Here is a 50,595-nt window from a genome sequence, read left to right on the forward strand (position 1 = left end):
GGTCACGGCCCCACAGCTATGCCCTGCCGGGCACGCGACTCAGGGGGTGAGCGGCGGGCGGGGCGTCTGGTCGTCGCCGTCCTCCGGCTTGTCCTCGCGGACCACCTCGCCGGGGACGACCTTGCCGTCCGGGCGGTGCATCCGCGCCTGCTGAAAGGCGTTGCCGAGGGTGCCAGGGCCGACGGTCCGCATCCGGTGCTCCATCCGCCGTTCCACGGTGCGGGACGCCAGGCGGCGTACCGGTGGCAGCAGCAGGAGGAGGCCGGCCGCGTCGGAGAGCGGGCCCGGGATCATGATCAGCAGGCCGGCCAGCATCAGCAGGCCGTTGCCCTCGCCGCGGCCCTCCTCGGCGGGCGGACGGCCGGTCTCCTGCACCTGTCTGAGGGTGCGGCTCAGCTTGTCGAAGGCCCGGCGGCCCGCCTGCTTCATCACCGCGGCACCCACCACGACGCCCGCCACCAGCAGCAGGAAGACGGCGAGGCCGCCGACCGCGCCGGCGATCACGGTCAGCAGCCAGATCTCCAGCACCAGCCAGGCCGCGAAGGCCAGCGGCAGATACCTGCGCGGTCCCGAGGGCCGCGGGCGGGCGGTGTGCGGAGGCGGTGCGCCGGTCGTCATACCCCCAGTGTGCCTGCTGGCGGCGCGCGACGGGACGCCGGGCGGAGGTTCGGTCAGGGGGTGCGGCGGTGTGAGGTGAGCCGGCCGACGCGCTCGCGCACTCCCCAGGCGGTGACCCGCCACAGGGCCTCCACGAAGATGTCCCGGCTCATCTTGGAATCGCCGAACTCCCGGTCCACGAAGGTGATCGGGACCTCCACCACGTGGTATCCGGCGCGGATCGAGCGGCGCGCCAGGTCGACCTGGAAGCAGTACCCCTGGGAGGCGACGTCGGCCAGGCCGAGGCCCTCCAGGGTCTCCCGGCGGAAGGCCCGGAAGCCGCCGGTGACGTCCCGGATCGGCACATCGAGGAGCAGCCGCGAGTAGGTGGAGCCGCCGCGGGAGATCAGCTTGCGGTGGGCGGGCCAGTTGACGACCCGTCCGCCGGGCACCCAGCGGGAGCCCAGGACCAGATCGGCGCCGCCGAGGGCGGTGAGCAGCCGCGGCAGTTCCTCGGGCCGGTGGGAGCCGTCGGCGTCCATCTCGACCAGGACGCCGTAGCCGCGCTCCAGGCCCCAGCGGAAGCCCGCCAGATAGGCGGCGCCCAGGCCCTCCTTGCCCTTCCGGTGCAGTACGTGCACCTGCTCGTCGTCGGCGGCGAGCTGGTCGGCGAGCTTGCCGGTGCCGTCGGGGCTGTTGTCGTCGGCGACCAGCACATGGGCCTCGGGCACAGAGGTGCGTACCCGCTCCACGACGGACTCGACGTTCTCCGCCTCGTTGTAGGTCGGGATGATCACCAGGACCGTGCCGAGCGGACCGAAGCGCTTGGCCTCCCGGGCCGCGGAGGTCTCGTCGCCGTCGTTCACTAACTGCCCCTTCGTCGTACGCAGGCGTCCACCTTAGACGTCCCGGCGGGCGGGTCGGTGCCGGCCGGGCCCGGTGGCGGAGCAGATGGCGCAGAGGGGTGTGCGGGGCTGCGGATCGGGGCCCGGCGCCCTTCGGGCCGACCTGGGACCCGCTGGCTGCGGGTCGACCGAGAGCCGTTGTCTACTGAGCGTCCGGGCCCCACCCGGGTCGCACCCACCCCCGGACTCGACGGAGCCGGGAGGGACTTCCCCGACCGGTCGGAACGTTCCCTCGCCCCCGTGGCGCAGGCGGTGGGCCTGGCTCCCAGCGGCGGTGTGCCGGTGCGGCACGCCGTCCCCTGACCCAGCCGCGTCGGACGACTGCGCGGTGTTCCCCGATCGGGTGTCCAGTGGTGGACCCGGCCGAACCTACCCGCCGCACTCGGTTCGCTGTCAACACCCGTTCCTCTTGCGGCGATTTGCACCCCGCTCCGGACCTGATCGAAAACCCGCAGGTCGTACGCGAAGGCACGGGTCGGGGCGGGCCGCCCTCACATCACTCGTTAGGCCGCACGAAGACGGTACGGCCGGCGACCACCGTCCGCAGGCAGAGCGGGAGTTCGGCCCCCGGTGACAGGTCGGGCAGGCCCGGGGTGCCGGAGCGGGGGTCGGTGGACCAGCGCGCCACCCGGTCGTCCGGCGCCTGCACCACCAGTTCCTCGGTGCGCCACACCGCGTAGTCCGCGGGTGCGCCCGGCACCAGCACCCCGGCGTCGTCGCGGCCCAACGCCCGCCAGCCGCCCCGGGTGTGGGCGGTGAACGCGGCCCGCACCGACACCCGGTGCTCGGGGGTGTGGTGGAAGGCGGCGGCGCGCACGGTGCCCCACGGGTCGAGCGGGGTGACGGGGCTGTCGGAGCCGAGGGCGAGCGGCACCCCGGCGCGGAGCAGCGCCGCGAACGGGTTGAGCCCGCGGGCCCGTTGGGCGCCGAGGCGCTGTGCGTACATGCCGTCCTCGCCGCCCCAGAGGGCGTCGAAGGCGGGCTGGACGGAGGCGGTGAGGCCGAGTTCGGCGAAGGCGGCGATGGTCTCGGGGGTGAGCATCTCGGCGTGCTCCACCCGGTGCCGGGCGGCGCGCAGCCGGGCCTCGCCGACCCGCTCCCCGGCCGCCCGCGTCCCGGTCACCACGGCGGTGACGGCGGCGTCCCCGATGGCGTGGAAACCGGCCTGGAGGCCCGCCTCGGTGCAGGCCGCCACATGCGCGGCGACGGCCTCGGCGTCCAGGTGCTCGGTGCCGTGGTGCCCGGCGTCGCTGTACGGCTCGTGCAGGAGCGCGGTGTGCGAGCCGAGGGCGCCGTCCACGAAGAGGTCTCCGGCGGCGCCCACCGCGCCCAACTCCCGGATGCGGGCGGCGTCTTGCTCGCCGGTGATCTGCTCGGCCCAGTAGCCGGTGACGCGGGGGTGGGGCTCCTCGGCGGCGAGGGCGAGCAGCCCGGTGAGGTCGTCCTCGCCGGAGATCCCGGGGCCCGCGCACTCGTGGAGCGAGCCGATGCCGAGGGAGGCGGCGTGGGTGAGGGCGGCGCGCTGGGCCCCGGTGCGCTGGGCGGCGGTGATCGCGGCGTCCGCGGCGGCCCGTACGGCGTGGTGGGCGTCGCCGGCCAGGGTGCCGTCCGCCCGGAAGCCGGTGAGGTCGGCGATGCCGGGCACCAGGTCGAGCAGGGCGGTGGTGGCGACGGCGGAGTGCACATCGATCCGGGACAGGTAGAGCGGGCGGCCGCCGGTGGCGCGGTCGAGTTCGGCGCGGGTCGGGGGGCGGCCGCCGGGCCAGCGGGCGGCGTCCCAGCCGTGGCCGAGGAGGATGCGGTCAACGGGGTGGGCGGCGGCGTACGCGCGGACCAGGTCGAGTGCCTCGGTGAGGTCGGCGGCGCCGGTCAGGTCGAGCCCGGTGAGCGCCAGTCCGGTGGCGGTGGTGTGCACGTGGGCGTCCGTGAACGCCGGTGTGACCAGGGCCCCTTGGAGGTCGACCACCTCGTCCACCCCGTCCGCGAAGGAGTCCGCGGCGCCCTCCGAGCCGACCCAGGCCACCCGGCCGTTCTGGACGACCATGGCGGTGGCGAATGGGTCGGCGGGAGTGTGGACGTCTCCGCCGCGCAGGAGGGTGGTGTGGTCCGGCGTGGGGGCCGTGGGCTCGGTCATGGGTACAGTCTCGCGCCCGCCGCCGCCCGGGAGAAGACGGGGTGCGGCCGGTCAGATCTTGGGGGCGCGGGACTCGTAGGGGGTGCTGAGGACGACGGTGGTGCGGGTGGAGACGCCGGCCAGGGAGCGGACCCGGGCGAGCAGATGCTCCAGCTCGTGCGGGGTGGCGACGCGCACCTTGAGGATGTAGTTCTCGTCCCCGGCCACGCTGTGGCAGGCCTCGATCTCGGGGACGCTCTCCAGGCGTTCGGCAATGTCGTCGGGCGCGCTCGGGTCGAAGGGCTTGACCGAGATGAACGCGGTCATGGGCAGCCCGACGGCTTCCGGGTCGACCACCGCCGCGTAGCCGCGGATCACCCCGCGCTGCTCCAGCCGCCGCACCCGCTGGTGCACGGCGGACGTGGACAGGCCGGTGGCCTTGCCCAGGTCGGTGTAGCTCATCCGCCCGTCCTCGACGAGCAGTTGCACGATCTGTCGGTCGAGCTCCTCCATGCGCAGAACCTACCGTGTGCCCGAACCCGCCGGACAACCGAGCGCCGGCAGCGCAGCCCACCCCGCCCGGACGGAAGCGGCGCAGGCCACGGGCGCCCGGCGTCGGATACGGCAACGGCCCTACGCACAGCGGTACTTGGGGCGTGCGGGGCGTCCGAGGGGCACCGGTCGCGGCGCCGGGCGCACAGGGGGGCACGGCGGGCGCTCGGGGCGCTCGGACGCGGGCCGGGGGCGGGTGAGGTGCGCCGGGGCGGCTCCGTTCGGGCGCGCGAACGAGGTGCCGGTCCCCGTGGTGACGGTTGTGTGACCAACGCCACAGTGTTCACCGAGGGTCGCCTGGCATGGCGCGATTACCCCGTGGCCGGGACGGGAAATGCTTGCTGTGGTCGAGGTGGCCGGGTCTGAAATCGCCCGCTGCGCCTTGTCGGCCCATCCGAGGGGGAGAATCCCACATGCAGAGCTTCAAGCGTCCGGCTCGTCCTGCCCGCAACCGGCAGCAGTCCGCCGTCGAGCCCGTACCGGAGGGCGTCGAACCGGCGGACGGCGAACTCGACGACGACACCTTCGAGATGTACCGGGTGATCTGCCCGGACTGCGCCCAGTCCATCGCGCTCCTCGCCGAGGAGGAGGTGCTGCCGGAGCACGCGCTGTGCCCGACCCGGTGGAATCCGTTCGGGCTCCAGGTGTGCGGCGGCACCGGCCGCCCGGCCGAGGAGGCGCACGCCCCGGACGACGCCTCCGGCCACCAGGAAGGGGAGACCGCGCTGCTGCTGACGCTCCCCCAGGGCCTTGACTGGCGCACCCAGCCGTTCTCCCACGTCGGCGGCCCCGGCTCCCGCCCGGTACGGATGCCGCGGTTCAACAGCCCCTCCGCACAAGCCGCTTGAGCCGGAACGACCGCAACACGTCCTGACGGCCGGTCATCTGGCACCGGCCCCGGTCGAGCCGCACCGACGACCGGTCACCGCACCCCCCGTACCGCCTACGCGGCATGGCGTGCGCCGGGAGCGGGACAAGGGGAACTGACGGCCGAACGGCGGTGAGGGTGACCCCGGCCGCCCGCTCGGCGTTGACCTGTCATGACCGCTCCCACGCACACGGCGCCCGGCCGCCGGCGGCGCCTGCTGGTCCCCACGGAGAAGACGGCCGCCGCTGTCGCAGAATCGGTTCCCCAACCCCCGCCGCCCCGCCCCGCACCACCCCAGGATCCGCCCATCTACCGTGCCCTGATGCGGACTTGGGCGGAACGCGGCCGGACACTGCCCGGCCGCCACGACCCCGAGTGGGTCAAGCTGGCGGCGCCGCCCTCGCTCGGTATGCGCGGTGCCGCGGAAGCGGAGCACGGGGCGCGCTGAACGGGTGCGGGCGCCTGGCGCGGACGCGACCGCCCCGCGCCGGGCGCCGGCGCCCCGTACCGACGATCAGCGGCCCTCCGGCCCCATGAGGTGGCGGGCGATGACCATCCGCTGGATCTGGTTGGTGCCCTCGACGATCTGGAGCACCTTCGCCTCCCGCATATACCGCTCCACCGGGAAGTCCGCGGTGTAGCCGTAGCCGCCGAGTACCTGTACGGCGTCGACGGTGACCTGCATGGCGGCGTCGGTGCAGAACAGCTTGGCCATCGCGGCCTGGCGGGAGAAGGGCAGGCCGGCGTCGCGCAGCCGGGCCGCGGCCAGATAGAGGGCGCGGCCGGCCTCCACCTTGGTCGCCATGTCCGCGATCAGGAAGCGCAGGCCCTGAAAGTCGGCCAGCGGGTGGCCGAACTGCCGCCGCTCGGAGGCGTATTGGGAGGCGAAGTCCAGGGCGGCCTGGGCGACTCCGATGGCGCAGGCGGCGATGCCGAGGCGGCCGGAGTCCAGGGCGGAGAGCGCGATGGAGAAGCCCTGCCCCTCCTCGCCGAGGAGCCGGGTGTCCGGGACGCGCACATCGTCGAAGTGGACCTGGGCGGTGGGCGAGCCCTTCATGCCCATCTTCTTCTCGGGTACGGCGGCGCTGAGCCCTTCGGCGTCGCCCGGCACCAGGAAGGCGGAGATGCCGCGCGGGCCCTCGCCGCCGGTGCGGGCCAGCACGGTGTAGAAGTCGGCCAGACCGCCGTGGGTGATCCAGGCCTTGGTGCCGTTGATCACCCAGGAGTCGCCGTCCCGGACGGCCTTGGTGCGCAGCGAGGCGGCGTCGGATCCGGAGGCCGGTTCGGAGAGGCAGTAGGCGCCGAGGAGGCCGCCGCCGAGCATCGCGGGCAGATGCTCGGCCTGCTGCTCCTTGGTGCCGAATCCGGCCAGGGCGTGGCAGGCCAGCGAGTGGACGCTGACGCCGAGGCCGACGGTGAGGCGGGCCGCGGCCAGCTCCTCCAGGACCTGGAGGTAGACCTCGTAGGGCTGGTCACCGCCGCCGTACTCCGCGTCGTAGGGCAGTCCGAGGAGCCCCGAGTCCGAGAGGAGGGCGAAGAGCTCGCGCGGGAAGCGGCCCGCTTCCTCCTCCTCGGACGCCTTCGGGGCGATCTCCCGCTGTACGAGTTCCCGTACGAGCGCGAGCAGGTCCCGGGCTTCGTCGGTGGGCAGTTGACGGTCCACCGGCTGCGGGGCGCGGTCGGGCATGGCGACGCTCTCCTCCCTGTCGGGCAAGTGCGGCGGACGCACGCCCGGGTGTGGCGGCGCCGCCATGGATTCCGGGTCCCCCCGGGTGATGCGGCTCGCACATCCGATGGTGTCCGAATCCGGATCGCGGACCGGGGCTGACCAGCGGTTGCGGGGGTCGAGTATGCCCGATCGGCGGCGGGCCGTCACGGGTTCCGGGAAGCCCGCGGACGATCAAAGAAACCGAAGCGACTTGGTACGAACCATTGACCTCACTGGTCTAGTCCTCCTAGGGTTCCCCCGGGCTTGTTTCCGCGTTCATGCCAACGGTGAGCGGGGCCGGCCCGAGCGCGGCCCCCTCTCCCCTCCCCCCACGAGGAGACACGATGCACAGACCGCACCGACCCCGCACCCTGCGCGCACTGCTCTCCGCCGCCTGCTGCGCCGTCCTCGGCGCCGGACTGCTCGCCGGTGCCGGCGCCGCCGGCGCGGCGGACTCCACCACCGCGGCCGAGGCGCCCGCCAGGACCGCCGCCGGCGACAAGGTCGTCGGCTACTTCACCGAATGGGGCGTCTACCAGCGCGACTACCACGTCAAGAACATCGAGACCTCCGGCAGCGCGGACAAGCTGACGCACATCAACTACGCCTTCGGCAACGTCCAGGGCGGCAAGTGCACCATGGGCGACTCCTACGCCGACATCGAGAAGGCGTACACCGCGGACCAGTCCGTGGACGGCACGGCGGACAACTGGGACCAGCCACTGCGGGGCAGCTTCAACCAGCTCCTCAAGCTGAAGAAGCTGCACCCCGGCCTCAAGGTCATCTGGTCGTTCGGCGGCTGGACCTGGTCCGGTGGCTTCGCCCAGGCCGCGCAGGACCCGGCGGGCTTCGCCAAGTCCTGCCACGACCTGGTGGAGGACCCCCGCTGGGCCGAGGTCTTCGACGGCATCGACATCGACTGGGAGTACCCCAACGACTGCGGGCTGACCTGTGACACCAGCGGCCGCGAGGCGTACAAGAACGTCCTGGCCGCGCTGCGCGCCGAGTTCGGCGGCGACCTGGTCACCTCCGCCATCGCCGCGGACGCCTCCGACGGCGGCAAGCTGGACGCCGCCGACTACGCGGGCGCGGCCCAGTACGTCGACTGGTACAACCCGATGGTGCGCCACGAGGCGCTGCGAGATCGTGTGCGGGTGCGAATCCCCACCACTGGACCGCCGTAGAGGTCTGGTTGAAGCTGGAGGCAGTCTAACCCGGGGAACGCCGGGGAGGGCGGGAAGCAGCCTCGACAAAGCCGGGACGAGTCGGCACTGCCAGACGGCTCGGGTTCGGCAAGCAAGGTCAGAAGGCGTAACGAAAGTGAATCAGTGCCCGAAGTCCCGTAACAGTACCTCCCGGCTCCAACCTGGCGGATATGGGCCGGGGTTGCAGTGCGCGACCCGTCATCCATGTAGAGGGGTCGACTCTGAAGGCGTCTCCATTGGAACTGCCCAAGAGGCCACGCTGAAAACCTGCGGTGTAGGCGTGGCGATGCTGCCGGGATACAGCTGGACGCCGACCTGACCGAACGACTCGCAGTGAACGTGGGAACCACCTCCGGTCGCCCTCTCGCCACGCATCCGGCGTGGTGACGGGCAGGCCCGTTGCCGGCTGATGGCCGGGGGTGGGGCGGAGGCTCCGTAGTAGTCCGAGCACGCGAGAGGCGTGTACACGGCGAAGGGGGCCAGCAAGTCAGCAGGGAGGAAACTGGAATGCCGGGAGGTCGTTGGTGAACACCGACGAGCTGGAGTGGGCCTTGATGAAGGCCGAGCGCCGGGTACTGGAGATCCAGACCAAACTGCACCGTTGGGCCGTAGATGATCCTCATCGACGGTTTGACGACCTGTACAACCTCGTGACCGACCCCGCGTTCCTGCTTGTCGCATGGGACCGGGTTCGGAGTAACAGGGGAGCCAAGACCGCAGGGGTGGACGGCCGTACGGCCGCGTCCATCTCGTTGCAGCCGGGCGTCGAGGGGTTCCTCGGCGCGCTGCGATCCGTACTCAAGGACCGCAGTTTCCAGCCGCTTCCGGCGCGGGAACGGCTGATTCCGAAACCGGGGTCGACGAAGCGTCGGCGCCTCGGAATCAGCACGATTCGTGACCGAGTGGTTCAGGCTTCCTTGAAGCTGGTGATGGAGCCGATCTTTGAGGCGAATTTCCTTCCGTGTTCATACGGATTCCGCCCTAACTATCGGGTCCACGACGCGGTGTCCGAGGTGAGGCACTTGACGTCCCACTCCTACGAGTGGGTTGTAGAGGGCGACATTCGGGCCTGCTTTGACGAGATCGCCCATCCGGCCCTGATGGACCGGGTGCGCGTTCGGATTGGAGACAAACGCGTTCTGACGCTGGTGAAAGCGTTCCTGAAAGCGGGCATCCTCACGGAACACGGCTCGCTGAAGGAAAGCAGATCCGGCACTCCACAAGGGTCGATTCTGTCGCCGTTGCTCAGCAACGTCGCCCTCGCAGTCCTGGACGAGCACTTTGCCCAGGCGCCAGGAGGACCGGCGTCCACCCCTAACGAGCGAGCGAAGCGCCGTCGCCGTGGTCTGCCCAACTATCGGCTCTGCCGGTACGCGGACGACTGGGTGATTGCGGTTGCTGGCACGAAGGAAGACGCCTACGTCCTCAAGGAGGAGGCGGCACAGGTGCTCAGCAGTATGGGGCTGCACCTGTCCGAGGAGAAGACCCTGATCACCCACATCAATGAGGGCGTGGACTTCCTGGGATGGCGTATCCAGCGCCATCGCAAGAAGGGCACGAACCAGTGGTTCGTCTATACCTACCCGTCCAAGAAGGCGCTTCACTCCGTCAAGGACAAGGTCAAGACGATCTGCCGACAGGTCAGTTACAACCAGCCATTGGACGAACTCCTACGCCGGATCAATTCGGTGCTGCGAGGGTGGACCATTTTCTTCCGGCCGGGGGTGTCGAGCGCGACCTTCCAATACCTGAGCGCCTATGCGTGGCGTCGGGTCATCATTTGGATTCGCAGCAAGCACCGTCGGATGAACTGGAAGGAACTGCGCCGCCGCTACTGCGGAGGCGAATGGTGGCCCAGAGGACAGGATCGGGAACTATTCAACCCGGCAAAGGTGCGCACCACGCGCTACCGCTACCGAGGTTCGAGAATCCCGTCACCCTGGCCTCTGGCGACAGTATGAGAACCAGAAACGGGCCCGAACTGGGGCTTGTGGAGAGCCCGTTGCGTTGACGAAGCGCACGGCGGGTTCGGAAGGCGGTCCGGGGAAACGGGCTGGTCGTAAGGCCAGTACCGCGCCCCGGGCCGACCTTACACGTACGACTACTTCGGCGCCTGGGACGACAAGGGGCCGACCGCTCCGCACTCGCCGCTGAACTCCTACGACGGCATCCCGCACGACGGGTTCAACTCCGACGCCACCGTGCAGAAGTTGAAGAAGATGGGGGTGCCCTCGGACAAGCTGCTGCTCGGCCTCGGCTTCTACGGCCGCGGCTGGACCGGCGTCACCCGGGACGAGGCCGGCGGCACCGCCACCGGCGCCGCACCCGGCACCTACGAGGCGGGCATCGAGGACTACAAGGTGCTCAAGTCGAAGTGCCCGGCCACCGGCAAGATCGCCGGCACCGCGTACGCGCGCTGCGGCAGCGAATGGTGGTCGTACGACACCCCGGAGACCATCGCCGGGAAGATGGCGTACCAGAAGGATCAGGGCCTCGGCGGCACCTTCTTCTGGGAGCTGAGCGGGGACACCGCCGACGGCGAGCTGATCCACGCCATCGGCTGACCCGGGCGCGGTACGGAGGGGTGGGGGCCGACCGACCGGCCGCCACCCCTCACGGCTGCCTCACCGCTGCCTCACCGCTGCCTCAGAGCAGTCCGAGCCGGGTGACGAGCAGGGCCACGGCCACCACCAGCACCCAGCCGAGAACCTGCTCCAGGATCCGCGGGCCCCGGTCGTCGCCGGGGCCGCCGGTGCGGGTACGGGCGCGGGCGCGGAAGGCGGCGGAGTCGGCGGTCATGGCAGCTCACTGACGTCGGTCGGTAGGGACACCCCCGGCCGGGACCCCCGGCCCGGCCGCCTCCCACTCTCGCACCCGCACCGCCCGCCGCGGCGGAGACCTTCGTCACGTGGGCACCGGCAGCGGGTAGAACGGGGAGGACACCGGGACGACGAGGATCAGGGAGGCGCCTGCCATGGACGACGGGACGACCACCGGGACCGCCGCCACCTCGCACGCCGGACGGATCGCGGGCGCGCCGATCTCCTGGGGGGTGTGCGAAGTGCCGGGCTGGGGGCACCAGTTGGCGCCCGAGGTGGTGCTGCGGCGGATGCGGGAGGTGGGTCTGGCGGCGACCGAGTTCGGCCCGGACGGCTTCCTTCCGGAGGCGCCCGCGGAGAAGGCCGCCACTCTCGCCGCCCATGGGCTGCGCGCGGTGGGCCAGTTCGTGCCCGCCGTGCTGCACCAGCCCGGGCACGACCCGCTGCCCCAAGTGCGGGCGGCGATGGACGGTCTGCTGGCCGCCGGGGCCGACACACTGGTGCTGGCGGCCGCCACCGGCGCCGAGGGCTACGACACCCGCCCCGCCCTCGACGCAGCCGGCTGGGACCGCCTCCTCGGCTGCCTCGACCGGATCGCCGCCGAAGCCGCCGCGGCCGGACTGACCGCGACCCTGCACCCGCACATCGGCACCATGGTCGAGTCCGGCGAGGAGACCCGGCGGGTGCTGGACGGCTCCGAGATCGGCCTCTGCCTCGACACCGGGCATCTGCTCGTCGGCGGCGGCGACCCGGTCGCGCTGGCCGCCCGCTCCCCCGCCCGTATCGCCCATGTCCACCTCAAGGACGTACGGCTCGATCTGGCGGAGCGGGTGCGGGACGGGCGGCTGGCGTACTCGCGGGCGGTGGCGGAGGGGCTGTACGCGCCGCTGAGGGACGGCGGGATCGATCTCGCGGCGCTCCTCGGCTCGCTGGAGGGCGCGGGCTACTCCGGCTGGTATGTGCTGGAGCAGGACGTGCAGTTGGCGGCCGAGCCCGGTACCGGGGGCCGGCCCGATCCCACGGACGACGTGCGCACCTCGCTGGCCCGGCTGCTGACGCTGCTGGCCTCGGCCCGGGAGGGCTGACCGGTGCCGTACGACCTGCTCGCGCTGGGGCGGACCGGGGTCGACGTCTATCCGCTGGAGCACGGGGTGGGGCTGGAAGAGGTGGCCACGTTCCGGAAGTTCCTCGGCGGCAGCGCCACCAATGTGGCGGTGGCCGCGGCCCGGCACGGGCGCCGCACCGCGCTGGTGTCCCGCGTCGGCCGGGACCCCTTCGGCCGCTATGTGCGGCGCGAGACCGCCCGGCTCGGGGTGGACGCCACCCATGTCACCCCGCTCACCGCCCCCGGCGGCCCGCCCACCCCGGTCACCTTCTGCGAGGTCTTCCCGCCGGACGACTTCCCGCTGTACTTCTACCGGTACCCGACCGCGCCCGACCTGCTGATCGAGCCGGACGAGCTGCCGCTGGACGAGATCCGCGGGGCCCGCGTCTACTGGGCGACCGGCACCGGTCTGTCCGCGGAGCCCAGCCGCGCCGCCCACTTCGCCGCCTGGCGGGCCCGCGGACGCCGCCCGCACACCGTCCTCGACCTGGACTACCGGCCGATGTTCTGGTCCCGGCCCGAGGAGGCGGCGCACTGGCTCGGCCGGGCCCTGGAGCAGGTCACCGTCGCCGTCGGCAACCGCGAGGAGTGCGAGGTGGCCGTCGGCGAGAAGGACCCGCACCGGGCGGCGGACGCGCTGCTGGACCGCGGTCTGGCACTCGCCGTCGTCAAACAGGGCCCCGACGGGGTGCTCGCCGCCACCCGCGGCGAACGGATCGAGGTGGCGCCGTTCCCGGTACGGGTCGTCAACGGCCTCGGCGCGGGGGACGCGTTCGGCGGCGCCCTCGTCCATGGGCTGCTGGCCGGGTGGCGGCTGCGCCGGGTGATCGCCTTCGCCAACGCGGCGGGGGCGCTGGTCGCGGGGCGCCTGGAGTGCTCCACGGCGATGCCCACCACGGAGGAGGTGGAGGACCTGCTCAACTCCCCACCGGATGCGGCGAGTTGACGACACAAGGGAGCGCCGCCGGACGTGTCCGACGGCGCTCCCGAGATACCGGCCGGGGTGGGGTCAGCGCACTCCCACCGCGGCCAGGGCGCGGCGCTGGCGGGGCGTGGGGCGGGCCGGGAAGTACAGGTAGCAGACGCCGCCGCTGCCGCCGGCCACCTTGCCCTGGGCGTTGTACCGCTTCGTCCGGAGCCAGATGGTCTCGAACTCATGGCGGCGGTAGACACGGCGGACGGCCGGATTGCTCGGGGAGGCCGGGTCGTTGGCGATGACGTCGCCGTCCCCGGTGAAGCCGATCACGGTCATCAGATGGCCGGAGGTGCCGTAGCCGGCGCCGGTGAGCTCCTTCTCCAGGAAGGACTGGGAGGTGATGACGGGGATGCCCGCGTCGATCAGCTTCTCCGCGTCGTTGAGAGAGGACAGCCGGGTGACGACGCCCTGCATGTCCCGGTAGGTGGCGGCGTAGGCGGCGTTGAACGGCCAGTTGCCGCAGCCCTCGTACTGGTAGTCGTAGGTGAAGCGGGCGGCGTGGCAGACCTGCGGGTCGGTGAAGTCCGGGTTCACCCACGACAGTTGCTCGGCGGTGGGGCGGCGGCCCCAGGACTCGATGATCATCTGCGAGGAGGTGGGGCTGCACCAGGCCTCGCCGCCGTTGTCGTACTCCGGGTACTGCCCGGCGTGGATGTTCTGCGAGTAGCGCGGCACGTCCAGTTCGCGGGCCAGGCCGGGGGTGGAGGCCGGGACGGTGAAGCGGTCCGGCACATCGGAGCCCATCACACCGGCCCGCCACACGGTGGGGGTGGCGTGGCTGCCGGGGCGGCGGTACAGGGTGAGGCGCAGCCGGCAGGCGGTGAGGCGCAGCCCGGAGGCGGCGTCGTCGATGGCGAAGGTGTCCGTCCAGATGCTGGACTTGCCGTCGGACTGGTCGTCCACGGTGGTGCGGCGGATGTCCTGGTCGCCGGCGGCCCAGCGGCCCATCACGTACCAGGGGGTGTCGGTGCCGTCGCTGTAGGTGCCGCGGAGTTCGATCTGGAGCCAGGTGCCGTCCGGGGTGTGCGCGTTCCAGGAGGCGATGGCCTCGGTGGAGGGGACGGCGAGCTTCTGCACCGGGGAGGTCCAGCGGCCGTACTCCCAGGGCGAGGTCTTCTTGGTGTGCGGGTCGGTGTAGTCGATACGGCCCGTGGGGGTGGCGAGGGTGAGCCCGGGGCGCAGGCCGGACACCGCGCGGGTGCCGGCGGCGTCCCCCGAGCGCCAGTCCGCGTACGACGTCCAGGCGTGGTAGTCCACCAGGGAGTCGCCGTCCTTGGGGCGGTCGCGGGGCGCGGCGGCCGGGGCGGTGGCCCCGACGGCCGGTACCGCGGAACCGGCGGCGGCGACGACGGCCACCGATGCGGCTGCCGCGAGTACGGTACGGCGGGGTGTTTCGGCTGCTCTGCTCATGGGCGGGAGAACCCCCAGTCGACTTGGTCCTGGTCGGTCTTGCGGACGGCCTGCTCGGCACGGCGTGCGCCAACTATGGCCGCTCCGGGCCGCCTTCGGCCAGCGTCCGGGCCCAGCGGCGCCCACCAATATTGGGCTGAACCACTGGCATGACCTGGGGAGGCCGTCCCCTGCGGGCCGCCCGTACGCTGGATCGGGTGAGTACGCCCCTGGATCTTGCCGCGCTGCCCGGCCACCGTCCGCCCGGAGTGCTCGGCCTGCTGGCGGGGGCGCTGGCCGCGCGGGAGCCGTCGCTCGGTTCGGTGCGGCTGGTGGCGGTGGACGGGCACGCCGGGTCCGGGAAGTCGACCTTCGCGGCGCGGCTGGCGGTGGCGCTCGGCGGGGCGCCGGTACTGCCGCTGGATCTGATCGCCTCGCACACCGCGCCCTTCGACTGGACGGAACGCCTGGAGGAGCAGGTACTGGCGCCGCTCCGCCAGGGCCGCACCGCGCACTACGCCCCGTACGACTGGGTGGCGCGGCGCCGCCTCGCGCCGGTGCCGCTGCCCGCCGCGCCGGTGGTGCTGGTGGAGGGGGTGGGCGCGGGCCGGCGGGCGCTGCGGCCGTGGCTGGCGGCGCTGCTCTGGGTGGATGTGCCCCGGGAGCCGTCCTGGCGGCGGGGGCGGCGGCGGGACGGTCCTGGGCTCGGCGCGTTCTGGGACGGCTGGACCGCGGACGAGGTGGCGCACTTCGCCGACGACCCGTCATATCCCTACGCCGACCTGCTGGTGCGGCAGAGCCGGGAGGGGTATGCGATGGCTCCCGGGCCGGGTGGGGCGGCGGAACCGGACTGATCGGTGACCCACGGTGAAGGGTGGCCTGATTCGACCCCTCGCCGATAAGGGAAGCGGGGGCGAAATCGTCTCAACTCGGCTTGACCGGGGGGACGTACAGGACTTACGTTCTCCGGGTGAGGGCCCCTGGCGTCCTCTCCGAGACACGAAGCCCCCGGTTGTTCCCCCGTGACCGGGGGCTTCGTTCTGTCCCAGGGGGTGTCTCCCGGGACTCCGGGCGGCGGCCCCGCGGTCACCCTCGGTCACCGGTCGGCGTGCGCCCGCGCGTACCCGATGTCCGGATCCGCCGCCCCCTCACCCTTCGGCTGACCACTCCCCCGCAGGTACGATGCCCTTCGGTGCGATCAATGGGCGGCCACCGGAAATGAGGGTTCAACTCCCGTCCGCAGCACCAGAGTTCGACTCAGAAGCCGGCGGGCGCGGCCTGCCGGCACACCACGGGGGCAGTTTCGTGGGGGGACTGATGGACTTCGGCACCCAGGGCGCCACCGGCCCGGCCGATCTCGCCTGGCTGCGCGGCGTCGACGCCTACACGATGGGGGCTTATCCGCAGGCCGAGGAGGAGTTCCGGGCCGCGGTGCGGATCGATCCGCAGATGGCGGACGGCTGGCTCGGGCTGCACGCGCTGCGGATAGACACGACGACGGCACTGCTGCACATGTTCCGGCACCGCGACCGCTTCGGCGAGCAGCGCGCCCGGCACCGCCGCACCCTCAACTCCTGGTACTGGCTGGGGTGGTGGGTGCAGCCGGTACTGGAGTCGCCGCGCGATCTGCTGCTGGCGCACGCCTCGCACTGGCTGGACGGGCGGCATGTACCGGACCTGGACCGGGCGCTGGCGGGCCTGCCACCGGTGAACGCGGACCGGCAGGTCCGCTTCCTGCACGCCTGCCGGGCCTATCTGGTGAAGGACTGGGAGCAGTTGGTGCGGCACACCGACCCGCTCACCGAGGATCCGATGCTCGGGATCGAGGCGGGCCTCTTCGGCGGTATGGCACGGGTGCGGCTGGAGATGTTCGGGCAGGCCGAACCGCTGCTCTCGGCGGCCCTGATGCGCTGCCGCAGCGAGCAGCCGCAGCGCAAGGAACTGCGGTACTGGCTGGCCCGCGCCCACGAGGGCACCGGCCGCAGCGCCGCCGCCCTGCCCCTGTACCGGGCGGTCCACCGGGTCGACCCGGCGTTCATGGACACCTCGGCCCGGCTGGCCGCCATCGCCGAGGGCGACGGGTACGACATGGGCGCGGATGTGGCGGCCATCGCCCTCGCCGGGTACGGGCAGGAGCCCGCGGGCGCCGTCGACTCCACCGAGGGCGGCGATCCGCTACCCGCCGCGGACACCCCGGACCCGCGCGAACTGCGCCTGGACGACCCCGAACAGGCCGTCCCGGAACGCTCGGTGGACGCCGCGGACTCGGTGCGGGAGAAGGCCGTGGTGCCGGTGCAGGCCGGGCCGCCACGGCTGCCGCCGGGCCCCGCCGACCCGGCGCTGCTGGAGGAGGCGCTGGCCGAGCTGGAGCGGATGGTCGGCCTGGAGCCGGTGAAGCGGCAGGTGCGGGCGCTGTCCGCGCAGCTCAACATGGCGCGGCTGCGGGCCGGTGAGGGCCTGCCGGTGCAGCCGCCCAAGCGGCACTTCGTCTTCTCCGGCCCCTCCGGCACCGGCAAGACCACCGTGGCCCGCATCCTCGGCCGGGTCTTCTACGCGCTGGGCCTGCTCGGCGGGGACCACCTGGTGGAGGCGCAGCGGGCCGACCTGGTCGGCGAGTACCTGGGGCAGACCGCCGTCAAGGCCAACGAGCTGATCGACTCGGCCCTCGGCGGCGTCCTCTTCGTCGACGAGGCGTACGCCCTGTCCAACACCGGCTACGGCAAGAGCGACGCCTACGGGGACGAGGCGCTCCAGGTGCTGCTGAAGCGGGCCGAGGACAACCGGGACCATCTGGTGGTGATCCTCGCCGGGTACCCGGAGGGCATGGACCGGCTGCTCGCCGCCAATCCGGGCCTCTCCTCCCGCTTCACCACCCGCGTCGACTTCCCCTCGTACCGGCCGCTGGAGCTGACCGCGATCGGTGAGGTGCTGGCCGCGGAGAACGGCGACTGCTGGGACGAGGAGTCGCTGGAGGAGCTGCGCTCCATCAACGGGCATGTGGTGGACCAGGGTTGGATCGACGAGCTGGGCAACGGCCGCTTCCTGCGCACCCTGTACGAGAAGAGCTGCGCCTACCGCGATCTGCGGCTGTCCGGCTACACCGCGCCGCCCGGCCGGGACGACCTGGCGACGCTGCGGCTGCCGGACCTGATGCAGGCGTACGGCGAGGTGCTGTCCGGGCGGGGCCCGCAGGACCGCTGACGGCCCCGCCCGGAGGCGGCCTCAACTGGTGAGGGCCTGCTCGGCGGCGGAGGGCTGCACCGGGGCCCGGCCGGCGCGCGGCACATTCCGGTGCGCCGGGTCGCGCACCTCGCCGACGAGGAGTTCCAGTACGTCCTCCAGGGCGACCAGGCCGATGACGCGGCCGGAGGCGTCGGCGACCTGCGCCAGGTGGGTGGCGGCGCGGCGCATCACGGTCAGGGCGTCGTCCAGCGGGAGTTCGGCGCTGAGCGTGGTCATCCGCCGCCACACCTGCTGCGGCACGGCCCGCTCGCTCTCCTCACCGCCCTCGCTGTCCAGTACGTCCTTCACATGCAGATAGCCCATGAACGCCCCCGGGTCCCCACCGTCGGCACGCACCGGGAAACGGGAGTAGCCGGTACGGGCGGTGAGCGCGACGATCTGGCGGGGGGTGACCGAGGGGTCGACGGTGACCAGGGAGGCGCGGTCCAGGAGGACATCCGTGACGGGGCGGGAGCCCAACTCCAGTGCGTCGCCCAGGCGTTCCTGCTCGGCGGGCTCCAGCAGGCCGGCCTGCCCGGCGTCCTCCACGAGCTGGTTGAGCTGCTCGCTGGTGAAGACGGCCTCCACCTCGTCCTTGGGCTCCACCCGGAAGAGGACCAGCACCGCGCGGGCACAGGCGCCCAGCGCCACCGTCACCGGCCGGCACAGCCGGGCGAAGGCCACCAGCCCCGGACCGAGCCAGAGCGCCGCCTTCTCCGGTGCGGCCATGGCGAGGTTCTTCGGCACCATCTCGCCGATGACCAGATGGAAGAAGACCACACAGGCCAACGCCAGGACATAGCCGAGCGGATGGACCAGGCCGCCGGGAATCCTCAGCCAGGTGAAGACCGGCTCCACCAGTCTGGCCACCGTCGGCTCGGCGACCGCACCGAGGGTGAGGGAGCAGACGGTGATGCCGAACTGGGCGGCGGCCATCATCTGCGGCAGACGCTCCAGGCCGTGCAGGACCTGCCGGGAGCGTTTGGTGCCGAGCGGTTCGATCTGGCTGCGGCGTACGGAGACGAGGGCGAACTCGGCGCCCACGAAGAAGCCGTTGGCCAGCACCAGGAGCGCCGCGAACAGCAGTTCCAGCAGGCTCATCGCACGGCCTCCGCGGGGGCGCCGGCCGGCTCGGCCCCGGGCTCCCGGGCGGCCGGGGCACCGGGCTCGGCGGTGCGGGCGATCCGGACGCGCTCGGCGCGGTAGTGGCCGACGCTGCGCACCGTGAGCCGCCAGCCGGGGAGTTCGGCCCGGTCGCCGGGGGCGGGGATGCGGCCCAGCAGATCGGCGACCAGACCGGCGACCGTCTCATAGGGGCCGTCGGGCGCGGCCAGGCCGATCCGGCGCAGGGTGTCGACGCGGCAGCCGCCGTCGGCCTCCCAGGCGGGCCGCCCGTCCTCCGGGGGTGCGGCGGCCAGCTCCGGCAGGTCGAACCGGTCGTGCTCGTCGCGGACTTCGCCGACCAGTTCCTCCACGATGTCCTCCAGGGTGACCACACCGGCGGTGCCGCCGTACTCGTCGACGACGACCGCGATGGGCTGCTCGCTGCGGAGGCGCTCCAGCAGCGGCTGCACCGGCAGGGTCTCCGGGACCAGCAGCGGCGGCTGGGCGATACGGCTGACGGGGGTGCGCAGCCGTTCCCCGGCGGGCACCGCCAGCGCGTCCTTGAGGTGGACCATGCCGACTATCTCGTCGATGCGCTCCCGGTAGACGGGGAAGCGGGACAGGCCGGTGGCGCGGGTCAGATTGACCACGTCCTCGGCGCTGGCGGTGGCCTGGAGGGCGCTGACCCGGACCCGCGGCGTCATCACATGCTGCGCGGTCAGATCGGCCAGCGACAGGGTGCGGACGAAGAGGTCCGCGGTGTCCTGTTCCAGGGCGCCGGCCTGGGCCGAGTGCCGGGCCAGGGAGACCAGTTCACCGGGGGTGCGGGCGGAGGCCAGCTCCTCGGTGGGCTCCACCCCGAGGGCGCGTACCAGCTTGTTGGCGACGGTGTTCAGGGCGGAGATCACCGGGCGGAACAGCCGGGCGAAGGCGTGCTGCGGGCCGGCGACGAACCGCGCCACCCGCAGCGGCCGGGACACCGCCCAGTTCTTCGGGACCAGTTCCCCGATCACCATCTGCACGGCGGACGCCAGCAACATGCCGAGGACCACGGACACCCAGGACACGGCGCCGGCGGGCAGGCCCGTGGCGTCGAGCGGCCCGTCGAGCAGTTCGGCGAGGGCCGGTTCGGCGAGCATTCCGACGACGAGGGAGGTGATGGTGATGCCGAGCTGGGTGCCGGAGAGCTGGAACGACAGCTCCTTCAGGGACTGCACCACGGTGCGGGCCCTGCGGTCGCCCTCCGCGGCGGCGCGTTCCGCGTCCGCCCGCTCGACGGTGACCAGGCCGAACTCGGCCGCCACGAAGAAGCCGTTGGCGAGAATCAGCAGGAACGCCGCTCCGAGGAGCAGCAGGGGGATGGTCATGCCGCCGCCTCCGGGTCGCAGCGGACCGGTTCCGGGTCACAGGGGACCGGGTCCGTGCTGGTGCGGGTGGGGGCGGCGCAGGTACTTCGGGACGAACCGTCCATCGCCGGAGTAAGTCACTCCTCGGTGAGTAGGAACCCCCGCGCTCGGGCGGAGCACAGGGGGATGGCGGCGCCGGTGCGCCGTCCAGGTCCAGATTAGCGAGCCGGGTACGGCCCGCGGCAGGGCTGAAACCCCTGAGAATGGCCGGATCTTCCTCACATCCGGCCGGGGAACGCCCCGCGGCGGAGCCCGGCGCCCCGCTCAGTCGGCGGGCCCGCCCGGGGTGCGCCCACTGCGGGCCGCCACCAGAGTGCGCAGCGTACGGGCGTCGTCCACGGCCTGCTGCCGGGCCATGCCGGGCTGGATGCCGAGCGCGGGCAGGCTGGTGCCGTCACTGAGGTCGAGGTACGCCCAGGGGTCGCCGGGCCGGAGGTTGACCTGCACCAGTTCCGCCCAGTCGAGGCGCCGACTGGTCACGATGTTGACGACGTGCAGCCCTTCCTCGGTGGCCTCGATGCGCGGCCGGGCGAGGAGCGCGAGTGCGGCGAGGAGCAGTGCGCCGGTGAGGACGAAGCTGAGCCGGTCCCCCGGGCCGAGCCCGCGCGGCAGCAGCCCGATGGCGCTGAACGCCGCGAGGAGCGCCACGCCGCTGAGGAGCAGCACGGCACGGATGTGCCTGGGGCGGAACGTCAGCGGGGGCTGCGGCACGGCCGCCGGGGAGGCGTCCGGCCGCGGGGAGTCCGGCGGGGGCTCCGGCATGTCTTCGGCTCCGGTCAGAGGCGGCAGGCGTGGATGGCCGTGGTGAGGATGGCGCGGGCGCCCAGCGCGTAGAGGTCGTCCATGATGCCCTGGGCCTCCTTGGTGGGGACCATGGCGCGGACGGCGACCCAGCCCTCGTTGTGCAGCGGGGAGACGGTGGGCGACTCCAGGCCGGGGGTGAGGGCGACGGCCTGCTCCAGGTGCTCGGCGCGGCAGTCGTAGTCCATCATCACGTAGGTGCGGGCGACCAGGACGCCCTGGAGGCGGCGGAGGAACTGCTGCACCTTGGGCTCGTCGGCCGCCTCGGCGCCCGCTCCGGTACGGCGGATGACGACGGCCTCGGAGCGCATGATGGGCTCGCCGAAGACTTCGAGGCCGGCGTTGCGCAGCGAGGTGCCGGTCTCCACCACGTCGGCGATGACCTGGGCGACGCCGAGTTCGATGGCGGTCTCCACGGCGCCGTCGAGGTGGACCACGGAGGCTTTGATGCCCTGCTCGGCGAGGTGCGCGGCGACGATGCCCTCGTAGGAGGTGGCGATGGTCATGCCGTCGAGGTCGCCGACGGTCCCGGCGGTGCCGGGGCGGGTGGCGAAGCGGAAGGTGGACGGGGCGAAACCGAGGGGGAGGATCTCCTCGGCGGCGGCCCCGGAGTCGACCAGCAGATCGCGGCCGGTGATGCCGATGTCGAGCTTGCCGGAGGAGACGTAGATGGCGATGTCGCGGGGGCGGAGGTAGAAGAACTCGACCTCGTTGACCGGGTCGACGATCACCAGTTCCTTGGACTCGCGGCGCTGCTGGTAGCCGGCCTCATGGAGCATCGCCGACGCAGGTCCGGACAGTGAACCCTTGTTGGGGACGGCGATGCGCAGCATGGGGCGGTATTCCTTCGTGTGTGCGGGGCGGTGCGGTGATGGGGCCGGGGTGCGGGCGGCAGCTCAGAGATGGGCGTACACGTCGTCCAGGGAGATGCCGCGGGCCACCATCATCACCTGGACGTGGTAGAGCAGTTGGGAGATCTCCTCGGCGGCTGCTTCCCTGCCCTCGTGCTCGGCGGCCATCCAGACCTCGGCGGCCTCTTCGACCACCTTCTTGCCGATGGCGTGGACGCCCTTGCCGACGAGCTCCGCGGTGCGGGAGGTGGCCGGGTCGCCGTGTGCGGCCTTCTGCTGGAGCTCGGTGAAGAGCTCCTCGAACGTCTTCTTGGACATGGTGCCGCCCACTCTACGCGGCCCGGCCCCGCCGCTAACGCCAGGGTTCCGCGATGGTACGGAGGGTGGTCGCGGTGGACACGGCGGCGGTGACGGCCTCGTGGCCCTTGTCCTCGCTGGAGCCGGCGAGCCCGGCGCGGTCCAGGGCCTGCTCCTCGGTGTCGCAGGTGAGGACGCCGAAGCCGATGGGGACGCCGGTGTCGACGGAGACCCGGGTGAGGCCCTCGGTGACGCCCTGGCACACGTAGTCGAAGTGGGGGGTGCCGCCGCGGACGACGACACCGAGGGCGACCACCGCGTCGTAACCGCGGTCGGCCAACACCTTGGCCACCACGGGGAGTTCGAAGCTGCCGGGGACGCGCAGCAGGGTCGGCTCGTCGATGCCCAGTTCACGCAGGGCGCGCAGGGCGCCGTCCACCAGGCCGTCCATGACCCGCTGGTGCCACTGGGCGGCGATGACGGCGACCCGCAGATCGCCGCAGTTCTTCACGTTCAGCTCGGGTGCGCCCTTGCCGCTCACGCGCTGCTCCTCCTGGTGTGGGTGTGGGTGTGGGTGTTCGCGGTTGACCGCCGGGTCACTGGCTGCCGCAGGTGCACTGGGCGGGGGTGTCCAGCCAGGGCAGTTCATGGCCCATCCGGTCCCGTTTGGCGCGCAGATAGCCGAGGTTGTGCTCGCCGGCGGTGACCGGCATCGGTTCGCGGGCGAGGACGTGCAGGCCGTGCCGGGTGAGGGCGGCGGACTTGTCCGGGTTGTTGGTCAGCAGGCGGAGGCTGCGGACGCCGAGGTCGCCGAGGATGCGGGCGCCGGCCGCGTAGTCGCGGGCGTCGGCGGGCAGGCCGAGTTCGAGGTTGGCGTCGAGGGTGTCGCGGCCCTGCTCCTGGAGTTCGTAGGCGCGGAGCTTGGAGAGGAGGCCGATGCCGCGGCCCTCGTGCCCGCGGAGGTAGACCACCGCACCGCGGCCCTCGGCGACGATCCGGCGCATGGACTCCTCCAACTGCGGCCCGCAGTCGCAGCGCAGCGAGTGGAACACGTCACCGGTCAGGCACTCGGAGTGGATCCGCACCAGCACGTCCCGCCCGTCGCCCAACTCGCCGTGGACGAGGGCGACATGCTCCACCCCGTCGGCGATGGAGCGGTATCCGTGGGCGGTGAACTCGCCGTGGGCGGTGGGGAGTCGGACGGTGGCCTCGCGTCGGACGGCGGGCTCGGCGGAGCGGCGGTAGGCCACCAGGTCCGCGATGGAGATGATGCTCAGCCCGTGCTTGCGGGCGAACGGGACCAGCTCGGGCAGCCGCAGCATGGTGCCGTCGTCACCGGCGATCTCCACGATGGCGCCGGCCGGCCGCAGCCCGGCGAGCCGGGCCAGGTCGACGGCGGCCTCGGTGTGCCCGGGGCGGACCAGGACGCCGCCGGGGCGGGCGCGCAGCGGGAAGACATGGCCGGGGCGGACCAGGTCGGCGGGGCGGGCGGTGCCGCCGGCGAGGAGGCGCAGGGTGGCGGCGCGGTCGGCGGCGGAGATGCCGGTGGTGACGCCGTGCCCGGCGGAGGCGTCCACGGAGACGGTGAAGGCGGTCCGCATGGACTCGGTGTTGTCGGTGACCATCTGCGGGAGTTCGAGCCGGTCCAGCTCGGTGCCCTCCATGGGGGCGCAGATCAGGCCGCGGCACTCGGACATCATGAACGCCACGATCCGCGGGGTGGCCTTCTCGGCGGCGATGACGAGGTCGCCCTCGTTCTCGCGGTCCTCGTCGTCGACGACGACCACGGGGCGGCCGTCGGCGATGTCGGCGATCGCGTCCTCCACCGGGTCGAGGCGGAGGGTGTCGCCGTCTTCCGGGGCGTCGTGCCGGGTGGGGGCGGTGGTCATGCCGGGGCTCCTTCCAGGACGGGCCGGCGGGTGTCCTCCCGGGAGCGCAGCCACCAGTCGCGCAGGCCCCACAGGACCAGGGCGCCGTAGATGACGTAGACGAAGCCGGAGAAGGCGAAGCCGTTGGCGAAGTTGAGGGGGACGCCGACGGCGTCGACCAGCAGCCAGGCGAACCAGAAGTCGACCATGCCGCGGGCCTGCGCGTACATGGCGACGACGGTGCCGACGAATATGTAGGCGTCGGGCCAGGGGTCCCAGGACAGGGTGGGGACGGCGGTGAAGAGGGCGCCGACGGCGAGGGTGCCGGCGGCGGCCGCGCCGAGCAGTGCGGCCCGCTCCCGCCAGGTGGCGAAGCGGACGGCGATGGAGCCGTCCTGGGCCTGGCCGCGGCCGCGGTTCCACTGGATCCAGCCGAAGACCGCCACCGTGATCACCACGAGCTGCTTGCCGGCGCTGCCGGAGAGGTGCGCGCCGGCGAAGGCGGCGAGCAGGATCACCCCGGAGAAGAGCTGCGCGGGCCAGGTCCAGATGGAGCGCCGCCAGCCGAGGGCCAGGGCGATCAGGCCGATCACGTTGCCCGTCATGTCGGACCACTTGATGTGCTGTCCGAAGAGGGCGAAGGCCTCGGAGTTGAGGGAGTCGAGCCAGTTCACCGGGGGCCCTCCTGGGTGCCGAGCATCCGCTCGACGTACTTGGCGATGACGTCCACCTCAAGGTTGACCGGGTCGCCGGGCTGCTTCAGCCCGAGGGTGGTCAGGGCGAGGGTGGTGGGGATGAGGCTGATGGTGAAGGAGTCCGCGGCGGCCTCGACCACGGTGAGGCTGACCCCGTCGACGGTGATGGAGCCCTTCTCCACGACGTAGCGGGCGAGTTGGGCGGGGAGGGAGACGCGGACCAGTTCCCAGTGCTCGGACGGGGTGCGGTCCAGGATGCGGCCGGTGCCGTCGACATGGCCCTGCACGATGTGCCCGCCGAAGCGGCCGTCGGCGAGCATCGGGCGCTCCAGGTTGACGCGGGAGCCGGCGGTGAGGGCGCCGAGGCTGGAGCGGTGCAGGGTCTCCGCCATGACGTCGGCGGTGAACTCCTCGCCCTGCTGCTCGACGACGGTGAGGCAGACGCCGTTGACGGCGATGGAGTCGCCGTGCTTCGCACCATCGGTGACGACGGGGCCGCGCAGCCTGAAGCGGGAGGAGTCGCCGAGGTCCTCCACGGCGGCGACCTCCCCCAGCTCTTCGACGATTCCGGTGAACACTTCAGTTCTCCTTTTCGCAGGGGATGGCGGTGACGCGCAGATCGGGGCCGATCAGGGTGGCCTCGGTCAGCCGGAGCCGCATCGCGTCGGTGACGGTGGTGATGCCGGCGCCGGTGAGGACGGCGGGGCCGTCCCCGAGCAGCGCGGGCGCGAGATAGCCGATGACCCGGTCGACGGCGCCGGCCGCGGCGAACGCCCCGGCGAGGGTGGCGCCGCCCTCCAGCAGCACGGAGCGCACCCCGCGCGCGTGCAGGAGGCCGAGCAGTGCGCGCAGGTCGAGGCCGGTGGCGCCGCGCGGCAGCCGCCACACCTCGGGGAGATGGGCGGTGACCTCGTACGGCAGGTCCTCGGCGACGGCGACGACGGTCTCGGCCGCCCCGTCGAGGACCCGTGCGCCGGGGCGTACCGCGGTGGCCTCGGTGTCGAGGACGACGCGCAGCGGCTGGGTGGCGCCGTCGATGCCGCGGACCGCGAGGTGCGGGTCGTCGGTGCGGGCGGTGCCGGAGCCGACGAGGACGGCGTCGCTCTCGGCGCGCAGCCGGTGCACGTCGGCGCGGGATTCGGCGGAGGTGATCCAGCGGCTGGTGCCGTCGGCGGCGGCGGTGCGGCCGTCGAGGGTGGCGGCGTACTTCCAGGTGATATGGGGGCGGCCGAGGCGCATCGCGGTGAGCCAGGCGGTGTTGCCCTGCTCGGCCTCGGCGGCGAGCAGCCCGGACTCGACGTCGACTCCGGCGGCGCGCAGGGTAGCGGCGCCGCCCGCGGCGGTGGGCGTCGGGTCGGCCACGGCGTGCACCACGCGGGCGATGCCGGCTTCGATCAGGGCCTGGGTGCAGGGGCCGGTGCGGCCGGTGTGGTCGCAGGGCTCCAGGGTGACGACGGCGGTGCCGCCGCGGGCCCGCTCCCCGGCGGCGCGCAGCGCGTCGACCTCGGCGTGCGGGCCGCCCGCCCGCCGGTGCAGGCCCTCGCCCGCGGTCCGGCCCTCGGCGTTGAGGATGACGCAGCCGACGACCGGGTTGGGGCTGGTGGAGCCGAGGCCGCGGGCGGCGAGCGCGACGGCGCGCCGCATGGCGGCTGCTTCGGCTGGGGTGGCCACCGGGTCCTCCTGCCTCGTGGGGCACGGACTCCGGGGCCTGTCGATGACGACAGAGTCACGGGTGGGCACTCGGGGAACAACGCCGGAACGGGCCCGTCCGAGGACGGACATGTCTCGGCGGTGGACCTGGGGCCCGCCCGCCGCGCACTGCCTCCCATCCGGACTTTCACCGTCGGTCCAGGAATTTCACCTGGTCAACCGGCCGCTGGAGGCGACCGGGTCGCGGACTGTAACCGCCGGTTCGGAATTGCACCGACCCCGGAGTGCGCTGCTTCTGGTACCCGATCAGTCTGCCATGCCCCGGCGTGGTCCACCCGGGTGAGTTCTGTGGACTGGCTCACAGCCGCAGCGTTCTCCCGCCCGCCGCGGGTCCCGGACGGCGATTGGATGCGGGACGGCAAGGCGTCGCGGACGGAACGGGATGAGGACGACGATGACCACGATCCTGGTGACCGGTGGCACCGGCACCCTCGGCACCCTGGTGACGGACCGGCTGCGCGCCCGCGGCCACGAGGTGCGGGTACTGAGCCGGCACTCCGGCCCGTATGCGGTGGATCTGCGGCAGGGCGGAGGCGCCGCGCTGGATGGGGCGCTGGACGGGGCCGGGGCGGTGGTGCACTGCGCGAGCGGTCGGCGGGGCGACCCGGAGGCGGCCCGCCATCTGCTGGCGGCGGCCCGGCGGGCGGGGGTGGAGCATCTGCTGTACATCTCCATCGTGGGCGTGGACCGGGTGCCGTTCGGCTACTACCGGGACAAGCTGGCCGTGGAGCGGCTGGTGGCCGACTCGCGGGTGCCGTGGACGGTGCTGCGGGCGACACAGTTCCACCAACTGGTGCTGTCGATGCTGCGGGGTCTGGCGCGGCCGCCGGTGATGCTGCTGCCAAAGGGCCTGCGGGACCAGCCGGTTGAGGTGGCGGAGGTCGCGGACCGGCTGGTGGAGTTGGCGGAGCGGCCCGCGGCGGGCCGGGTGCCGGACATGGCGGGGCCCGAGGTGCGGGAGCTGCCCTCGCTGGCGCGGTCCTATCTGGCGGCGGGCGGGCTGCGGCGGCGGCTGGTCGAAGTGCCGCTGGCGGGCGGTGCGTACCGGGCGTTCCGGGCGGGCGCCCATCTCGCCCCGGAGCACGCGGTGGGGCGCCGCACCTTCGAGGAGTTCCTGGAGGAGCGGGTGCCGGACCGGGGCTGAGAGTGCCCGGCTGGCCCAACTCCCGTCAGGGCAGGGTGAATAGGTCGTCCTGGGCGCTCTCGCGGGCGGTGAGGAGGGCGCCGCGGAGGACGGCGGCGCCGCCGAGCGCACCGGCGCGCACCTCGGTGGCCACCGGCGACATGGTCCGCAGCCGCCGCTCGACCCGGCCCGCCAGCGCCTCCCCGCCGGCCCGGCCGATCTCCCCACCGAGGACCACACACCCCGGGTCGAGTACGGCGGTGACCGCGGCGAGGCCGATGGCGAGGCGGGCGGCGGTCTCGTCCAGGAAGGCGGTGGCGCCCGAGGTGACGGCCTGTCGCAGGCGCCCGGCGGCCTCCGGTTCCTGCGGGTCGCCGCGTCCGGGCGGGGCGGGGACGGCGTGTTCCTCCGCGAGAGCGGTGAGGGCGGCGGAGGAGACCAGGGAGTGCAGTCCGCCCTCGCAGCCGGTGGCGGAGGGCAGTCGGCCGGGGCCGGGGACGGGCAGGAAGCCGATCTCGCCGGCACCGCCGGAGGCCCCGCGGCGCAGGGCGCCGTCGAGGACGAGGGCGGCGCCGACGGCGTGGCCGAGCCAGAGAAGGACGAAGGTGCCGCGGCCCTGTGCGGCGCCCTCGCGCAGCTCGGCGAGGGCGGCGAGGTTGGTCTCGTTCTCCGTCAGGACCCGGGCCGGCAGCCGTTCCCGGAGTGCGGCGGCCAGGCTGCGGTGCCAGGCGGGCAGGCCACTGGTGTCGCGGAGTTCGCCGGTGCCCGGGTCGACGAGGCCGGGGGCGCCGACCGCGACGCTGTGCAGCGGCCCGTCCCCGGCGCGGGCCGCGGTGCGCGCCACCAGCCGCACCGCCTGGCGTACGGCGGGGGCGGTGGCGGTGCCGGGGCGGATGCGGGAGGTGCCCTCGGCGAGGACGGTGCCGAGCAGATCGCTGACGAGGACGGTGACCGACTCGGTGCGTACGTCGAGGGCGGCGAGGTGGGCGCGGTCGGCGACCAGGCCGTAGAGGCGGGCGTTGGGACCGCGGCGGGCGGCGCCGTACTCGCCGACGACGGTGACGAGTCCGGCTTCCCGCAGGCGTTCCACCAGGTCGGCCACGGTGGGCCGGGAGAGCCCGGTCAGTTCCTTCAACTGCCCTGCCGTCAGCGGTCCTTCACGCTGGAGCAGGCCCAGCGCGAGCCGGTCGTTGATGGCCCGGGCGGTGCTCGGGGACGCGGGCATTCCGGGTCCTTCCAGACGGCTGTGCGTCGCCCGGATTCCGGGTCAACTATCAGGCAGGGTCCCTGATAGTTTACGCGGCGGCAGCACACCGACAGTCGGGAGGGGAAGCGGACATGGCCGACCAGGGCGAGGACCGGCGGACGCCAGGCCGCGCGCGCTATGCCGTCGCGGCCGTCTTCTGCGTGCACGGTGCCGTCACCGGTTCCTTCGCCACCCGGGTGCCGTGGATCCAGGAGCACGCCTCGGTCAGCGCTGGGCAGTTGGGGCTGGCGCTCGCCTTCCCGGCGATCGGGGCCTCGCTGGCGATGCCGCTGGCCGGCCGGGTCAGCCACCGCTTCGGCGCCCGCACCGCACTCCGCGGACTGCTCGCCCTGTGGACCCTCTCCCTGGTCCTGCCCTCGCTGGCGCCCCATGTGTACACACTGTGCGCCGCCCTCTTCGTGTACGGGGCGGCCTCCGGGATGTCCGATGTGGCGATGAACGCCCTCGGGGTGGAGGTGGAGAACCAGCTCGACCGCTCCATCATGTCGGGCCTGCACGGGATGTGGAGTACGGGTGCTCTGATCGGTTCGGCGGCGGGCACGCTGGCCGCGCATCTCGGGGCGGACGCGCGGCTGCACCATCTGCTGGCCGCGGCCGTCCTCACCGTGCTCGGACTGGTCGCCTGCCAGGGTGTGCTGGATCTGCGGCCGGGCGTGGAGGAGGAGCCGCCGCCGAGGTTCGCGCTGCCGCCGAAGTCCGCGTTGCTGATCGGTGCGGTCGGCTTCTGCGCGGTCTTCGCGGAGGGCGCCAGCCTGGACTGGTCGGCGGTCTATCTGCGGGATGTGCTGGACACCTCCGCGGGTCTGGCCGCCGCCAGCACCACCGGTTTCACCCTGACCATGGCGGTGGCGCGGGTCGCGGGCGACCGGGTGGTGGACCGCTACGGCGCGGTGCGCACGGTGCGCTGGGGCGGGGTGCTGGCCGCGCTCGGCGGACTGCTGGTGGTGCTGGCGCCCTCGCCCACGCTCGCCATGGCCGGTTTCGGCCTGCTGGGGCTCGGTATCGCGGTCGTGGTGCCGCTCTGCTTCGCGGCGGCGGGGCGCAGCGGCCCCAATCCCAGCCAGGCCATCGCGGGCGTGGCCACCATCACCTACACCTCGGGCCTGGTGGCGCCCTCCGCGATCGGCACCCTCGCCCAACTGACCAGCCTGGTGGTGTCGTTCGGCGTGGTCACGGTGCTGGCCTGCGGTCTGGCCGGTTTCGCCGGGGTGCTGCGCACGGCCTCCAGGACCACCGGTGCGGTACCGGCCGCGGAGCCCGCACCGGACCCCAGCGCCTGACCCGGTCGGCCTCCAACTGCCCTGCCCCGTACGGCGGTTGCCGTGGTGTGCGGGGGTCAGGCCGGGTGGGGGACGATGGCGACCGGGCATCGGGAGTGGTGCAGGAGGGCGTGGGCGACGCGGCCGAGTGGGCGTCCGAAGTGCCCGTGCCGCCGCAGCGCGCCGACCACCAGCAGATCGGCCTCGGCGGAGGCGTTCACGAGTGCCTGATGGGCGGGGCCTTCGACCAGTTCCTGCTCCACTTTGACCTCGGGATGGTCCGCGGCGGCCTCCCGCAGCGCCACCGCGAGCAGGGCCGCCGCCCGCTCCTCCTCCTCGTCCTCCCCCGCACTCCCGGCCACCGTCATGGCCTGCCCCACATGCTCACGGGTGCGGCGCCAGGCCCGTACCGCGGTGAGGGGGCTGCCGCGGGCCTCGGCCTCGCGGAAGGCGAACCGGGCGGTGGACGTGCCCTGGGTGGCGTCGCCCACGCCGAGGACCAGCCGGTCGTAGTCGCCCTGCCGGTTCCGTTCCTCGCCGCGGACCACGACCACCGGGCAGACGGCGCGGGCCGCCACCGTGAGGCCGACCGAACCGAGCGGCATCCCCGCGAAGCCGCCGCGCCCGCGCGCCCCCGTGACCAGTGCGAACGCGTCCCGGCCCGCGTCGAGCAGGATGGACACCGCATCGCCGGGCCGGACCTCGGTCGCCAACTCGACCGCCGGATCGCGCAGTTGGGCCCGCTCCGCGCAGGACGCCGCGATCTGGTCCGCGAGGACCGTCCCGGCGGGCCGTTCGCCGCGGGGTCGCGGGCGGGCGCCCTCGTACCGCTCCCAGTGGGCGGCGTGGACCAGCCTGAGCGGCAGCCCGTGGCGCACCGCCTCGTCCACCGCCCAGTCCACCGCCCGCAGGCCGGAGTCCGAGCCGTCGACGCCCACGACCAGCGGACCGTCCATCGTCTCCACCGCCTTCCCCTGCCACCCGGAAACGTCCGGAACGCCCGATCGCCCGGCCGTGCTCACCGGTCGTCCGTGGTGATACGGCGGCCGGTGAGGCGGGTGGGCCGGATCGACACCCACATCTCGCGTTCGCCGCCGGCCCAGGGCTCGGAGTGGGCGTGCCCGGCCAGCTTCCGTATCTCCTCGGGGTCCGTGACGGCCTGTGCGGGGCCGACGGCGAGCACGCTCCAGCCCTGGCTCATGGCCTCGTCGAGGTGGTCGACCTCGAAGGCGACCTCGCCGCCCACGGCCTCCGCGGTGACCGAGCCGGGCGCGGTCCGGAAGGCGATCTCCCCGTCCACCACGGTGTAGTTGACCGGGATCACCGCCGGACCCTGGGGCCCGGTCATCGCCACCCGGCCCACCCCGTGCGGGGACAGCAGCTCCCGGCACTCGTCCTCGTCCAGCTCCAGCAGCCGGGCACGGGGCAGTGCGCGGCCCTCGCCGGGCGGCCGGTCGGTGCCGCCGCCACGCAGGGCCTCCACACTGGTGCCCAGCACATCCGCCAGCCTGACCAGGCTCGCCAGGGTGGGATCGGCCGGCTCCTCCTCCAGATACGCCAGATAGCCCGGGGCCACACCCGCCCGGCGTGCGGTCTCCGCCCGGCCCATCCCCCGGCCCTCCCGCGCCGCCGCCAGCCGCCGCCCGACCTCCCCGGGATCCGGCACCCGGCCCGCCGCACCCGCATCGTGGCGCGTGCCGCCGCCGCCCGGGGACCGGTGCCGCACCGGACGGACACAGGCGTCGGGCCCGGGGAACACCAGGGTCACCTCATCGCTGTCCGACCAGCGCACGTCGTACGGAGGGGCGCCGTCCTCGCGGTGGAGGCCGACGATCACCCCGTCGCGCCTGGCCGAGCCGGTACCCGCGTCGTCCACGATGATCCGGTCGCCGAGTCGAGCTCGCATGGTCGTCGCCGCTTCCTCAACCGGTGGGGCGGAGTTCGGTGAGGCGGAGTTCGTCGTGTCGGCCGCCGCCGAGGACCACCTTGAGCGCGCCGGTGTGCCGGGACTTGGTGAAGATGTCGTACGCCTGCTCCATCTGCCCCAGTTCAAAGCGGTGGGTGACCAGCTCGGACACCCCGGGCAGCCGGCCCGCGGCCAGCATCCGGAGCAGCATCGGGGTGGTGCGGGTGTCGACCAGGCCGGTGGTGAGGGTGATGTCCTTGATCCAGAGGTCTTCCAGATGGAGCGTGACGGGCTCCCCGTGGACGCCGATGTTGGCGACATGCCCACCGGGCCGCACCATCCTCATGCACTCCTCGAAGGCCTGCGGCACACCGACGGCCTCCACCACGACATCCGCGCCCAGTCCCTCCGTGACGTCCTTCACCAACTGCTCCGCGTCCTCCGCCGCGTCGACCACCGTGTCCGCGCCGAGTGCCCGCGCCGCCTCCAGCCGGGACGGGGCGTAGTCGACGGCGATGATGCGGCCCGGAGAGTAGAGGCCGGCCGTGGCGACGGTGGCGAGGCCGATCGGTCCCGCGCCGACCACCGCCACGGTGTCCCCGGGCCCCACCCGCCCGTTGAGGACGCCCACTTCGTACCCGGTGGGGAAGATGTCCGCCAGCAGGACCGCGTCCTCGGCGGGTACCGCGCCGGGCAGCGGGTGCACCGAGCCGTCGGCGAAGGGGACCCGGACGTACTCGGCCTGGGTGCCGTCGATGAGGTGCCCCAGCACCCAGCCGCCACCGCCCCGGCACTGCCCGTAGCGGCCCTCGCGGCAGAAGCGGCAGCGGCCGCAGGACGAGATGCAGGAGACGAGGACCCGCTCACCGGGCCGCACCGACCGCACCTCGGAGCCCGCCTCGACCACCTCGCCCACGGCCTCGTGCCCCAGGACCGTCCCCGGTGTCACCTCGGGTACATCGCCCTTGACGATGTGCAGATCGGTGCCGCAGATGGTGACCGCCTCGACCCGCACCACCACATCGGAGGCGTCCACCACGCCGGGATCGGGCACATCACGCCAGGAGGTCTGCCCCGGGCCTTGGAACACCATCGCCTTCATGGCACGACCACTCCTTCACGGATCTTCACGTATCGGGTGTGTGCGGGTGGGGGCAGCGGGCATCGCACCGCGGGACGCCGCCGGCCGGTGGGGAGCCGGTGAGCCGGGTGGCGGCGACCGCGGCCTGGACCCGCCGTTCCACCCCCAGCTTGGCGAGTAGCCGCGAAATGGCGTTCTTCACCGTCTTCTCGGCGAGGTGGAGCCTGCGGCCGATCTCCCGGTTGGTGAGCCCCTCCCCGATCAGGGCCAGTACGTCGCGTTCCCGGCCGGTCAGCCCGTGTTCCCCGTCGGCCTCGGCGGCCCTGTCGGCGCCGCACTCGCAGTCCCGGAGCCGGGCCAGCACCCGGGAGGTGGTACGGGGGTCGAGCATGGACTCGCCGGACGCCACCGTCCGTACCGCGTGCACCAGTTCGCCGCCGCCGACCTCCTTGAGGACATATCCGGAGGCGCCGGCCATGATCGAGTCGACCAGGGCCTCCTCGTCGTCGAAGCAGGTCAGCATCAGACAGGCCAGACCGGGCAGCCGGGAGCGCAACTCCCGGCACACGCTCACCCCGTTCCCGTCCGGCAGCCGCACATCGAGGACCGCGACCCGCGGACGCACCGCCGGTACGCGGGCCAGCGCCTGCGCCGCCGTCCCGGCCTCGCCGACGACGGTCATACCCGGCTCGTCCTCCAGGAGGTCGCGCACACCGCGGCGCACCACTTCGTGATCGTCGAGGAGGAAGACCCCGGCAGCCGCGGTCTCCGGCGGATCGCCGCTGCCCATGACCACACACCTCGTACGGGCGGACTCTGTACGCAGGTCCAGTCTGGCGCACTTCACATCCGGGTGCAGGCCGGGCGGAGCGCCACCGGAGCCGCCCGGCGGGGGCCCATCGGCCCGGCCGCGGTGGCCCGGAGGTCCCTCGCCCGCACTGCCCCGGCGCACCACCGTGAACAGGGAGTACACGGGGAAACGTGAGCCGCACGAGGAGGTCGCCATGTCACCCGCCATCACGGTCGGTCTGGACGGGTCGCCGCAAAGCACCGCGGCGGCCACCTGGGCGGCGCGCGAGGCGCAGATCCGCGGACTGGCCCTGCGACTCCTCTACGCCCGCGACTGGCATCCCGTCGCCTCGGCCCCGCTCGGTGGCGCGGTGGAGACCCAGCCCTGGGTGGAGGAGGCCGTCGAGCAGACCGAGAAGGCCGTCCTGGAACGCCACCCGGATCTCGACTTCGTCACCGAACTCACCTCCAACCACCCCGTTCCGACCCTGCTGAACGCCGGGCAGGACGCCGAGCTGCTGGTGCTCGGCTCCCGCGGCCTCGGCCGGTTCGCCGGTTTCCTGCTGGGCAGCGTCGCCCAGGCCGTCACCGCCCGCGCGGTCTGCCCAGTGGTCCTGGTACGGGCGCCGGACACCCGTGAGTCTCCCCCCGACACGGCCCGGGAAGGGGAGGTGGTGGTGGGCGTCAGCGAAGAGGAACCGGCCGCCCCCGTCCTGGAGTTCGCGTTCCGGGCCGCGGAACGGTACGGCGCCCGGCTGCACGCCGTCCAGGGCTGGATCCCGGGCCACCGCTACTACCTGTACGGCGAGGTGCTCGCCCCCGGCGTCCGCAACGAGCTGTCCGCCCGGATGCAGAGCAGGCTGCACCACACCCTGCGCCCCTGGCGGGAGGCGTTCCCCGGGGTGCGGACGGTGGAGGACGCCGAACTCGGCTCGCGCTCCGCCCTGTTGGTCGCCGCGTCCCGGACGGCGGACCTGGTGGTGGTCGGCCGCGACGACAACCACCGCAGCCCTGGCCCCCACCTCGGCCCCGTCACCTACGCCGCCCTCCACCACTCCCCGGCCCCGGTCGCGGTGGTACCGCACGAGTGATGCCGCGGGCCTGAACTTCCGGGTAGGGGCGGTCAGTTGGTGGATCCGCCGTCCTAGCCGCCGGTGCCCGCCTCCGCCGACGCCGACGACGACACCCGCGGCGCGACCGGGTCCCGGAAACCGTGGTAGCCGAGATCGGCCTTCCCCACCGCGGCGGCCTTCCCCACGGCGGCGGGTCAGCGGCGCTCCGTCGCGCTACGCAGCAGATCTGGCCGATCATCGCCCCGCCGAGCTCGACGACGAAGCTCCCGGGCCACCGCTCGGGCACCTCCTCGGGCACCTCTCGCTCGCCCCGGGTGCACGGAGTACGAGCCTCTCGGTCCTGATCAGGGCGGGCGGCCAGGGGACGGGTCCGAGATCTCTCATGGCGGGAGCCGATCAGTCGGCTCGGCGGCGAGCAACGCGCCCTGGAACAACGCCTGTTGAGTGGACCACAAGCCCGGCCGCGATGGAGGCCGCCCAACTCCTCGGTGCCCGGCGATGTCCACGCGGCCCGCCGCAGCGCGGGCCGCCAGGCGCCCGTACTCCCTTGTCCGCAACGGGTGTTGGTCCGTTTCGGGGATGTGGCGGGCCAGCCGCGGTGGGGGTGGGGGCCGGGGTGCCACGCTGCACGGATGACACAGGCTGAGGCGGTGCCGCTGCATTCCGTAGCGCATAGGGGTGCGATCGACGAGGTGGTGAGGCGGATGCGGGGGCTTGGTGGGGAGTGGCCGGCGGGGGACGGGCTGGGGCACTTTCACCGGGTCTATCTGTCGGTCACCGAGGAGTTCGGCCCGCGGGCGGTGCGGGGCGAGTTCGGGGCGCCGCGGGCCGCGGGGACGCTGGGGGCGGTGTTCGCGGAGCGCTATCTGACGGTGGCCGAATCGGGCGAGGTGCGCGGGGCGCCCGCCTGCTGGCGTCCGCTGCTGCAGTACCGGCGGCACCCCCGGGATCCGGCCGCTTCAGTTCGCGCTGGCCGGGATCAACGCCCATGTCGGCCATGACCTTCCGCTCGCCGTGGTGGACGCCTGCCGGGCGCTGGACTGCGCCCCGCCGGAGCTGGAGGACGCCTTCGACCGGATCGGGGACCTGCTGACGGGGCTGGAGGAGCGGCTGCGGGAGGAGCTGATGCCCGGCCCCGATCTGCTGGAGCTGGCCGATCCGCTGACCCATCTGCTCGGCGCCTGGAGTCTGGATCGGGCCCGGGACGCGGCCTGGACGGCGGCCCGCGCACTGTGGGCGCTGCGCGGTCTGCCGTCCGTGGCCGGTGAGCTGGCCGAGGGCCTGGACTCGGCGGCGGGGCTGGCCGGCCGGATGCTGCTCACCCCGCTTCCCCACTGACCCGCCCACCTCAACACCCGCTTACGGCCGCCGACTTGGCCGTAGGTTCCATCAGAACGCAGTCGCGCGCAGCGAGCGAAGGAGCACCGTATGTCGGTCCGGCTCGGTCTCGGACTCCCGCAGTTGAAGCAGTACGACCCGGCCCGCGATGTGACCGCGGTGGCGCGGTCCGCCGAGGAGATCGGCTTCGACAGCCTCTGGGTCTTCGAACGCATCCTCTTCCCCGAGCCCGCCCGGCAGGGCGCCTACGGGGTGCCGGGGCTGCCCTGGCCGGACAGGTACCGCTCGGTGGCCGATCCGCTGGTGACGCTGACGCTGGCGGCGGCGGTCACCGAGCGGGCGCGGCTCGGCACCAGTGTGCTGGTGGCGCCGCTGCACGGGCCGTTCCAACTGGCGCGTTCCCTGGCCTCGTTGGACGCGGCGAGCGGCGGCCGGGTGGTCGCGGGCCTCGGTACCGGCTGGTCGCACGACGAGTACGCGGCGGCGGGGGTCGCCCCGTTCGAGCGGCGCGGCGCCGCGCTGGACGAACTGCTCGATGTGTGCCGTGCGGTGTGGGGGCCCGACCCGGTGGCGTACGAAGGGGAGTTGACGAGGATCGCGCCCTCGGTGGTGGGGCCGAAGCCGGTGCGGCCGATCCCGGTGCTGCTGCCGGGGAGCGGTACGCGGACGATGCGGCGGCTGGTGGACCGGGCGGACGGCTGGATGCCCAACGTCCTGCCGGTAGAGCAACTCACCGCACAGCAGCGGAAGTTGGCGCAGCTCGCGGAGGAGCGGGGCCGCACCGCACCGCTGTACACGGTGCTGCGGGCCGACGCCCGCTACACACCCCGCGCGGTGGACGGCGCCGATCGCAAGCCGCTGCACGGCGACGCCCGGCAGATCGCGGAGGACCTCACCGCGTACGGGGAGCTGGGTGTGGACGAGATCCTGCTCGATGTGCAGTCCGGTCTCCGCGACGCGCGGGAGCTGGTCGAGGTGGCCGCCGAGGTGTACTCGGCGGCCCGCACGGCGGGGCTCTGACCCGGCGGCCGGAGGAGTGACGGGTTCAAGTCCCGTCAGTCCTCGGGGAGTTCCACCGGGGCGATGGTGTCGAAGAGGTCGCCGGGGCCGGGGTTGGCGGGGTCGGTGGCGCCGCCGAACTGGTGCATCACACCCCAGACGGCGTTCAGCGCGGTCTGCACGGCACCCTCGGCCCAGCCCGCCGTCCAGGAGATGTCGTCCCCGGCGAGGAAGACGCCGCGTTTCCCGGCGGGCAGCCGGTCCTGCATGAAGTGGGTGAACAGCCGCCGCTGGTAGCGGTAGTGGCCGGGCAGGTTCGCCTTGAAGGCGCCCAGGAACCAGGGCTCGTTCTCCCAGGACACGGTGACCGGGTTGCCGATGATGTGGCCCCGGATGTCGACACCGGGATAGATCTCGCCGAGCGACTTCAGTGCCACGTCCATCCGCTCGTTCGCGGACAGCGGCAGCCACTTCAGGCTGTCGTCGCACCAGGTGTAGGAGAGGCAGATGGCGGCGGGCCGGTCCGGGCCGTCGTCCAGGAGGTAGGTGCCGCGGGTCATCCGGTCGGTGAGGGTCATCGACATCAGATCGCGGCCGGTGGCCGGGTCCTTGTCCCGCCAGAACGGCCGGTCCACCGGCACGAACAGCTTGCTGGACTCCATGTAGTGGGTGCGTTCCACGGCCGTCCAGTGGTCGATCGGGAGGAGCGCCTCATCGCAGTCGATCTTCGACAGCAGCATCCAGGACTGGGCGGTGAAGACGACCGCCCGGTAGGAGCGGATGTCCCCGGTGGCGTCGGTGACGGTGACGCGGTCGCCGGCGGTGCGGTGCAGCCGGGTCACCGCGGGGCGCGGGGTGCCGTCGTGCAGCGCGGAGAGGGAGGTGCCGAGCGGCCAGTGCACGATCTTCCGCGGCTCCCGCTCCCACAGCCGCAGCGGCAACTGCCGGCTGCCGCCGACGATGCCGCGGTGGTGGTCGTCGGCCTCGGTGTAGACGACGCGCAGGATCTCCAGTACGGAGTTGGGGAAGTCGGTGTCCCAGCCGCCGGTGCCGAAGCCGACCTGGCCGAAGATCTCCCGGTGCCGGAAGGAGCGGAAGGCCCGCGACTCGCAGAGGAAGCCGTAGAAGGTCTGGTTGTCGAGCCGGGTGACGAGGCGGGACCAGATCTCGCGGATGCGTGGCACATCGCGCTCCCGCAGGGCCCGGTTCATGGCGGTGAAGTCGGCGCCCTCCTCCAGGCAGGCCTGCCACGCCTCGGCGACCTGGCGGTACACGGCGGGCAGGTCGTCCAGGGTCTCGGCGTAGTGCGTGGCGCCCTTGAGGTCGACCACCGTCGAAGGGGTGGACGCGGCCAGCGGGTTGGGGAAGGGCCGGGTGGTGAGGCCCACCAGGTCGATGTAGTGCTGGAGCGCGGTGGAGGACGGCGGGAAGCGCATCGCGCCCATCTCCGCGGTGAGTTCGGGCCCGCAGCCGTCGAAGCCGACGGTCCGCAGCCGCCCCCCGATCCGGTCCGCCTCGTAGACGACGGGCCTCAGCCCCATCTTCATCAGCTCATACGCGGTGACGAGGCCGGAGAGCCCGCCGCCGACGACGGCCACCTCGGTGCCGTGTTCGGTGGCCGGTATCTGCCCGAGGCCCGCGGGATGCGCCAGGTAGTCGTCGTAGGCGTAGGGGAAGTCGGGGCCGAACATGGTGATGGGCGGCTGGGCGGCGGTGTGCGGGACGGCGTTGGGCACCGTGGACGTCATGGGGTGGTGGCTCCTTGCACGGGCGGGGTGGGGCGCGGCGGGCGCGGTCAGACCAGGGAGGTGTAGAGGCCGGGGCGGCGGCCCGCGAGATACGGGTTGGCGGCGCGGGAGGCGGCGAGCACGGCCGGGTCGGCGTCGGCGACCAGCAGGTCCTCGCCCTGTCCGGCGCGCACCCGGGCCGTACCGTCAGGCCCGGCCAGTACGGAACGGCCGGCGAACTCGAACTCGCCTTCCGGGCCTGTGCGGTTGACGTACGCCAGGTAGAGCTGGTTCTCGAACGCCCTTACCGGTACGAGGTGTTCGGGGACGAACTCATAGGGGTGCATCAGGGCGGTGGGCACCAGCAGCAGATCGGTGCCGGCCAGGGCGTGCGCCCGGACGTTCTCCGGGAACTCCACGTCGTAGCAGATCATCAGGCCGAGGCGGAGGCCCGCCAGCTCGGCCTGGGCGACGGGTTCGGTGCCGGGAGTGAACCAGCGTTGCTCGAAGTCGCCGTAGAGGTGGGTCTTGCGGTAGGCGGCGAGGGTGCGGCCGTCGGGGCCGGTGAGCCGGACCGAGTTGAAGAGGCGGGCGCCGGTCTGCTCGCGCTCGGGGTAGCCGTAGGCGACGGCCAGGCCGTGGCGGGCGGCGAGGGCGTCCACGGCCCGCGCGCCGGGCCCGTCGGCGGTCTCGGCGAGACGGGGCAGCGCCTCACCCACCGCATAGCCGGTGAGGAACAGCTCCGAGGTCACCAGCAGCCCGGCCCCCGCCGCCGCGGCCCGCCCGGCCGCCGCCTCCAGCACCTCAAGATTCCCCCGCACCGAGCCCGGCCGGCCGGAACTCTGGAGCAGGGCGACACGCAGCGCGGACATGCGGTACCTCGGCGGGAACGGTGGTGCGGGGGACGCATCGACGGTACGGGCGCCGGGCCGCGGCGGACAAGGCGCGAGCGTTGCACCCCGGCACCCGGTTCGTTGCGTCCTTCACGCCCGGGACGGCGATCCGTTGCGCGGGCCGCACGTAACCGGTGGGACGGGCGCTATCCGGGGGCGCCGGAGCTGAAGCGGCGCAGCAGCGGCGAGAGGACCAGGACCGACTTGGTGCGCTCCACGAACGGCTCGCCCGCGATCCGTTCCAGCACCCGCTCGAAATGCCGCATGTCCTCGGCGAAGACCTGCACCACGGCATCGGCCCCACCGGTCACCGTGGACGCGGACACCACCTCCGGATACCGCTCAAGTCCCCGCTTGATGGCCTCCGGTGAGGTGTTGCTGCGGCAGTACAGCTCGATATGGCCCTCGGTCTCCCAGCCGAGGGCGGCGGGGTCGACGCGGACCGTGAAACCGGTGATGGCGCCGGTGGCCCGCAGCCGGTCCACGCGGCGCTTCACAGCGGGCGCGGACAGGCCCACGAGCTGCCCGATGTCCGCGAAGGACCGGCGGGCGTCCTCCGCCAGGGCGTGCACGATGCGTTCGTCGAGGTCGTTCAGTCGCACAGCGGGTCGTTCACTTCTCTTCCGGGGGCGGCCCTTCCTGGGGGCCGTACTGGTGCGCGGGGTGCCGGGCGGGGGCGGGCGGGATCAGCTCCAACTCGCGTGCAGCGGCTGGCCCTCCGCGTAGCCCGCGGCGCTCTGGATGCCGACCACGGCGCGCTCGGCGAACTCCTCCAGGCTGCCCGCACCGGCGTAGGTGCAGGAGGAGCGGACCCCGGCGATGATCGAGTCGATCAGGTCCTCCACGCCGGGGCGGGCCGGGTCAAGGAACATCCGGGAGGTGGAGATGCCCTCCTCGAAGAGCGCCTTGCGGGCCCGGTCGTAGGCGGACTCCTCGGAGGTGCGGTTGCGCACCGCGCGGGCCGAGGCCATCCCGAAGGACTCCTTGTAGAGGCGCCCGTCGGCGTCCTGCTGGAGATCGCCGGGCGACTCGTACGTGCCGGCGAACCAGGAGCCGATCATCACGTTGGACGCCCCGGCAGCCAGTGCCATCGCCACATCGCGGGGGTGGCGCACCCCGCCGTCCGCCCACACATGCCTGCCGAACCTGCGGGCCTCGGCGGCGCACTCCAGTACCGCGGAGAACTGCGGGCGGCCCACCCCCGTCATCATGCGGGTGGTGCACATCGCGCCCGGTCCGACGCCCACCTTGACGATGTCCGCTCCGGCCTCGACCAGATCGCGCACCCCGTCCGCGGCGACGATATTGCCCGCGACGACCGGGACCTGCGGATCCAGGGCACGGACCGCGCGCACCGCGCTGATCATCGACTCCTGGTGGCCGTGCGCGGTGTCCACGACCAGGGTGTCGACACCGGCGGCGAGCAACTGCTTCGCCTTGCCCGCGACATCGCCGTTGATCCCGACGGCCGCCGCGATCCGCAGCCGGCCCGCCGCGTCGGTGGCCGGGGTGTACAGGGTGGCGCGCAGCGCGCCCTTGCGGGTGAGGATGCCGGCGAGGCGGCCCTCGGTGTCGACGGCGGGCGCGTAGCGGCGGTTGGCCGTGTCGAGCGTGGTGAACGCCTCCCGGGGCGCTATGGCGGCGTCCAGCAGCAGCAGATCGCGGGACATCACCTCGGAGAGCTGGGTGAAGCGGTCCACCCCGTTGAGGTCGGCGTCGGTGACGACACCCACCGGGCGCTGCTCCCCGTCGACCACCACGCCCGCGTTGTGCGCCCGCTTCGGCAGCAGGGCCAGCGCGTCGGCGACGGTCTGGTGCGGGGCGAGCACGATCGGGGTGTCCAGCACCAGATGCCGGCCCTTGACCCAGGAGGTGACTTCGGTGACCACATCGATCGGGATGTCCTGCGGGATCACCACCAGACCGCCGCGGCGGGCCACCGTCTCCGCCATCCGGCGCCCGGCGATCGCCGTCATATTGGCGACGACCAGCGGGATCGTGGTGCCGGTGCCGTCGGGTGCGGCGAGATCGACGCCCTGCCGGGAGCCGACCGCGGAACGCCGCGGCACCATGAACACGTCGTCGTACGTCAGGTCGTACGCGGGCCGGATGTCGTTGAGGAAACGCACGTGCTGCACATCCCAGTCGATCAGAGGTGGCCCCCGGACAGGTCAGCCAGGGGGAAGAGCACGTACTTCAGTGTCCCATGCTGCGGCGTATGCCCGGCCTGGGATCTTTATCCAGAGGCCGCGGCGGCCGTTCGTAGCTTCCTCCGGACCGGGCTCGGGTACCCGGTCGCGCGGAGGTCAGTGCGTGGTGAGGAGTACGGCGAAGCCCTGGGCGCCGCGGGCCGCCCACTCGGTCTCGGCCTCGGTGAGGATCTCCCGCGCGGTGGCCCAGTCGCCGGGCCGCTCCCGGGCGAAGTCCGACCAGCCGGACACCAGCAGCAGCCGGCCGCGGGACACCGGAAGCCAGGACAGGTCCCGCAGGCAGTCGGCGAGCGCGTCCCAGTTGTGCCCGAACCAGTCGGGCAACTCCAGGCTGACCGCGCAGCGCTCCAGGAACGCCGCCTTGTCCGCGGCACCGGACAGGTCGAGCACGCTGCTGGTCCAGCCGGTGGCGCGGACCGCCTCCAGTACCGGTGCGAACGCCGGGTCCGTCATCGGATCACCGCCTCAAAGGAGTCGTAGTGGTCGTCGGTGTAGTAGATCTCGCCGCCGTCACCGGTGACGACCCGCCGCGCACCCCGGTCCCGCTCCCCCGGCGTACGCACCGTGTACTCGCGGTAGTAGCCGCCGTCCCGCCCCGGCAGACGCCGCTCCCGGTTCCGGAACACCGAACCGTCCTGCCGGTACGGGAAGGGCCCGCCGTCGTCGATACGGCGCAGGGTGTCCCGGGCCTCGGCGGGCAGCCGCGCCTCGGGGACGGCACGCAGTCCGCGCGCCCAGGACGGGGTGGCGGTGACGGCACCGGGGCGCCCATCACCGGTTCCGGTTCCGCCGGAGCAGCCGGTGAGCAGGAGGACGAGGGCGGCGAGGAGAGCGGCGAGCAGTCTTCGCAGGGGCATCAGGGGCGTCAGTGGCATCCGGCCAGGCTGGCAGCGCTCCCCCGGCCCCGCCGCCCGCCGCGCGGAACCCCGCACCGGCAGCCACCCCGAGGGAGGACGCCACGGACAGCCGCCCGACCGCCCACCCCCGAGTATCCGCAACCCCAACTCCCCACCCCCGCAGGCCAGTCGGCGCTGTACGCGCCGAACCGGTCGGCCGCCCCGGAGCCCGTCGGCCTAGGCGGTGTCGCCGTCCGGGTCGCCCCGGTCCAGGGCCGGGCGGGGGGCCGGGCCGGCCGTCATCAGGTGGTCGGCGGCCGCGGTGTCCGTGACCAGGCTCGTCACCAGACCGGACCGCAGCACCGCGTCGATCGCGTGGGCCTTGCGGGCGCCACCCGCGATGGCCACCACCTCGGGCACCCGCCGCAGCCGGTCCGCCTCCACCGTGATGCACCGCTCCCCCAGATCGCGGCCGACCCGGCGGCCCTCCGCGTCGAAGAGGTGCGCCGACATCTCCGCGGCGACCCCGAGCGAGGCGTAGTGCGCCCGCTCCTCGTCGCTCAGCATGTCGTGCACGGTGGAGATCCCCGGCTCCCAGGAACCGATGGACACACAGGCCACCGTGACCTTGTCGAAGTACTCGAAAGCCCGCGCGATACCCGTCTGGTGGCGCAGCGCGGCCGCGGTCGCCGGGTCGGGCAGCAGCATCGGCGCGTAGATGGGATGCGCCTCGCCACCGGAGACCTGGGCGGCCCGCCGGACCGCCTCCACCGAGCCGCGCTCCGCGGTCCCCGCGTCGTACACACCGGTCAACTGCACCACCGTGCACGGCGGGAGGCGGTCCAGCTCGGCCGCCATGTGAATGGTGGAGCGGCCCCAGGCGAGGCCGAGCACATCGCCCTCGCTGACCAGCTCGCCCAGCAGATCGGCGGCGACCTCGCCGAGATTCTCCGGGTCCGGCGACTCGTCGGTCTCGGCCGGCGACTCCACCACCACCGCATGGCGCAGCCCGTAGCGGGCCCGCAGTGCGTCGGAACGCTCGGCGTCCAGCTCGGCGGGCACGCGGATCTCGATCCGGACCAGGTCCCGTTCCAGGGCGGTCTCCAGGACCCGCGCCACCTTGAAGCGGCTCACGCCGAACTCCTCGGCGATCTGGATCTTCGACTTGCCCTCCAGGTAGAAGCGGCGCGCCATGGCCGCCGCCTGCACCATCTCCGCGGGCCCCATCCGCAGGGCGGGACGACCCGCCGACATGCCGGACACGGCTTTCTCCTCACTGCTGCGCCCGCCCCCGCACCCCGCCGTTGCACACCCGCGGCCACCACCCGGTGCCACGGTCCTGCACACAACTGCTGTACGGATTCCGGGCTGTTCTCACGCTGGACTGTTCACACTCTGGATACGCCGTTCATCCTTGCAGATCCGGACGCCCGGATCAGCCCCCGATCGCCCCTGTTCACGTTCCGGACGCCCGAGAACGGGACTTCGGCTGCTGAATTCAGTGACCGCACGCCCAGGCCGCGCCCGCGGTCGCCGTGGTCGCCTGCTCGCGCAGGGCGCGCACCGCCGCCGCCGGGTCCGCTGCCCCGTAGACCGCGGAGCCCGCCACGAACACATCGGCGCCCGCCTCGGCGCACCGCTCGATCGTCGACGTCGACACCCCGCCGTCGACCTGGAGCCACAGGTCGAGCCCGTGCTTGCCGATCAGCTCCCGGGTACGGCGGATCTTCGGCAGCATGATGTCCAGGAACGCCTGCCCGCCGAAGCCCGGCTCCACCGTCATGATCAGCAGCATGTCCAGCTCGGGCAGCAGATCCTCGTACGGCTCGATCGGGGTGGCCGGCCGCAGGGCCATCGAGGCGCGGGCGCCCTTGGCGCGGATCTCCCGCGCCAGCCGCACCGGCGCCGCCGCGGCCTCCACATGGAAGGTCACCGAGGAGGCACCCGCCTCCACGTACTGCGGGGCCCAGCGGTCCGCGTCCTCGATCATCAGATGGCAGTCCAGCGGGGTGTCCGTGGCCCGGGCCAGCGACTCCACCACGGGCACACCGAGGGTCAGATTGGGCACGAAGTGGTTGTCCATGACGTCGACATGAAGCCAGTCGGCCCCGTCCACGGCCCGCGCCTCCTCGGCGAGACGGGCGAAGTCGGCGGAGAGGATGCTGGGATTGATCTGCGCTGCCATGTGCCAAGCCTGCCATGCCCCGCTCACCCCCCGCGTGGCCCCCGGCCCCCACCCGGCACGGGCGGGACCGGGACGGGCCGGGGCGGGTCAGGCGGTGCGGCGCAGCAGAGCCAGATACATGGCGTCGGTGCCGTGCAGATGCGGCCAGAGCTGGACATCGGGACCCTCGCCCAGCGCCGGGACCCCCGGCAGCAACGGGCGCGCGTCCAGCAACTCGGCGTCCCCGTACCGCTTCAGCACGTCGTCCACGACCGCCCGGGTCTCCGCCAGATGCGGCGAGCAGGTCGCATAGCCGACGACACCGCCGGGGCGTACCGAATCGAGCGCCGTGCGCAGCAGTTCGCGCTGGAGCGGGGCGAAGCCGTCCAGGTCCTCCGGGCGGCGCCGCCAGCGGGCCTCCGGGCGGCGGCGCAACGCACCCAGACCGGTACACGGCACGTCCACCAGCACCCGGTCGAAGGAACCGGGCCGCCACGGCGGGCGCGTACCGTCCGCGGCGATCACCTGGTACGGGCCCGGGTTGCCGTCCAGGGCGCGGGCGACCAGGCCCGCGCGGTGCGGCTGCTTCTCCGCGGCGAGCAGCACCGCGCCCCGCCGCGCCGCCAGCCCGGCGAGCAGCGCCGCCTTGCCGCCGGGCCCGGCGCAGCCGTCCAGCCAGCGGGCATCGGGCCCGTCGAGCGGCGCGTTCGCCAGCGCCAGCGCCACCAGCTGGCTCCCCTCGTCCTGCACCCCGACCCGGCCCTCCCGCACCAGGTCGAGCGCCCCCGGCTCCCCGCCCTCGGAGAGCCGCACCGCGTACGGCGACCAGCGGCCCGGCAGGGTGTCCTCCGGCAGCGACTCCAGGACCTCCGCGGCCTCGGCCCGGCCGGGGCGGGCGACCAGCGTCACCTCGGGCCGCTCGTTGTCCGCCTCCAGCAGGTCCTCGATCCCGGCCCGGCCACCGCCCAGCGAGTCCCACAGCGCGGAGACCACCCACCGCGGATGCGAGTGCACCACCGACAGATGCTCCTCCGGATCGTCCTCGTACGGCGGGGCCACCTCCGCCAGCCACTCATCGAGGCCACGGGCGGCGACCCGGCGCAGCACCGCGTTGACGAACTTCGCCCGCCCGTCGCCCAGCACCACCCGCGCCAGCTCCACCGAGGCCGACACCGCGGCATGGGGCGGGATCCGCGTCCCCAGCAACTGGTGCGCGCCCAGGCTCAGTACGTCCAGCACCGGCGGATCGACCTCGCGCAGCGGACGGTCGATACAGGCGGCGAGCACCGCGTCATAGGTGCCCTGACGGCGCAGGGTGCCGTAGACGAGCTCGGTGGCGAGAGCGGCGTCCCGGCCGTCGAAACCGCCCTGCTCCCGGGCCTTGCGCAGCAGCGGCGGCAGCACCAGATTCGCGTAGGCGTCACGCTCGTCCACCGCCCGCAGCACCTCGAAGGCCAGGATGCGGACCGGGTCCTTCTCCGGCCGCCGATACGCCCGCCCCGGCTTGCGGGACCGCCCACCCCCCGCCCCCGAGGACTGCTGCCGGGGCCGACGAGGCGACTGCTGCCACGACTCACGCTGCTCGCTCAAAAGGTGCTCCGCTACTGGTGTGTTGCCGGGGTACGAGAAGGGGGGCGCGGGGCCGGTGCGCTGCCGGACGCGGGAGGCCGATACGGTGCCGCGTTCCCGGGCCGGGGCGCGTACACCGCCGCCCGCGTTCAGCGTACGTCGCCGGTGCCGAGGCGCTCGCCGGGGGCGATACGGACACCGCGCGCCCAGTCCGCGGCCCGCATCGGCTTCTTGCCCTGGGCCTGCACCCACAGCAGCTCCACCGCATGGGAACCGGTGCCCACCCGCACGCTCCTCTTCCCCACCGCCAGCTCACCCGGCGCCAGATCGTCCCGGTCCGCGGCCGGCGACGCCTGCACCAGCTTGAGGCGCTCCCCGCGGAACTCCGTCCACGCACCCGGGGCCGGGGTGCAGGCCCGCACCACCCGGTCCACCCGCAGCGCCGGCGCCGACCAGTCGACCCGCGCGTCCTCCACCGTGATCTTGGGGGCGAGGGTGACGCCGTCGGCGGGCTGCGGCACCGCCTGGAGCGTGCCGTCCTCGATGCCGTCCATGGTCGCCGCCAGCAGACCGGAACCGGCGAACGCCAGCCGCGTCAGCAGATCACCACTGGTGTCCGTGGGCTTCACCTGCTCGGTGACGGTGCCGTAGACCGGGCCCGAGTCGAGCCCCTCCTCGATCAGGAAGGTGGACGCACCGGTGATCTCGTCCCCCGCCATCACCGCGTGCTGCACGGGCGCGGCACCCCGCCAGGCCGGCAGCAGCGAGAAGTGCAGATTGACCCAGCCGCGCGCCGGAACGTCCAGCGCCGCACGCGGCAGCAGCGCACCGTAGGCGACCACCGGGCAGCAGTCCGGGGCGATCTCCGCGAGCCGCGCCAGGAACGACTCCTCCCGCGGGCGGGCCGGCTTCAGCACCTCGATCCCGGCCTCCTCGGCGCGCTCCGCCACCGGACTCGCCACCAGCCGCCGCCCCCGCCCCGCAGGAGCGTCGGGCCGGGTGACGACAGCCGCCACCTCGTGCCGGCCGGAGGCGATCAGTACGTCGAGTGCGGGTACGGCGACCTCGGGGGTGCCTGCGAAGACAAGCTTCATCGGTGACGGACGGCCTCTCGCGGAGTGGTTCGACGGGCAACGCACCAGTCTAGGCGGGCGCGGTGACACAGCCATCTGTGGCGGGGCGGAGGCGGGCCGGCGCGAAGCCGGGGGTGCGGGCCAACAGGCGTGCGGCGGTGGGGAGTTGGCGTCCCTGGCGCGGGCGGGCGCTGCGGGGAGCGGGGGTGCGGGGTGGCGGGCAGGGTCGGCGCGGGGTGGTGCGAGCGTGCGGGAGGGGAGCGGGGGTACAGGGCGGGGGATCGCGGCGCGGAACGGGGATCGGCGGCGCGGGCTCGGGAGCGTGCAAAGGAGCGCGCGCCCTGGGCGGCTGCCGCTGCGCCCCGCAGCGTGACCCTTACCCCAATGGCGCGTTGACCCAGGAGAGTTGACCGCGAGGGACCGCCCGAGGCGGTCCCCTCTTTCTTCGGCGCCAGTTCGAGAGGCTTGTTCATGGCCGACCACGCAACCCACGACGCCCAGACACGGGCCAGCCTTCACCTGCTGGTACGGGACATCGAACGGGTCCGCCGGCAGGTGGACGCACTGCGTACCCTCACCGCACAACTGGGCAACGTCTACCGTCCCCGCCGCACCGGCCCCGCCGCCGGATTCGTCGTCTACGGCCGCGCCCCCGCCCCCACCGTCCGCCTCGCACAGGAACTACGCGACAGCGTGGAGACCCTGGTCACCGCCGCCGTCGACTTCGACCGCTCCCTCGGCTTCTCCTGGGACGCGGTCGGCTCCGCACTGGGCGTCACCAAGCAGGCGGTACACCGCCGTTACGGGGCACGGCGAGCCGCCACCCAGGCCGCGGCCGAGGCGGAACGGGCCGCCGACCAGAGCACCCCCAGACCTCTGCCCCTCGGCACCGGACTGCCCTCGGTCCCCGCCGCCCGCGCCATGCCGCCCCAACCCCCCGCCCTCCGTCCGGGCGCCTACCGGGACACCCCCGTCACCCGGGAAGGCCCCCGGCCCTACCGCGAAGCCCCACCCCCGTCCCCGCACCCGACCGACCCGCACCCCGCCCAGTACCGGGACGACACCGCCCCCACGACCTCCCTCCGCGAAGACGCCCACCCGGCCCCGCACCGAGACGACCCGCCCCACCCCGGCATCTTCCCCGGCCCCCGCAACGGGTGAGGTGAACTGGCGGGCGATGGAGGGGAGTTGGGCACGGGAGGGGTGATCGGGGGGAGGGGGCGCCCCCTCCCCCGCTGCTTGGTCAGGCGCTGCCGGGCGGGGAGCCCGTACCGTCCATCTGCCGCCAGGCCGGGAAGAGCAGCGGGCAGAGGGTGGCGACCAGATACACACCGCCGACCGCGAGCAGGGCGGGGGCCGTGCCCGCCGCCCCCACCAGGAAACCGACCGCCAACCCGCCCAGCGGAGTGGCCAGTTGGTACGCGGCCGTCGTCGCACTCAGCACCCGGCTGCGCAGCCCCTCCGGCACCGACTCGTACAGCACCGTGGCCATGATGGGGTTGAGCACACCGCACGCCAGCCCCTCGACCGCCAGCATCACGGCGAGCGGAGCGAAGGTACGGGTCACGGCCGCCACCACGAAACGCGGCAGACCGACCACGAGAAACGCGACGGTGAACACCGGCCACCGCCGAAAACGGCCCCCCACCGCCCCATAGACCAGTGCCCCGGCGAGTGCGCACACCCCGAACACCGCTTCCAGCAGCCCGAGTTCGACCGAACCGCCCAACTCCCGGCGAGCGTGCACGGGAAGCAGTACGGCACTCCACCCCTGGTCGAGCCCCCGGGTCACCATCGTCATCAGGCACAGCCCCAGCAGCAGAGGCGCGGCCACCACAAAACGGCAACCCTCCGCCAACTCCCGCCGATAGCCACGCAACGACACCGGCTCACCCCGCCGCCGGGCCCGCGCCTCAGCCACACCCCGCACCCCGAACGCGAACAACGGCGCCGCCACCAAGAACGTCGCGGCGTCCACCAACAACACCCGCTCGGCACCGAGTACGGCGATCAGCACACCCCCGAGAGCCGAACCGGTGAGCGCCGCACAGCGCGAAGCCCCGTCGTACAACGCGGCAGCCCGCGCCAGCGGCATCCGGGCGCGTTCGGCGAGGGCCGGCAGCAGCACACCGCGAGCGGTCTCGCCCGGCGCATGGAACAGCCCGGTGACCGCCATCAGCACGCACAGCGCCCAGAAACGCAGAACACCGGCGCACTGGAGGACCGGAACCGCCGCGACGGCAGCACCACACACCAGGTCCGACACCACAGCCACCCGCCGCCGCCCGATCCGGTCAATCACCGGCCCCCCGGCCAGCGCGGCGAACACCACAGGCAGCATCGTGCAGAACGCCACCGTCCCGGCTTTGGCCGCACTCCCCGTGGTCTCCAGCACAAACCACGGCACACCCATATGCGTGAGGCAATTCCCGGTGATCGAGACGACGTTGGCGACAAGGGCCATGGCCAGCGGACGACGATCAGCCGCCCGGAAGTCTTCGAAGGACACTGCGGCGGTCTCCCATGAGGGAAGCACCCACCGCGCGAAGAACAGAGAAGAAAGGGGACTGTCAGCCGGTGGGCGAAGCGAAGTGGTCAGCGTCTGGCGCGCACACCGAGGCGCACCGCAGAGATGCGGCGTACACCGGCAACGCCTCCCACACTTCGCCGGGATGGACCACCCACCCGGAACGTCCGAGCATTCTCACGGGCGGGGGTGGGGGTGGGCAAGGGAGTTTCGCCTGCTCCTCCGGGGGCCCCTCCCCCTCCCCCTCCCTCCCCAACCCCCGCCCCTCCTCCCCCAGTTACCCGCAGCCCACACCGCACGCCCGACCCACGCCGCACGCCGACCCACGCCAGACCAGCGCCCCACGCCCGACCACCAGCGACGGTCAGCCACCACGACCGGTCGCCGCTCATCACGACAGGTCGCCACCCATCACGATCGGTCGTCACCGATCGCCAAGGGCCGGGCCGGCCGGCCGACCGGCCCACCCCCCCCCCCCCCCCCCCCCAACCCCCCCCCCCCCCCCCCGCCCCCCCCCCCCCCCCCCCCCCCCCCCCCCCCCCCAGCCCAACCAAAAAGAAGGGGGGGGTG

45 protein-coding genes, 3 pseudogenes and 1 riboswitch are annotated in these 50,595 nt (G+C 73.3%); of the genes and pseudogenes, 15 read left to right on the top strand and 33 right to left on the bottom strand.

Annotated features, from left to right (window positions below; all coding sequences use genetic code 11):
- Positions 1 to 39: 39 nt before the first annotated feature.
- The 4 genes from fxsA to ACFVST_RS22470 form a co-directional block, all read right to left on the bottom strand.
- Entirely contained in the window at positions 40 to 618 is a 579-nt protein-coding gene (gene fxsA, locus ACFVST_RS22455; RefSeq protein WP_390154806.1) for an FxsA family membrane protein, read from the bottom strand.
- Positions 619 to 671: 53 nt separating this feature from the next.
- Positions 672 to 1,463: a polyprenol monophosphomannose synthase gene (locus ACFVST_RS22460; protein ID WP_390154809.1), complete on the bottom strand. Its 792-nt coding sequence runs from the start codon at positions 1,461 to 1,463 to the stop codon at positions 672 to 674.
- Between the two features lie 535 nt (positions 1,464 to 1,998).
- The gene (locus ACFVST_RS22465; RefSeq protein ID WP_390154812.1) at positions 1,999 to 3,636 is read right to left on the bottom strand and encodes an amidohydrolase; all 1,638 of its coding nucleotides are present in this window, start codon (positions 3,634 to 3,636) and stop codon (positions 1,999 to 2,001) included.
- Positions 3,637 to 3,687: 51 nt separating this feature from the next.
- On the bottom strand, positions 3,688 to 4,128 hold the full coding sequence (locus ACFVST_RS22470; RefSeq protein ID WP_390154815.1) for an Lrp/AsnC family transcriptional regulator: 441 nt from the start codon (positions 4,126 to 4,128) through the stop codon (positions 3,688 to 3,690).
- A gap of 452 nt (positions 4,129 to 4,580) precedes the next feature.
- Between ACFVST_RS22470 and ACFVST_RS22475 the strand changes: the two genes are divergently transcribed.
- Complete coding sequence (locus ACFVST_RS22475) at positions 4,581 to 5,015, top strand: hypothetical protein (RefSeq protein WP_390154818.1); 435 nt, start codon at positions 4,581 to 4,583, stop codon at positions 5,013 to 5,015.
- 192 nt (positions 5,016 to 5,207) lie between these two features.
- Positions 5,208 to 5,483 carry a hypothetical protein gene (locus ACFVST_RS22480; protein WP_390154821.1) on the top strand — a complete coding sequence of 92 codons (276 nt, stop codon included), beginning with the start codon at positions 5,208 to 5,210 and terminating at the stop codon, positions 5,481 to 5,483.
- Between the two features lie 66 nt (positions 5,484 to 5,549).
- Here ACFVST_RS22480 and ACFVST_RS22485 read toward each other — a convergent pair whose 3' ends face one another.
- Positions 5,550 to 6,722: an acyl-CoA dehydrogenase family protein gene (locus ACFVST_RS22485; protein ID WP_390154824.1), complete on the bottom strand. Its 1,173-nt coding sequence runs from the start codon at positions 6,720 to 6,722 to the stop codon at positions 5,550 to 5,552.
- Between the two features lie 365 nt (positions 6,723 to 7,087).
- Here ACFVST_RS22485 and ACFVST_RS22490 point away from each other — a divergent pair.
- The 3 genes and pseudogenes from ACFVST_RS22490 to ACFVST_RS22500 all read left to right on the top strand — a co-directional run.
- Positions 7,088 to 7,864, top strand: a pseudogene (locus ACFVST_RS22490) (glycoside hydrolase family 18 protein); the annotation flags it as partial.
- A gap of 608 nt (positions 7,865 to 8,472) precedes the next feature.
- Positions 8,473 to 9,909 carry a group II intron reverse transcriptase/maturase gene (ltrA, locus tag ACFVST_RS22495; protein ID WP_390154827.1) on the top strand — a complete coding sequence of 479 codons (1,437 nt, stop codon included), beginning with the start codon at positions 8,473 to 8,475 and terminating at the stop codon, positions 9,907 to 9,909.
- Positions 9,910 to 10,035: 126 nt separating this feature from the next.
- Positions 10,036 to 10,512 (top strand): annotated as a pseudogene (locus ACFVST_RS22500) (glycosyl hydrolase family 18 protein); the annotation flags it as partial.
- A gap of 82 nt (positions 10,513 to 10,594) precedes the next feature.
- Here the strand turns inward: ACFVST_RS22500 and ACFVST_RS22505 are convergent.
- Positions 10,595 to 10,747, bottom strand: coding sequence for an SCO1431 family membrane protein (locus tag ACFVST_RS22505; protein ID WP_390154830.1), 153 nt, complete (start codon positions 10,745 to 10,747; stop codon positions 10,595 to 10,597).
- A 175-nt stretch (positions 10,748 to 10,922) separates the two neighbouring features.
- Between ACFVST_RS22505 and ACFVST_RS22510 the strand changes: the two genes are divergently transcribed.
- Both ACFVST_RS22510 and iolC read left to right on the top strand, forming a co-directional pair.
- Entirely contained in the window at positions 10,923 to 11,852 is a 930-nt protein-coding gene (locus tag ACFVST_RS22510; protein ID WP_390154832.1) for a TIM barrel protein, read from the top strand.
- A gap of 15 nt (positions 11,853 to 11,867) precedes the next feature.
- Positions 11,868 to 12,818 carry a 5-dehydro-2-deoxygluconokinase gene (iolC, locus tag ACFVST_RS22515; RefSeq protein ID WP_390154924.1) on the top strand — a complete coding sequence of 317 codons (951 nt, stop codon included), beginning with the start codon at positions 11,868 to 11,870 and terminating at the stop codon, positions 12,816 to 12,818.
- Between the two features lie 63 nt (positions 12,819 to 12,881).
- Here the strand turns inward: iolC and ACFVST_RS22520 are convergent, their stop codons facing one another.
- Entirely contained in the window at positions 12,882 to 14,258 is a 1,377-nt protein-coding gene (locus ACFVST_RS22520) for a peptidase C39 family protein (protein WP_390154835.1), read from the bottom strand.
- 224 nt (positions 14,259 to 14,482) lie between these two features.
- On the opposite strand from ACFVST_RS22520, the gene ACFVST_RS22525 reads away from it, so the two are divergent.
- Together ACFVST_RS22525 and ACFVST_RS22530 are read left to right on the top strand one after the other, a co-directional pair.
- Complete coding sequence (locus ACFVST_RS22525; protein WP_390154927.1) at positions 14,483 to 15,091, top strand: uridine kinase; 609 nt, start codon at positions 14,483 to 14,485, stop codon at positions 15,089 to 15,091.
- A gap of 463 nt (positions 15,092 to 15,554) precedes the next feature.
- On the top strand, positions 15,555 to 17,438 hold the full coding sequence (locus ACFVST_RS22530; RefSeq protein WP_390154838.1) for an AAA family ATPase: 1,884 nt from the start codon (positions 15,555 to 15,557) through the stop codon (positions 17,436 to 17,438).
- A gap of 21 nt (positions 17,439 to 17,459) precedes the next feature.
- On the opposite strand, the gene ACFVST_RS22535 is transcribed toward ACFVST_RS22530, so the two are convergent.
- The 10 genes from ACFVST_RS22535 to ribD form a co-directional block, all read right to left on the bottom strand.
- Positions 17,460 to 18,560 carry a hemolysin family protein gene (locus ACFVST_RS22535; protein ID WP_390154841.1) on the bottom strand — a complete coding sequence of 367 codons (1,101 nt, stop codon included), beginning with the start codon at positions 18,558 to 18,560 and terminating at the stop codon, positions 17,460 to 17,462.
- Complete coding sequence (locus tag ACFVST_RS22540; RefSeq protein WP_390154844.1) at positions 18,557 to 19,930, bottom strand: hemolysin family protein; 1,374 nt, start codon at positions 19,928 to 19,930, stop codon at positions 18,557 to 18,559. The genes ACFVST_RS22535 and ACFVST_RS22540 overlap by 4 nt, the downstream gene beginning before the upstream one ends.
- Positions 19,931 to 20,233: 303 nt before the next feature.
- On the bottom strand, positions 20,234 to 20,731 hold the full coding sequence (locus tag ACFVST_RS22545; protein WP_390154847.1) for a PH domain-containing protein: 498 nt from the start codon (positions 20,729 to 20,731) through the stop codon (positions 20,234 to 20,236).
- A gap of 14 nt (positions 20,732 to 20,745) precedes the next feature.
- The gene (hisG, locus tag ACFVST_RS22550) at positions 20,746 to 21,603 is read right to left on the bottom strand and encodes an ATP phosphoribosyltransferase (protein ID WP_390154850.1); all 858 of its coding nucleotides are present in this window, start codon (positions 21,601 to 21,603) and stop codon (positions 20,746 to 20,748) included.
- A 63-nt stretch (positions 21,604 to 21,666) separates the two neighbouring features.
- Positions 21,667 to 21,939, bottom strand: a complete 273-nt coding sequence (locus ACFVST_RS22555) for a phosphoribosyl-ATP diphosphatase (RefSeq protein ID WP_390154853.1) — start codon at positions 21,937 to 21,939, stop codon at positions 21,667 to 21,669.
- Between the two features lie 34 nt (positions 21,940 to 21,973).
- Positions 21,974 to 22,459, bottom strand: a complete 486-nt coding sequence (gene ribH, locus ACFVST_RS22560) for a 6,7-dimethyl-8-ribityllumazine synthase (protein WP_390154856.1) — start codon at positions 22,457 to 22,459, stop codon at positions 21,974 to 21,976.
- Between the two features lie 55 nt (positions 22,460 to 22,514).
- Positions 22,515 to 23,807: a bifunctional 3,4-dihydroxy-2-butanone-4-phosphate synthase/GTP cyclohydrolase II gene (locus ACFVST_RS22565; protein ID WP_390154859.1), complete on the bottom strand. Its 1,293-nt coding sequence runs from the start codon at positions 23,805 to 23,807 to the stop codon at positions 22,515 to 22,517.
- Positions 23,804 to 24,460, bottom strand: coding sequence for a nicotinamide riboside transporter PnuC (locus tag ACFVST_RS22570; RefSeq protein WP_390154862.1), 657 nt, complete (start codon positions 24,458 to 24,460; stop codon positions 23,804 to 23,806). The genes ACFVST_RS22565 and ACFVST_RS22570 overlap by 4 nt, the downstream gene beginning before the upstream one ends.
- Positions 24,457 to 25,059, bottom strand: coding sequence for a riboflavin synthase (locus ACFVST_RS22575; protein WP_390154865.1), 603 nt, complete (start codon positions 25,057 to 25,059; stop codon positions 24,457 to 24,459). The genes ACFVST_RS22570 and ACFVST_RS22575 overlap by 4 nt, the downstream gene beginning before the upstream one ends.
- Position 25,060: 1 nt before the next feature.
- On the bottom strand, positions 25,061 to 26,152 hold the full coding sequence (gene ribD, locus ACFVST_RS22580) for a bifunctional diaminohydroxyphosphoribosylaminopyrimidine deaminase/5-amino-6-(5-phosphoribosylamino)uracil reductase RibD (RefSeq protein WP_390154868.1): 1,092 nt from the start codon (positions 26,150 to 26,152) through the stop codon (positions 25,061 to 25,063).
- A gap of 140 nt (positions 26,153 to 26,292) precedes the next feature.
- Positions 26,293 to 26,423, bottom strand: a riboswitch (FMN riboswitch).
- Positions 26,424 to 26,585: 162 nt separating this feature from the next.
- Between ribD and ACFVST_RS22585 the strand changes: the two genes are divergently transcribed.
- The gene (locus ACFVST_RS22585; RefSeq protein ID WP_390154871.1) at positions 26,586 to 27,335 is read left to right on the top strand and encodes an SDR family oxidoreductase; all 750 of its coding nucleotides are present in this window, start codon (positions 26,586 to 26,588) and stop codon (positions 27,333 to 27,335) included.
- Positions 27,336 to 27,360: 25 nt separating this feature from the next.
- On the opposite strand, the gene ACFVST_RS22590 is transcribed toward ACFVST_RS22585, so the two are convergent.
- Entirely contained in the window at positions 27,361 to 28,539 is a 1,179-nt protein-coding gene (locus ACFVST_RS22590; RefSeq protein ID WP_390154873.1) for an ROK family transcriptional regulator, read from the bottom strand.
- 113 nt (positions 28,540 to 28,652) lie between these two features.
- Here ACFVST_RS22590 and ACFVST_RS22595 point away from each other — a divergent pair, with 113 nt between their 5' ends.
- Positions 28,653 to 29,861 (top strand): MFS transporter, encoded by a 1,209-nt coding sequence (locus ACFVST_RS22595; RefSeq protein WP_390154876.1) that lies wholly within the window; start codon positions 28,653 to 28,655, stop codon positions 29,859 to 29,861.
- Between the two features lie 56 nt (positions 29,862 to 29,917).
- On the opposite strand, the gene ACFVST_RS22600 is transcribed toward ACFVST_RS22595, so the two are convergent.
- The 4 genes from ACFVST_RS22600 to ACFVST_RS22615 all read right to left on the bottom strand — a co-directional run bounded on the left by ACFVST_RS22600 (position 29,918) and on the right by ACFVST_RS22615 (position 33,617).
- Positions 29,918 to 30,796: a universal stress protein gene (locus tag ACFVST_RS22600; RefSeq protein ID WP_390154930.1), complete on the bottom strand. Its 879-nt coding sequence runs from the start codon at positions 30,794 to 30,796 to the stop codon at positions 29,918 to 29,920.
- 62 nt (positions 30,797 to 30,858) lie between these two features.
- Entirely contained in the window at positions 30,859 to 31,746 is an 888-nt protein-coding gene (locus ACFVST_RS22605) for a pyridoxamine 5'-phosphate oxidase family protein (RefSeq protein WP_390154879.1), read from the bottom strand.
- A gap of 16 nt (positions 31,747 to 31,762) precedes the next feature.
- Positions 31,763 to 32,848 (bottom strand): alcohol dehydrogenase catalytic domain-containing protein, encoded by a 1,086-nt coding sequence (locus tag ACFVST_RS22610; protein ID WP_390154881.1) that lies wholly within the window; start codon positions 32,846 to 32,848, stop codon positions 31,763 to 31,765.
- A 25-nt stretch (positions 32,849 to 32,873) separates the two neighbouring features.
- A complete protein-coding gene (locus ACFVST_RS22615) occupies positions 32,874 to 33,617 on the bottom strand; it encodes a response regulator (RefSeq protein WP_390154884.1) in 744 nt (247 codons plus the stop codon).
- Positions 33,618 to 33,831: 214 nt separating this feature from the next.
- Here ACFVST_RS22615 and ACFVST_RS22620 point away from each other — a divergent pair, with 214 nt between their 5' ends.
- The 3 genes and pseudogenes from ACFVST_RS22620 (at position 33,832) to ACFVST_RS22630 (ending at position 37,047) form a co-directional block, all read left to right on the top strand.
- A complete protein-coding gene (locus ACFVST_RS22620; protein ID WP_390154887.1) occupies positions 33,832 to 34,707 on the top strand; it encodes a universal stress protein in 876 nt (291 codons plus the stop codon).
- A 614-nt stretch (positions 34,708 to 35,321) separates the two neighbouring features.
- Positions 35,322 to 36,027: pseudogene (locus tag ACFVST_RS22625) on the top strand (DUF5995 family protein).
- Positions 36,028 to 36,117: 90 nt separating this feature from the next.
- A complete protein-coding gene (locus ACFVST_RS22630; RefSeq protein ID WP_390154891.1) occupies positions 36,118 to 37,047 on the top strand; it encodes an LLM class F420-dependent oxidoreductase in 930 nt (309 codons plus the stop codon).
- Between the two features lie 35 nt (positions 37,048 to 37,082).
- Here ACFVST_RS22630 and ACFVST_RS22635 read toward each other — a convergent pair whose 3' ends face one another.
- From ACFVST_RS22635 to fmt, 10 genes are all read right to left on the bottom strand, one after another.
- On the bottom strand, positions 37,083 to 38,774 hold the full coding sequence (locus ACFVST_RS22635; protein WP_390154894.1) for a flavin monoamine oxidase family protein: 1,692 nt from the start codon (positions 38,772 to 38,774) through the stop codon (positions 37,083 to 37,085).
- Between the two features lie 47 nt (positions 38,775 to 38,821).
- Entirely contained in the window at positions 38,822 to 39,625 is an 804-nt protein-coding gene (locus tag ACFVST_RS22640; RefSeq protein WP_390154897.1) for a carbon-nitrogen hydrolase family protein, read from the bottom strand.
- Positions 39,626 to 39,792: 167 nt separating this feature from the next.
- Positions 39,793 to 40,248, bottom strand: a complete 456-nt coding sequence (locus tag ACFVST_RS22645) for an Lrp/AsnC family transcriptional regulator (RefSeq protein ID WP_390154900.1) — start codon at positions 40,246 to 40,248, stop codon at positions 39,793 to 39,795.
- 84 nt (positions 40,249 to 40,332) lie between these two features.
- Positions 40,333 to 41,775, bottom strand: coding sequence for a GuaB1 family IMP dehydrogenase-related protein (locus ACFVST_RS22650; protein ID WP_390154933.1), 1,443 nt, complete (start codon positions 41,773 to 41,775; stop codon positions 40,333 to 40,335).
- Positions 41,776 to 41,952: 177 nt separating this feature from the next.
- Positions 41,953 to 42,309, bottom strand: a complete 357-nt coding sequence (locus ACFVST_RS22655; RefSeq protein WP_390154903.1) for a barstar family protein — start codon at positions 42,307 to 42,309, stop codon at positions 41,953 to 41,955.
- Entirely contained in the window at positions 42,306 to 42,731 is a 426-nt protein-coding gene (locus tag ACFVST_RS22660; RefSeq protein ID WP_390154906.1) for a ribonuclease domain-containing protein, read from the bottom strand. Before ACFVST_RS22660 ends, ACFVST_RS22655 begins: the two co-directional genes overlap by 4 nt.
- Positions 42,732 to 42,929: 198 nt before the next feature.
- Complete coding sequence (locus ACFVST_RS22665; RefSeq protein ID WP_390154936.1) at positions 42,930 to 43,946, bottom strand: sugar-binding transcriptional regulator; 1,017 nt, start codon at positions 43,944 to 43,946, stop codon at positions 42,930 to 42,932.
- A 244-nt stretch (positions 43,947 to 44,190) separates the two neighbouring features.
- The gene (gene rpe, locus ACFVST_RS22670; RefSeq protein WP_390154909.1) at positions 44,191 to 44,877 is read right to left on the bottom strand and encodes a ribulose-phosphate 3-epimerase; all 687 of its coding nucleotides are present in this window, start codon (positions 44,875 to 44,877) and stop codon (positions 44,191 to 44,193) included.
- 87 nt (positions 44,878 to 44,964) lie between these two features.
- Complete coding sequence (locus tag ACFVST_RS22675; protein WP_390154912.1) at positions 44,965 to 46,446, bottom strand: RsmB/NOP family class I SAM-dependent RNA methyltransferase; 1,482 nt, start codon at positions 46,444 to 46,446, stop codon at positions 44,965 to 44,967.
- A 128-nt stretch (positions 46,447 to 46,574) separates the two neighbouring features.
- A complete protein-coding gene (gene fmt / locus ACFVST_RS22680; protein WP_390154915.1) occupies positions 46,575 to 47,519 on the bottom strand; it encodes a methionyl-tRNA formyltransferase in 945 nt (314 codons plus the stop codon).
- A gap of 450 nt (positions 47,520 to 47,969) precedes the next feature.
- Between fmt and ACFVST_RS22685 the strand changes: the two genes are divergently transcribed.
- Positions 47,970 to 48,659: a hypothetical protein gene (locus ACFVST_RS22685; RefSeq protein ID WP_390154918.1), complete on the top strand. Its 690-nt coding sequence runs from the start codon at positions 47,970 to 47,972 to the stop codon at positions 48,657 to 48,659.
- Between the two features lie 82 nt (positions 48,660 to 48,741).
- Here ACFVST_RS22685 and ACFVST_RS22690 read toward each other — a convergent pair whose 3' ends face one another.
- Positions 48,742 to 50,007, bottom strand: coding sequence for an MFS transporter (locus ACFVST_RS22690; protein ID WP_390154921.1), 1,266 nt, complete (start codon positions 50,005 to 50,007; stop codon positions 48,742 to 48,744).
- Positions 50,008 to 50,595: the final 588 nt, after the last annotated feature.

This window comes from Streptomyces sp. NPDC058045, from assembly GCF_042885635.1.
Lineage (GTDB): Bacteria > Actinomycetota > Actinomycetes > Streptomycetales > Streptomycetaceae > Streptomyces.

What these genes read in the sequence shown, in the direction of transcription:
- fxsA (WP_390154806.1), bottom strand. Translation starts at nt 618, where the DNA reads ATGACGACCGGCGCACCGCCTCCGCACACCGCCCGCCCGCGGCCCTCG.
- ACFVST_RS22465 (WP_390154812.1), bottom strand. Translation starts at nt 3,636, where the DNA reads ATGACCGAGCCCACGGCCCCCACGCCGGACCACACCACCCTCCTGCGC.
- ACFVST_RS22470 (WP_390154815.1), bottom strand. Translation starts at nt 4,128, where the DNA reads ATGGAGGAGCTCGACCGACAGATCGTGCAACTGCTCGTCGAGGACGGG.
- ACFVST_RS22475 (WP_390154818.1), top strand. Translation starts at nt 4,581, where the DNA reads ATGCAGAGCTTCAAGCGTCCGGCTCGTCCTGCCCGCAACCGGCAGCAG.
- ACFVST_RS22480 (WP_390154821.1), top strand. Translation starts at nt 5,208, where the DNA reads ATGACCGCTCCCACGCACACGGCGCCCGGCCGCCGGCGGCGCCTGCTG.
- ACFVST_RS22485 (WP_390154824.1), bottom strand. Translation starts at nt 6,722, where the DNA reads ATGCCCGACCGCGCCCCGCAGCCGGTGGACCGTCAACTGCCCACCGAC.
- ACFVST_RS22505 (WP_390154830.1), bottom strand. Translation starts at nt 10,747, where the DNA reads ATGACCGCCGACTCCGCCGCCTTCCGCGCCCGCGCCCGTACCCGCACC.
- ACFVST_RS22510 (WP_390154832.1), top strand. Translation starts at nt 10,923, where the DNA reads ATGGACGACGGGACGACCACCGGGACCGCCGCCACCTCGCACGCCGGA.
- ACFVST_RS22520 (WP_390154835.1), bottom strand. Translation starts at nt 14,258, where the DNA reads ATGAGCAGAGCAGCCGAAACACCCCGCCGTACCGTACTCGCGGCAGCC.
- ACFVST_RS22530 (WP_390154838.1), top strand. Translation starts at nt 15,555, where the DNA reads ATGGACTTCGGCACCCAGGGCGCCACCGGCCCGGCCGATCTCGCCTGG.
- ACFVST_RS22535 (WP_390154841.1), bottom strand. Translation starts at nt 18,560, where the DNA reads ATGAGCCTGCTGGAACTGCTGTTCGCGGCGCTCCTGGTGCTGGCCAAC.
- ACFVST_RS22540 (WP_390154844.1), bottom strand. Translation starts at nt 19,930, where the DNA reads ATGACCATCCCCCTGCTGCTCCTCGGAGCGGCGTTCCTGCTGATTCTC.
- ACFVST_RS22545 (WP_390154847.1), bottom strand. Translation starts at nt 20,731, where the DNA reads ATGCCGGAGCCCCCGCCGGACTCCCCGCGGCCGGACGCCTCCCCGGCG.
- hisG (WP_390154850.1), bottom strand. Translation starts at nt 21,603, where the DNA reads ATGCTGCGCATCGCCGTCCCCAACAAGGGTTCACTGTCCGGACCTGCG.
- ACFVST_RS22555 (WP_390154853.1), bottom strand. Translation starts at nt 21,939, where the DNA reads ATGTCCAAGAAGACGTTCGAGGAGCTCTTCACCGAGCTCCAGCAGAAG.
- ACFVST_RS22565 (WP_390154859.1), bottom strand. Translation starts at nt 23,807, where the DNA reads ATGACCACCGCCCCCACCCGGCACGACGCCCCGGAAGACGGCGACACC.
- ACFVST_RS22585 (WP_390154871.1), top strand. Translation starts at nt 26,586, where the DNA reads ATGACCACGATCCTGGTGACCGGTGGCACCGGCACCCTCGGCACCCTG.
- ACFVST_RS22590 (WP_390154873.1), bottom strand. Translation starts at nt 28,539, where the DNA reads ATGCCCGCGTCCCCGAGCACCGCCCGGGCCATCAACGACCGGCTCGCG.
- ACFVST_RS22595 (WP_390154876.1), top strand. Translation starts at nt 28,653, where the DNA reads ATGGCCGACCAGGGCGAGGACCGGCGGACGCCAGGCCGCGCGCGCTAT.
- ACFVST_RS22600 (WP_390154930.1), bottom strand. Translation starts at nt 30,796, where the DNA reads ATGGACGGTCCGCTGGTCGTGGGCGTCGACGGCTCGGACTCCGGCCTG.
- ACFVST_RS22605 (WP_390154879.1), bottom strand. Translation starts at nt 31,746, where the DNA reads ATGCGAGCTCGACTCGGCGACCGGATCATCGTGGACGACGCGGGTACC.
- ACFVST_RS22610 (WP_390154881.1), bottom strand. Translation starts at nt 32,848, where the DNA reads ATGAAGGCGATGGTGTTCCAAGGCCCGGGGCAGACCTCCTGGCGTGAT.
- ACFVST_RS22615 (WP_390154884.1), bottom strand. Translation starts at nt 33,617, where the DNA reads ATGGGCAGCGGCGATCCGCCGGAGACCGCGGCTGCCGGGGTCTTCCTC.
- ACFVST_RS22620 (WP_390154887.1), top strand. Translation starts at nt 33,832, where the DNA reads ATGTCACCCGCCATCACGGTCGGTCTGGACGGGTCGCCGCAAAGCACC.
- ACFVST_RS22630 (WP_390154891.1), top strand. Translation starts at nt 36,118, where the DNA reads ATGTCGGTCCGGCTCGGTCTCGGACTCCCGCAGTTGAAGCAGTACGAC.
- ACFVST_RS22635 (WP_390154894.1), bottom strand. Translation starts at nt 38,774, where the DNA reads ATGACGTCCACGGTGCCCAACGCCGTCCCGCACACCGCCGCCCAGCCG.
- ACFVST_RS22640 (WP_390154897.1), bottom strand. Translation starts at nt 39,625, where the DNA reads ATGTCCGCGCTGCGTGTCGCCCTGCTCCAGAGTTCCGGCCGGCCGGGC.
- ACFVST_RS22655 (WP_390154903.1), bottom strand. Translation starts at nt 42,309, where the DNA reads ATGACGGACCCGGCGTTCGCACCGGTACTGGAGGCGGTCCGCGCCACC.
- ACFVST_RS22660 (WP_390154906.1), bottom strand. Translation starts at nt 42,731, where the DNA reads ATGCCACTGACGCCCCTGATGCCCCTGCGAAGACTGCTCGCCGCTCTC.
- ACFVST_RS22665 (WP_390154936.1), bottom strand. Translation starts at nt 43,946, where the DNA reads ATGTCGGCGGGTCGTCCCGCCCTGCGGATGGGGCCCGCGGAGATGGTG.
- rpe (WP_390154909.1), bottom strand. Translation starts at nt 44,877, where the DNA reads ATGGCAGCGCAGATCAATCCCAGCATCCTCTCCGCCGACTTCGCCCGT.
- fmt (WP_390154915.1), bottom strand. Translation starts at nt 47,519, where the DNA reads ATGAAGCTTGTCTTCGCAGGCACCCCCGAGGTCGCCGTACCCGCACTC.
- ACFVST_RS22685 (WP_390154918.1), top strand. Translation starts at nt 47,970, where the DNA reads ATGGCCGACCACGCAACCCACGACGCCCAGACACGGGCCAGCCTTCAC.